48 protein-coding genes and 1 tRNA gene (1 of these 49 running past the window's edge) are annotated in these 57,671 nt (G+C 61.9%); 23 read left to right on the plus strand and 26 right to left on the minus strand.

The window, feature by feature from the left end; translation table 11 throughout:
- Positions 1 to 103: 103 nt before the first annotated feature.
- From KEC16_RS15845 to KEC16_RS15860, 4 genes are all read right to left on the minus strand, one after another.
- Complete coding sequence (locus KEC16_RS15845) at positions 104 to 565, minus strand: gamma-glutamylcyclotransferase family protein (protein ID WP_211550703.1); 462 nt, start codon at positions 563 to 565, stop codon at positions 104 to 106.
- Positions 562 to 1,938 carry a phosphoglucomutase/phosphomannomutase PgmG gene (pgmG, locus tag KEC16_RS15850; RefSeq protein ID WP_211550705.1) on the minus strand — a complete coding sequence of 459 codons (1,377 nt, stop codon included), beginning with the start codon at positions 1,936 to 1,938 and terminating at the stop codon, positions 562 to 564. Before pgmG ends, KEC16_RS15845 begins: the two co-directional genes overlap by 4 nt.
- The gene (locus KEC16_RS15855) at positions 1,938 to 2,309 is read right to left on the minus strand and encodes a hypothetical protein (protein WP_211550707.1); all 372 of its coding nucleotides are present in this window, start codon (positions 2,307 to 2,309) and stop codon (positions 1,938 to 1,940) included. Before KEC16_RS15855 ends, pgmG begins: the two co-directional genes overlap by 1 nt.
- A 213-nt stretch (positions 2,310 to 2,522) precedes the next feature.
- A complete protein-coding gene (locus KEC16_RS15860; protein WP_211550709.1) occupies positions 2,523 to 4,151 on the minus strand; it encodes an alpha-D-glucose phosphate-specific phosphoglucomutase in 1,629 nt (542 codons plus the stop codon).
- Between the two features lie 230 nt (positions 4,152 to 4,381).
- Here KEC16_RS15860 and KEC16_RS15865 point away from each other — a divergent pair, with 230 nt between their 5' ends.
- Positions 4,382 to 6,541 (plus strand): methyl-accepting chemotaxis protein, encoded by a 2,160-nt coding sequence (locus KEC16_RS15865; protein ID WP_211550710.1) that lies wholly within the window; start codon positions 4,382 to 4,384, stop codon positions 6,539 to 6,541.
- 88 nt (positions 6,542 to 6,629) lie between these two features.
- On the opposite strand, the gene KEC16_RS15870 is transcribed toward KEC16_RS15865, so the two are convergent.
- The 7 genes from KEC16_RS15870 to flgF form a co-directional block, all read right to left on the minus strand.
- Positions 6,630 to 7,934 (minus strand): UDP-glucose dehydrogenase family protein, encoded by a 1,305-nt coding sequence (locus KEC16_RS15870; RefSeq protein ID WP_211550712.1) that lies wholly within the window; start codon positions 7,932 to 7,934, stop codon positions 6,630 to 6,632.
- 18 nt (positions 7,935 to 7,952) lie between these two features.
- On the minus strand, positions 7,953 to 8,825 hold the full coding sequence (gene galU / locus KEC16_RS15875; RefSeq protein WP_211550714.1) for a UTP--glucose-1-phosphate uridylyltransferase GalU: 873 nt from the start codon (positions 8,823 to 8,825) through the stop codon (positions 7,953 to 7,955).
- 94 nt (positions 8,826 to 8,919) lie between these two features.
- Positions 8,920 to 9,411, minus strand: coding sequence for a J domain-containing protein (locus KEC16_RS15880; RefSeq protein WP_211550716.1), 492 nt, complete (start codon positions 9,409 to 9,411; stop codon positions 8,920 to 8,922).
- Positions 9,412 to 9,514: 103 nt separating this feature from the next.
- A complete protein-coding gene (gene flgH, locus KEC16_RS15885; protein ID WP_211550718.1) occupies positions 9,515 to 10,270 on the minus strand; it encodes a flagellar basal body L-ring protein FlgH in 756 nt (251 codons plus the stop codon).
- A gap of 20 nt (positions 10,271 to 10,290) precedes the next feature.
- On the minus strand, positions 10,291 to 11,250 hold the full coding sequence (gene flgA, locus KEC16_RS15890; protein ID WP_211550720.1) for a flagellar basal body P-ring formation chaperone FlgA: 960 nt from the start codon (positions 11,248 to 11,250) through the stop codon (positions 10,291 to 10,293).
- Between the two features lie 5 nt (positions 11,251 to 11,255).
- Positions 11,256 to 12,041, minus strand: a complete 786-nt coding sequence (gene flgG, locus KEC16_RS15895) for a flagellar basal-body rod protein FlgG (protein WP_211550722.1) — start codon at positions 12,039 to 12,041, stop codon at positions 11,256 to 11,258.
- 23 nt (positions 12,042 to 12,064) lie between these two features.
- Positions 12,065 to 12,799 (minus strand): flagellar basal-body rod protein FlgF, encoded by a 735-nt coding sequence (flgF, locus tag KEC16_RS15900; protein WP_211550724.1) that lies wholly within the window; start codon positions 12,797 to 12,799, stop codon positions 12,065 to 12,067.
- A 281-nt stretch (positions 12,800 to 13,080) separates the two neighbouring features.
- On the opposite strand from flgF, the gene KEC16_RS15905 reads away from it, so the two are divergent.
- From KEC16_RS15905 to KEC16_RS15935, 7 genes are all read left to right on the plus strand, one after another.
- Entirely contained in the window at positions 13,081 to 13,629 is a 549-nt protein-coding gene (locus tag KEC16_RS15905) for a flagellar basal body-associated FliL family protein (RefSeq protein WP_211550726.1), read from the plus strand.
- Positions 13,630 to 13,638: 9 nt separating this feature from the next.
- The gene (gene fliM, locus KEC16_RS15910) at positions 13,639 to 14,799 is read left to right on the plus strand and encodes a flagellar motor switch protein FliM (protein WP_211550727.1); all 1,161 of its coding nucleotides are present in this window, start codon (positions 13,639 to 13,641) and stop codon (positions 14,797 to 14,799) included.
- A 4-nt stretch (positions 14,800 to 14,803) separates the two neighbouring features.
- Positions 14,804 to 15,352 carry a DUF6468 domain-containing protein gene (locus KEC16_RS15915; protein WP_211550729.1) on the plus strand — a complete coding sequence of 183 codons (549 nt, stop codon included), beginning with the start codon at positions 14,804 to 14,806 and terminating at the stop codon, positions 15,350 to 15,352.
- 6 nt (positions 15,353 to 15,358) lie between these two features.
- Positions 15,359 to 16,075: a MotE family protein gene (locus KEC16_RS15920; RefSeq protein WP_211550731.1), complete on the plus strand. Its 717-nt coding sequence runs from the start codon at positions 15,359 to 15,361 to the stop codon at positions 16,073 to 16,075.
- Between the two features lie 127 nt (positions 16,076 to 16,202).
- Entirely contained in the window at positions 16,203 to 16,592 is a 390-nt protein-coding gene (locus tag KEC16_RS15925; RefSeq protein ID WP_163681385.1) for a response regulator, read from the plus strand.
- 18 nt (positions 16,593 to 16,610) lie between these two features.
- Positions 16,611 to 17,252, plus strand: coding sequence for a protein phosphatase CheZ (locus KEC16_RS15930; RefSeq protein ID WP_211550733.1), 642 nt, complete (start codon positions 16,611 to 16,613; stop codon positions 17,250 to 17,252).
- Between the two features lie 53 nt (positions 17,253 to 17,305).
- Complete coding sequence (locus tag KEC16_RS15935) at positions 17,306 to 20,677, plus strand: tetratricopeptide repeat protein (protein ID WP_211550736.1); 3,372 nt, start codon at positions 17,306 to 17,308, stop codon at positions 20,675 to 20,677.
- Positions 20,678 to 20,739: 62 nt separating this feature from the next.
- On the opposite strand, the gene KEC16_RS15940 is transcribed toward KEC16_RS15935, so the two are convergent.
- Positions 20,740 to 20,940, minus strand: coding sequence for a DUF1127 domain-containing protein (locus KEC16_RS15940; RefSeq protein WP_211550738.1), 201 nt, complete (start codon positions 20,938 to 20,940; stop codon positions 20,740 to 20,742).
- Here KEC16_RS15940 and KEC16_RS15945 point away from each other — a divergent pair.
- The 8 genes from KEC16_RS15945 to KEC16_RS15980 all read left to right on the plus strand — a co-directional run bounded on the left by KEC16_RS15945 (position 20,939) and on the right by KEC16_RS15980 (position 31,808).
- Positions 20,939 to 21,784 carry an ArsR/SmtB family transcription factor gene (locus KEC16_RS15945; RefSeq protein WP_249209248.1) on the plus strand — a complete coding sequence of 282 codons (846 nt, stop codon included), beginning with the start codon at positions 20,939 to 20,941 and terminating at the stop codon, positions 21,782 to 21,784. The two genes, KEC16_RS15940 and KEC16_RS15945, sit on opposite strands and share 2 nt — an antisense overlap.
- Before the next feature lie 162 nt (positions 21,785 to 21,946).
- Positions 21,947 to 22,438 (plus strand): adenosylmethionine decarboxylase, encoded by a 492-nt coding sequence (speD, locus tag KEC16_RS15950; RefSeq protein ID WP_211550740.1) that lies wholly within the window; start codon positions 21,947 to 21,949, stop codon positions 22,436 to 22,438.
- Positions 22,435 to 23,292: a polyamine aminopropyltransferase gene (speE, locus tag KEC16_RS15955; protein ID WP_211550742.1), complete on the plus strand. Its 858-nt coding sequence runs from the start codon at positions 22,435 to 22,437 to the stop codon at positions 23,290 to 23,292. The genes speD and speE overlap by 4 nt, the downstream gene beginning before the upstream one ends.
- 394 nt (positions 23,293 to 23,686) lie before the next feature.
- A complete protein-coding gene (locus KEC16_RS15960) occupies positions 23,687 to 27,493 on the plus strand; it encodes a PAS domain-containing protein (RefSeq protein WP_211550743.1) in 3,807 nt (1,268 codons plus the stop codon).
- 6 nt (positions 27,494 to 27,499) lie between these two features.
- Entirely contained in the window at positions 27,500 to 28,486 is a 987-nt protein-coding gene (locus KEC16_RS15965) for a response regulator (RefSeq protein WP_211550745.1), read from the plus strand.
- A 92-nt stretch (positions 28,487 to 28,578) separates the two neighbouring features.
- Positions 28,579 to 29,838, plus strand: coding sequence for a S41 family peptidase (locus tag KEC16_RS15970; RefSeq protein WP_211550748.1), 1,260 nt, complete (start codon positions 28,579 to 28,581; stop codon positions 29,836 to 29,838).
- A gap of 138 nt (positions 29,839 to 29,976) precedes the next feature.
- The gene (locus tag KEC16_RS15975; RefSeq protein WP_283091933.1) at positions 29,977 to 31,191 is read left to right on the plus strand and encodes an AAA family ATPase; all 1,215 of its coding nucleotides are present in this window, start codon (positions 29,977 to 29,979) and stop codon (positions 31,189 to 31,191) included.
- Positions 31,188 to 31,808 (plus strand): DUF4276 family protein, encoded by a 621-nt coding sequence (locus KEC16_RS15980; RefSeq protein ID WP_211550752.1) that lies wholly within the window; start codon positions 31,188 to 31,190, stop codon positions 31,806 to 31,808. The genes KEC16_RS15975 and KEC16_RS15980 overlap by 4 nt, the downstream gene beginning before the upstream one ends.
- Before the next feature lie 35 nt (positions 31,809 to 31,843).
- Here the strand turns inward: KEC16_RS15980 and alaS are convergent, their stop codons facing one another.
- Positions 31,844 to 34,489, minus strand: a complete 2,646-nt coding sequence (gene alaS / locus KEC16_RS15985) for an alanine--tRNA ligase (RefSeq protein WP_211550754.1) — start codon at positions 34,487 to 34,489, stop codon at positions 31,844 to 31,846.
- An 88-nt stretch (positions 34,490 to 34,577) separates the two neighbouring features.
- Here alaS and KEC16_RS15990 point away from each other — a divergent pair, with 88 nt between their 5' ends.
- A complete protein-coding gene (locus KEC16_RS15990) occupies positions 34,578 to 35,087 on the plus strand; it encodes a nuclease (RefSeq protein WP_211550756.1) in 510 nt (169 codons plus the stop codon).
- On the opposite strand, the gene rlmN is transcribed toward KEC16_RS15990, so the two are convergent.
- Positions 35,088 to 36,236, minus strand: a complete 1,149-nt coding sequence (gene rlmN / locus KEC16_RS15995) for a dual-specificity RNA methyltransferase RlmN (RefSeq protein WP_211550757.1) — start codon at positions 36,234 to 36,236, stop codon at positions 35,088 to 35,090. It lies immediately after the preceding gene.
- A 93-nt stretch (positions 36,237 to 36,329) separates the two neighbouring features.
- Here rlmN and KEC16_RS16000 point away from each other — a divergent pair, with 93 nt between their 5' ends.
- The 3 genes from KEC16_RS16000 to KEC16_RS16010 all read left to right on the plus strand — a co-directional run bounded on the left by KEC16_RS16000 (position 36,330) and on the right by KEC16_RS16010 (position 40,388).
- Positions 36,330 to 38,567: an ATP-dependent helicase gene (locus tag KEC16_RS16000; protein ID WP_211550759.1), complete on the plus strand. Its 2,238-nt coding sequence runs from the start codon at positions 36,330 to 36,332 to the stop codon at positions 38,565 to 38,567.
- Positions 38,568 to 38,596: 29 nt separating this feature from the next.
- The gene (locus tag KEC16_RS16005; RefSeq protein WP_211550761.1) at positions 38,597 to 39,496 is read left to right on the plus strand and encodes a 50S ribosomal protein L11 methyltransferase; all 900 of its coding nucleotides are present in this window, start codon (positions 38,597 to 38,599) and stop codon (positions 39,494 to 39,496) included.
- Between the two features lie 91 nt (positions 39,497 to 39,587).
- Positions 39,588 to 40,388 carry a YajG family lipoprotein gene (locus KEC16_RS16010; protein WP_211550763.1) on the plus strand — a complete coding sequence of 267 codons (801 nt, stop codon included), beginning with the start codon at positions 39,588 to 39,590 and terminating at the stop codon, positions 40,386 to 40,388.
- Between the two features lie 107 nt (positions 40,389 to 40,495).
- Here KEC16_RS16010 and rpsA read toward each other — a convergent pair whose 3' ends face one another.
- From rpsA to aroA, 3 genes are all read right to left on the minus strand, one after another.
- Positions 40,496 to 42,178 (minus strand): 30S ribosomal protein S1, encoded by a 1,683-nt coding sequence (gene rpsA / locus KEC16_RS16015; protein WP_211550765.1) that lies wholly within the window; start codon positions 42,176 to 42,178, stop codon positions 40,496 to 40,498.
- 127 nt (positions 42,179 to 42,305) lie between these two features.
- On the minus strand, positions 42,306 to 42,935 hold the full coding sequence (gene cmk / locus KEC16_RS16020) for a (d)CMP kinase (RefSeq protein ID WP_211550767.1): 630 nt from the start codon (positions 42,933 to 42,935) through the stop codon (positions 42,306 to 42,308).
- Between the two features lie 51 nt (positions 42,936 to 42,986).
- Positions 42,987 to 44,327 (minus strand): 3-phosphoshikimate 1-carboxyvinyltransferase, encoded by a 1,341-nt coding sequence (gene aroA / locus KEC16_RS16025; RefSeq protein WP_211550768.1) that lies wholly within the window; start codon positions 44,325 to 44,327, stop codon positions 42,987 to 42,989.
- A 274-nt stretch (positions 44,328 to 44,601) separates the two neighbouring features.
- On the opposite strand from aroA, the gene KEC16_RS16030 reads away from it, so the two are divergent.
- The 3 genes from KEC16_RS16030 (at position 44,602) to KEC16_RS16040 (ending at position 45,880) form a co-directional block, all read left to right on the plus strand.
- Positions 44,602 to 44,958, plus strand: coding sequence for a TIGR02300 family protein (locus KEC16_RS16030; RefSeq protein ID WP_211550770.1), 357 nt, complete (start codon positions 44,602 to 44,604; stop codon positions 44,956 to 44,958).
- A 115-nt stretch (positions 44,959 to 45,073) separates the two neighbouring features.
- Positions 45,074 to 45,149, plus strand: a tRNA-Ala gene (locus KEC16_RS16035).
- Positions 45,150 to 45,268: 119 nt separating this feature from the next.
- On the plus strand, positions 45,269 to 45,880 hold the full coding sequence (locus KEC16_RS16040; RefSeq protein ID WP_211550772.1) for a hypothetical protein: 612 nt from the start codon (positions 45,269 to 45,271) through the stop codon (positions 45,878 to 45,880).
- A gap of 54 nt (positions 45,881 to 45,934) precedes the next feature.
- Here the strand turns inward: KEC16_RS16040 and KEC16_RS16045 are convergent, their stop codons facing one another.
- The 9 genes from KEC16_RS16045 to KEC16_RS16085 all read right to left on the minus strand — a co-directional run.
- Positions 45,935 to 46,402, minus strand: a complete 468-nt coding sequence (locus KEC16_RS16045; RefSeq protein ID WP_211550774.1) for a molybdenum cofactor biosynthesis protein MoaE — start codon at positions 46,400 to 46,402, stop codon at positions 45,935 to 45,937.
- A 3-nt stretch (positions 46,403 to 46,405) separates the two neighbouring features.
- Positions 46,406 to 46,657, minus strand: coding sequence for a molybdopterin converting factor subunit 1 (moaD, locus tag KEC16_RS16050; RefSeq protein WP_211550776.1), 252 nt, complete (start codon positions 46,655 to 46,657; stop codon positions 46,406 to 46,408).
- Complete coding sequence (gene moeA, locus KEC16_RS16055) at positions 46,654 to 47,883, minus strand: molybdopterin molybdotransferase MoeA (RefSeq protein WP_211550778.1); 1,230 nt, start codon at positions 47,881 to 47,883, stop codon at positions 46,654 to 46,656. The genes moaD and moeA overlap by 4 nt, the downstream gene beginning before the upstream one ends.
- 2 nt (positions 47,884 to 47,885) lie before the next feature.
- Positions 47,886 to 48,380 carry a molybdopterin-guanine dinucleotide biosynthesis protein B gene (mobB, locus tag KEC16_RS16060; RefSeq protein ID WP_211550780.1) on the minus strand — a complete coding sequence of 165 codons (495 nt, stop codon included), beginning with the start codon at positions 48,378 to 48,380 and terminating at the stop codon, positions 47,886 to 47,888.
- Positions 48,377 to 48,940 carry a CDP-diacylglycerol--glycerol-3-phosphate 3-phosphatidyltransferase gene (gene pgsA, locus KEC16_RS16065; protein ID WP_211550782.1) on the minus strand — a complete coding sequence of 188 codons (564 nt, stop codon included), beginning with the start codon at positions 48,938 to 48,940 and terminating at the stop codon, positions 48,377 to 48,379. The genes mobB and pgsA overlap by 4 nt, the downstream gene beginning before the upstream one ends.
- Before the next feature lie 9 nt (positions 48,941 to 48,949).
- Positions 48,950 to 50,824 (minus strand): excinuclease ABC subunit UvrC, encoded by a 1,875-nt coding sequence (uvrC, locus tag KEC16_RS16070; RefSeq protein ID WP_211550784.1) that lies wholly within the window; start codon positions 50,822 to 50,824, stop codon positions 48,950 to 48,952.
- A gap of 398 nt (positions 50,825 to 51,222) precedes the next feature.
- Positions 51,223 to 52,002, minus strand: coding sequence for an SDR family oxidoreductase (locus tag KEC16_RS16075; protein WP_211550786.1), 780 nt, complete (start codon positions 52,000 to 52,002; stop codon positions 51,223 to 51,225).
- Positions 52,003 to 52,301: 299 nt separating this feature from the next.
- The gene (locus tag KEC16_RS16080; RefSeq protein WP_211550788.1) at positions 52,302 to 53,192 is read right to left on the minus strand and encodes a serine/threonine-protein kinase; all 891 of its coding nucleotides are present in this window, start codon (positions 53,190 to 53,192) and stop codon (positions 52,302 to 52,304) included.
- 133 nt (positions 53,193 to 53,325) lie between these two features.
- A protein-coding gene (locus KEC16_RS16085) for a cadherin-like domain-containing protein (protein WP_211550790.1) crosses the window boundary here: on the minus strand, positions 53,326 to 57,671 show its 3' portion. The gene runs 2,647 nt beyond the window's last position; 4,346 of the gene's 6,993 nt are visible here — the last part of the coding sequence; its start codon lies off the right edge, out of view — the gene reads right to left on this strand; its stop codon occupies positions 53,326 to 53,328.

The raw sequence follows: 57,671 nt of genomic DNA on the forward strand, positions 1-57,671 counted from the left end.
CTCGTCGACGCCGCTGAACGCTTCGGACCGACGGGGAAAGGGGGCGCGAACACGCCTTTTTCCGCACCCTGCTAAAGCCTGATGCCTTCGATGCGGGCCGGTCTTAGGCCCCCGGCCACAACCTTTGCCCGGCCGAGCGACTGCGCAGACCATCATCGCTCAGCGCGCGCGTCATCTGCCGGCGCAATTCCGGCAGAAACGCCCGCTTGTGCCGCAATTGCCAGCGCTCCAACCGCCATTCCGGCGCGGCCGAGGTGATGCCGGGCGGGCAGACGAAGATGTGGGCGGCCACGGGACCGGTCGCGGTTTCCAGCCGAAACGGCTGCAATTCGTATTCCCACCCTTCGTAAATTTGCAGGCGCCGTACACTCTCCGCCTCGACATCTTCCGCCACCACCCCGGCAATCCGGCCCCCCGGCTGCTGGACCAACATGGGATAGTGCCGCCCGGCCACATGCGGACGCCGCCAGCCGCGCAGCAATGCCGGCCGCACCAGGACGGCACGGCCGCAGACAATGGCCCGCACCTCTTCGTCCATCAGGGTGCCGAAAAAGAACAGATTCATGCCGGCAACGTTACCCCGCTTGCAGTGAGTTGCGCTTCAAGCACCGCCCGCAGCCGGGTCAGCCCGGCCTCGTCCGCCGCTTCGCAGCGGGCCACCAACACCGCCTGGGTATTGGACGCCCGCAGCAGCCACCAGCCATCGGCGGTATCGACGCGAACGCCGTCAATGGAATTGACGTTGGCGCCTTCGGCCGCCAGCCGGTCGCGCACTTCGGCAACCACCTGGAACTTGCGCTCCTCGGCGCAGTCAAAACGCATTTCCGGGGTATTGACCAAATGGGGCAGCGCATCCTTGCGCGCCGCCAGGGTCATTTCGGGCCAGCGGTCAATGATCCCCAACAGCCGCACGGCGGCATACAACGCATCGTCAAAGCCGTAATAGCGGTCGGCGAAAAAGATATGGCCGCTCATTTCCCCGGCCAAGGGCGCGCCGATCTCGGCCATCTGGGTCTTGATCAATGAATGGCCGGTGCGGCCCATCACCGGATTGCCGCCCAAGCGGGCCACTTCGTCGAAAAACGCTTTCGATGCCTTGACGTCGGCGATGATGGTGGCGCCGGGATGGGTCTTGAGCAGATCCTCGGCCAGGATCACCAGAATCTGGTCGCCCCACAAAATCCGCCCCAGCCCATCAATCACGCCGATGCGGTCGCCATCGCCGTCAAAGGCGATGCCGATATCGGCGCGCCGGGCCGCCACCGCCTGTTGCAGGTCGATCAGATTGTGCGGCTCGGTCGGGTCCGGGTGATGATTGGGAAAACTGCCGTCGATATCGCCGAACAAAATGGTGTGTTCACCCGGCAGCAAACGCACCAACTTGCCCAAGATTTCGCCGGCAGCGCCATTGCCGCAATCCCAAACCACGCGAAGACCGCGCTGACCGTCGAAATCATGCGCCAGCCGAGCCGCGTATTCATCGGCGACATCGTCATCGCGGACCGACCCCGAACCGGCGGCATAAGCCCCACTGGCGGCGATCCGCCCCAAATCCTTGATGTCAGGGCCGAAAAACGGTTTTCCCGCCAACACCATCTTGAAACCGTTATGGTTGGGCGGGTTGTGGCTGCCGGTCACCATGATGCCGCCATCGGCGCCGCGCGCCTTGGCGGCGTAATACAGCATGGGGGTTGGGCCGCGTCCGATTTTGCGCACGGCGCAGCCGCTCTCCATCAACCCGGCAACCACGGCATCGGCCAGTTGCGGCGATGACAGCCGGCCATCCCAGCCGACACACACCAGCGAGCCGCCATTGGCGCGCACGCGGGTGCCAAAAGCGGCGCCGATGGCCTGGGCATCCGCCGCCGACAGGGTTTCCCCGATGATGCCGCGAATGTCGTATTCGCGCAGGATGGTGGGGTGGAAGGTGTGGGTCATCACTGTGACTTTCGTTTATTCAAAAAATTTATGGTAGAGACGAGTTCGTCGAGAAGCTCAGGCTTTCCACTATCTTTCCAATCATCTTGAAGTTTTTTAAGAACTTTGATCGACATCTGTGCATATGAAGGATAGTTACGTAGTTCAAAGATGATCGCCATCTGACTGACCATTTTCCCCTTGCCGTCAAAACCAGTGGCAAGATCGTGGAGGAGCCGATGGTAGTTCTCGAACTCTCGTTGCCGCAAATCTGCATTGCGCACGGCCATGTAGCGTGAAGCCTGAAAGGCGATTCCCGCGACCGAACCAGCCGCGATGACAAACCCCAGGATTGTCGCCCAAGCCGCCGCTTGATCGAGAACCTCGCTCATCTCTCTCCCCGCGCTCTGTCACCCCTGCGCAGGCAGTGGCCCAGGGGGGCACGCTTGCCTCGGGGTGATTCCTGGATGCCCGTCTTTGCGGACATGGCGGGAAAGGTAGACCACAGAGACACAGAGGCACAGAGAGATTTTATCAGACGGCACACGCCGGCCTTCCCACCCGAACAGCCTCTCTGTGCCTCTGTGTCTCTGTGGTTCAAAAAACTAGGTGATCACCGTCGGTTCAGTCCGCCCGGTCCGGGCCTCGATCTCGGCGACATCACGGGCGATCTTGATCAGATCAGCCAAGGCCACCTGCGGATCAAGGTGATGCAGCGCCGGATCGGGCTGGAACTGTTCGATATAGACGCGCAAGGTGGCGCCTTCGGTGCCGGTGCCGGACAGGCGGAAGACGATGCGGGAACCATCGTCAAAGACGATGCGGATGCCCTGCTTGGTGCTGACCGAACCGTCCACCGGATCGGTATAGGCGAAGTCGTCGTTGAAGGCGACGCCATAGCCGCCCAGCTGTTGCCCCTTCAGCTCAAGCCCGCGCAGATGCGCCATCAGGCCATTGGCCGCCGCCGTGTCGATGCCTTCGTAATCGTGGCGGGAATAGACGTTGCGGCCATATTTGGCCCAATGGTCGCGCACGATCTCGGCCACCGGCTGGCGGCGTGCCGCCAGCACGTTCAGCCACATCAGCACCGCCCACAATCCGTCTTTTTCCCGCACGTGATCAGAGCCGGTGCCGAAGCTTTCCTCGCCGCACAAGGTCGCCTTGCCGGCGTCCAACAGCGTGCCGAAGAACTTCCAGCCGGTCGGCGTCTCGTAACAGGGAATGCCCAAGCCGGCGGCGACGCGGTCGGCGGCGGCGCTGGTCGGCATGGAGCGGGCGATGCCGGCCAGACCCTGGGCATAGCCCGGACATAAGGTGGCGTTGGCGGCCAGCACCGCCAAACTATCCGACGGCGTCACGTAAAAATCCCGCCCCAAGATCATGTTGCGGTCGCCGTCGCCATCGCTGGCGGCGCCGAAATCGGGGGCGTCGGCGCCGAACAAGGCTTCGACCAGATCATGGGCGTGGACCAAATTGGGATCGGGATGGCCGTGTCCGAAATCTTCCAACGGCACCCCGTTCATCACCGTGCCGGCCGGCGCCCCCAACGCCGTTTCCAAAATGGCGGTGGCATAGGGGCCGGTCACCGCGTGCATGGCGTCGAACTTCATGCGAAAGCCGCCGGCGAACAAAGCGCGGATGGCGGCGAAATCGAACAGACTGGCCATCAGTTCGGCGTAATCGGCCACCGGGTCGAAGACCTGCACCATCATGCCGGCAAGGTTCTGCTCGCCCAGCTGATCCAGATCGACATCACCGACTTCGGCGATGCGGTATTCGCGGATATCCTGGGTGCGGGCGAAAATCGCCTCGGTCACCGCTTCCGGGGCCGGGCCGCCGGCCGGAATATTGTACTTGATGCCGAAATCTTCGTCCGGTCCGCCGGGATTGTGGCTGGCCGACAAGATGATACCGCCGAAGGTCTGGTATTTGCGGATCACGCAAGACGCCGCCGGAGTCGAAAGAATGCCGCCCCGGCCGACCAGGGCGCGGGCATAGCCGTTGGCGGCGGCCATCTTCAAGATGACTTGAATCGCGGTGCGATTGAAGAAACGACCATCCCCGCCAACGACAATGGTCTTGCCGGTTCCGTCACCGATGGAATCGAAAATCGCCTGAACAAAGTTTTCCAGATAATGCGGCTGCTGGAAGACCCGAACCTTCTTGCGCAATCCCGAAGTCCCCGGTTTTTGCCCTTCGAACGAAGTGGTGGCGACGGTGGTGATGACAGGCATGCGGGGGCTCCCTTGGCGGCTGGTGCGTGAATGGTTGATGGCCGAACCGAACCATTGTGTCAATGAAAGGTGGCACAAATGCAACCATGTCACCAGATTTCACCCCCACATTCATAAGCCGTTCAAAAATCGGCAAAAACGTGCATCCCATATAAATAATAAGGTTGAATTCCCGACTGAATTGGTCAAGCTTATAAAACCAAAGTATGCAACGTCTGTTCGGGGTCGCCATGCGTGTCAATGAACCTGTCACCAATCATGAAATCGTCATCTCCGACGACGCGATGCTGGTCTCGCGGACCGATACCGATGGAAATATTTCCTTCGTCAATCAGGCCTTCATCGACATCAGCGGCTTCACCCGAGACGAACTCATCGGCCAGCCCCACAATATGGTCCGCCACCCACACATGCCCAAAGAAGCCTTCGCCGACCTGTGGGCGACCGTCAAGGCCGGGCGCCCCTGGGAAGGCTTGGTCAAAAACCGGTGTAAGAACGGTGACTTTTATTGGGTCCGCGCCAACGTCACCCCCTTCGTCGAAAATGGCCGGATCACCGGCTATGTTTCGATCCGCACCAAACCGACGCGGGAGCAGGTGGCGGCAACCGACGCCGTTTATGCCCGTTTTCGCAATGGCACGGCGCATGGGCTGGCCATGCGCGACGGTCGAGTGATAGAGACCGGTTTGGCCGCCCGCGGCAAGATCTTTGCCGCCAGCATCCGCGGCCGCATGGCCGGAGTTCTGACCACCATGATCGCCACCGTCGCCGTGGTCGGCGGCCTGGGCCTCGCCGGAATGAACGAGCTGAAGGACAATGTCGAAAGCCTGTACCGGGATAATACCGTGGCCTTGCTTCGGCTTGCCTCTGTCGCCGGACTGATGCAGGACAATTTTGAAAATATCCTGGCGGCCGAAATTCAGCTTTTGACCAACGTCACGTGGCAGTCCATGCCCGACCGCGCCAAGCGCATGGAAGACAATATCAGCCAGATCAATCAGAACTGGGATGCCTATGCATCCGGTGAGCACCCGGCCGACGAACACGCCTTGGCCACCGATTTCAACCAAAAGCGGGCTGATTTCATCGCCAGCGGGTTACGCCCTGCCATGGATCTGGCCCTCAAGGGGGATGCGGAAGCCTTGGGCCACTTTATCGGCGCCACCGCGCGACCGAAATTCAAGGCCGCCTCTGCCGCCCAAGAAAAGCTGATGCGCTATCAGCAGATCGACGCCCAGCACACCCACGAGACCGCCACCACCGAACTGGACCACGCGGCCATGCTGGTGATCGGCGCCCTGATCATCTCCGTCGTCTTGGCCCTTCTGCTGGGGACTTGGCTGCTGCGCTTCGTCCGCCGGCCCATGACCATCATGGAGAAGCATTTCGACGCGATCGCCCGTGGCGACTTGGCCTATGAAATTCCGCCGGCCACGGTGATGGAATTCGACGCCATGAACGCCCTGCTGCGCGCCACCAAGGCCAAGCTGGGATACGGTCGGCTGGAAACCCAGGAAACCGAGATCCAAGCCGAGCGCAAGCGTCACGACGAGATGGAACGTCTCGCCCAATCCTTGGACAACCGTGTCGCCAACATCGTCGAGTTGATCCAGATGTCGGCGGACAACTTGCTCGGCAATTCGCAAACCCTGTCGGGCAATGCCGATCAGACCATGGTGCAGGCCGACAACGTCAGCGCCCTGACCGGCCAAGTCACCGGCAATGTTCAGGCGGTATCGGCGGCGACCCATGAATTGTCGTCGTCGGTGGATGAAATCTCGCGTCAGGTCTCGCACGCCGCCGTGATTTCCCGCGACGCGGTGGAACAGGCCGGCAAGACCGATACCGTGGTGCGCGGCCTGTCGGAAGCCGCCACCCGCATCGGTGAAGTGGTCAAGCTGATCAATGACATTGCCAGCCAAACCAATCTGTTGGCGCTGAACGCGACCATCGAGGCGGCACGAGCCGGTGACGCCGGCAAAGGCTTCGCCGTGGTCGCCAACGAAGTCAAGTCGCTGGCCAATCAGACGGCCAAGGCCACCGATGAAATCGGCAGCCAAATCGCCGGCATCCAATCGGAAACCCGCATCGCGGTGGACGCCATCCGCGCCATCACCGGCACCATCGAGAACATCAACGAATTGTCATCGGCCATCTCGGCGGCGGTGGAAGAACAAGGCGCCGCCACCATGGAAATCGCCCGCAGCGTTTCTCAAGCGGCCGAAGGCACCCACCATGCGGCGGAAAACGTCTCCATCGTTGCCGGCGCGGCGGAAGAAACCAAGCTGATGGCCGATCAGGTCACCGGCGCGGCGCAAACCCTGCAACAGGTATCCCAACAATTGGCCGACGAAGTCCGCGGCTTCCTGGCTGAAATCCGGGCCGCCTAAGCATAGGCGTACTGATTATCGTCTCGGCATGAAAAATGGGGGCGTTCCGATGGAGCGCCCCCTTGATTTTTACCGAACCCCAAGAAGATCAGGGCCGGCCAATGCTGATATACTCGAAACCCGTTTCGCGCATTTCCGCCGGATCGTAAACATTGCGCAGATCGATCACCACCGGGGATTTCAGCGCCGCTTTCACCTTGGACAGGTTAAGGGCACGAAATTCATTCCATTCGGTGACCAGAACCAAACAATCGGCGCCGGCCAAGGTGTCATAGGAATCATCGCAATAGGTGATGTCCGGCAGCAACTTCTTGGCCTCTTCCATCCCTTCGGGATCGAAAGCCTTGACGATGGCGCCGGCCGCCTTGAGCGCCGGAACGATGTCCAGGGACGGGCTATCGCGCATGTCGTCGGTGTTGGGCTTGAAGGTCAGACCCAGCACGGCGATGGTCTTGCCCGACACCGAGCCGCCACAGGCGGCGACGACCTTGTCGGCCATGGCCTTCTTCCGCTTATCGTTGACATCGACCACGGTTTCGATGATGCGCAACGGCGCGCCGAAATCGCGGGCGGTCTTGACCAGGGCCAGGGTGTCCTTGGGGAAGCACGAGCCGCCGTAACCGGGACCGGGATGCAAGAACTTCTTGCCGATGCGGCCGTCCAGGCCGATGCCCTTGGCCACGTCATGGACGTTGGCGCCGACTTTTTCGCACAGATCGGCGATTTCATTGATGAAAGTGATCTTGGTCGCCAGAAAGGTATTGCCGGCATACTTGATCAGTTCCGAGGTCCGGCGCGAGGTGAAGACGATGGGCGTCTCGATCAGGTACAGCACCCGATAAAGCTGCTTCATCACCGCGCGCGCGCGGTCCGCCTCGGTGCCGATGACCACGCGATCGGGCCGCATGAAATCGTTGATGGCCGAGCCTTCCCGCAGGAATTCCGGGTTGGAGACCACGTCGAATTCAGCATCGGGCCGCCGTTTGCGGATAATCGCCTCGACCTCGTCGCCGGTGCCCACCGGCACGGTCGACTTGGTCACCACCACGGTATAGCCGGTCATGGCATCGGCGATTTCCTCGGCCGCGGCATAGACATAGGATAAATCAGCGTGACCATCGCCGCGCCGCGACGGCGTGCCGACGGCGATGAACACCGCGTCGGCATCCTTGACCGCCGCCTTAAGGTCGGTGGTAAAGGACAGCCGCCCGGCTTTCACATTGTCGGCGACCAATTCGTCCAAGCCCGGTTCGTAGATGGGCATGACGTTTTCGTGCAGCAATTCGATCTTGCGGGCGTCCTTGTCGACGCAAACCACGTCAATGCCGAATTCCGAGAAACAGGTTCCCGACACCAGCCCCACATAGCCGGTGCCGATCATGGCGATACGCATGAAGTGCGATCCTTAAGGTTAGAATTTGTACTTAGCCAGGGCTTCGCGCACGGAATCCCCGATATCCTCGCGATCAAGGGCGAAAGCGATATTGGCTTCCAACCAACCAACCTTGTCGCCGCAATCGAAGCGCTGCCCATCGAAACGCAAGCCATGGAACGGAACCATGCCGATGGTCTGGCTGATGGCGTCAGTCAGCTGAATCTCACCGCCCGCGCCTTTTTCTTTTTTGTCGAGCACGTCGAACACCGCCGGATGCAAGATATAGCGGCCAATGATCGACAGGGTCGACGGCGCCACCTCGGGCTCGGGCTTTTCCACCAGACCACGGGCCTTGGCGATGCGGCCGTTATCGTGTTCCACGTCCAAGATGCCGTAGCGCTTGGTGTGCTCACGCGGGACGTCGGTGACGGCGACCACATGGCCGCCCACTTCGGTGTGCACGGCGACCATCTGCTTCAGACAGGCGGTCTTGGCCAAGATCAGATCGTCGGGCAGCAATACGGCGAAGGGTTCATCCTCCACCAGATCGCGGGCGCACCAGACGGCATGGCCCAGGCCCAGCGGCTCGGTCTGGCGGGTATAGCTCATTTGCCCGGATTTCGGCATCCAGCTGGTCACCGCTTCGACCAGATCGAACTTTCCGCGCTCCTTGAGCGTGCGTTCCAGTTCCGGATTGTGATCGAAATGATCTTCCAGCGCGTTCTTGCCGCGCCCGGTGACAAAGATGAAATGCTCGCAACCGGCGGCGGCGGCTTCTTCGACGGCATATTGAATCAGCGGCTTGTCAACCACCGGCAACATTTCCTTGGGCATCGCCTTGGTGGCGGGCAGGAAACGGGTGCCCATGCCGCCAACGGGAAACACAGCCTTGCGAATGCGACGTGCCATGAAGAGCTCCTTGGAGATCGTTAATCCACAGTGAAAATGCGGATGGTCGATGTTTTGCCATGGCCCCGCGCCGGAAGCAACGCCGCTGAATGGTTCACGACAACAAGCGGTCGCGGGCCTGATTAAGGCGCGAGGCAATCCAGTTGGAACCGCCACGGTCGGGATGATTGGCTTCCATCAGCCGGCGATGGGCGGATTTTATGGCGGCGGTGTCGGCATTGGCGTCAACCCCCAGAACCTCGCGCGCTTCTTCCACGCTCATGCCATTGCTTGGCCGCGGCGTCGGTGGCGGCGGCGGCGGCGGCGGTGGCGCATTCTGCCGCTGACCAAGGAAGTCGCGCGCACTTTTCCAAACGGAATGCAGCTTGACCGCCCGCCCCAACCACGGCGCCAACCCGGCGCCGATGGCGGCCAGACCGGCCAGCTTGCCGGTCAGGACCAGCCAAACGCCAGCGACCACCAACGCCGCCAGGCCAAAGGCCGTCATCACCTTGGCGGCATGGCGCGGATGGACGCGTTTCAGCCAGCCGAACAACAGCCAAGCGACGACGACAAGCCCAAGGACAATGAGAAGCGGCATGATCATGTGATGAGCATTATAGGCGCGAAAAGCCGGGATCAAGCATCCCGGCAAAAATTTCCGCCTTTTCCCGGTGGGCGTTTTTTGCCCACCGGGATATCCGCGATCATCAGAACGGCAGGATCACGTCCAGCAATTGCTGGCCATAGCGGGGCTGGGTCAGGTCGGAATTGACGCCGCGGCCCCCGTAATAGATGCGGGCTTCGGCGATCTTGTCGTAGGTCACCGAATTGGACGACGAAATATCCTCGGGCCGGATGATGCCTTGGACGTTCAATTCGCGCATTTCGTAATTGACCCGGATCTCCTGCTTGCCGGAAATCACCAGATTGCCGTTGGGCAGCACCTGGGTGATGACCGCCGCCAGCTTGACGGTCAGGCTTTCGGCGCGGCCGGTGGTGCCGGCATTGGTGTTGGTGCTGGCCCCGGTGGTGCCCACCAGATTGGTCGGATCGACCGCATCGGGCAAAATCTTGTTCAGCGAATTCTCGAAGCCCAACAGACCGGTGATGCCGGCATCCTCGGACGAAGCCCGCGACCGCGTCAGGGTCGAGTTGAAGCTGGCCCCTTCGTTGCTCAGCGCCACCGCCACGGTCAGGATATCGCCGATTTCCTTGGCCCGCTGGTCCTTGAAGAACGCGCGCGAGCCCGGACGCCACAACGAATTCGCGTTTTGCGGCGGCGCCACCGGCTGCGGCATCGGCATGGCCACCGGTTGATAGCCGGCTCTTTGTGTCGGGTCCTCGATCTTGGAAACGGTGGGGCCAGAGCCGACTTCCGACAGCCGCGACAGCGCGTTGCAGGCGGACAGGGATCCCACGGCCAAAGCGATTACGGTGGTGCGGAGAAGGATGCGGGAAATCATGGGACGCTCCTGTCAGCGGATTAGTTGGACAGCAGGCGGGGGCCGCCAGGGGTCACCGAAACCAGGCCGGGGCCCTCGATGACGGCTTCCACCGTGCGCTTGGATTGCAGATTGGTGATACGAATGACGTCACCCTTGCCGCCCGCTTCCTGGGCCTTGCCCTGGGTGGTCAGCGACATGAACGGCGTGCGCAGGGCCACGGTCACCAAGGCGTTGCGATCGACCAGCACCGGACGGCGCAACTCGTTGGTGCGCAAGGGGGTTTCAGCCCGGACCGGATTGCGGGGTTCCTGGCCGATGATCTGGTCGGCATCGACAATGATGTCGCGACGCGCCACGTCGGCGCGGATTTCAATCCACTTGATGTCGCTTTCCGCGATCACGTCGCCCCGATTCATGGCCCGCGACAACACCGGCACCCGGGCGACCTGGAACACTCGGCCGTTGACCCGCTGGCGCACCGCATTGGGCGAATCGGCGGGCACTTCAATGGTGGCGGCGAAACGATTGTTGCGCACATCCAGCACCACATCGCGCACGGCGATCATGTTCGAGCCTTCGGCCGGCACCGTGATATTCAGCGCCGAGCGGTTGGAAACTTCCATGTCGAAGGCGCCGGTCAGCCCTTCCATCGCCAGGGCGTCGCGCAATTCCACCTCGATCAGGCGAACATCAACCATCTGGCCAGCGCGTTCGATGACGATGCGGTCAAAGGCCGAGGCCGGCTGCCAGTCGATGGCGTTAGCCTGGGCAACGGCAGCCAGCCAACGGGCATCGGCGACGATGCGCTTGCCCAATTGCGGCGCTCCGGCCAGGACCACGTCGGCCTTGGCCCCCAGGTTCTCCCACAGATCGCCCAATTTGACCACGTCGCCCTGGACCGAGGCATTGGCCTTGAGGGTGACCGGCAGATCAGCGGCCCAAACCTGGGCGGCCGAAGCGGCGAGGATTAGCACGGTGGCGAAGAAGCGCTTCATCATACGCCTCACTTGAGCTGGTTGATGGTGGACATCATTTCATCCGAGGTCTGAATGACCTTCGAATTCATTTCATAGGCGCGCTGGGCGCTGATCAGGTTGGTGACTTCGGCCACCACGTTGACGTTCGAGGTTTCCAGATACCCCTGCAACAGCGTGCCATAGCCGGGCGAACCGGGATTGCCGGTCAGCACGCCGCCCGAAGCCGGGGTTTCCATGAACAAATTGTCGCCACGGGCTTCCAGACCGGCTTCGTTGGCGAAATTGGCCAATTGCAGCTGGCCGACGATGCTTTGGTCGATGGAGCCGTCGGTCTTGACCATCACCTGACCCGAAGCGTTGATGGACACGCCCACCGCGTTGGACGGCACGGTGATGCCGGGTAGAACGGTATAGCCTTCGTGGGTGACGATCTGGCCTTGGTCGGACAATTGGAACGAACCGTCACGGGTATAGGCGGTCTCGCCCGAGGGCAACTGGATGCGGAAATAGCCCTTGCCCTGGACGGCCACGTCCAAGGTGTTGTCGGTGGATTGCACCGATCCCTGCTCGGTGATGCGATACACCGCCGTGGTCTTCACGCCCAGGCCCAATTGCACGCCGGTCGGCACGATGGTGCCGGCATCGGACGACGCGGCGCCGACGCGGCGCAGGTTCTGGTACAAAAGATCGCTGAATTCCGGCCGCCGCTTGGTATAGGCGGTGGTGTTCATGTTGGCGATGTTGTTCGAAATGACTTCGACGTTGGTCTGTTGGGCCAGCATGCCCGTGGCGGCGATATTGAGCGAACGCATCTCTCTTACTCCTCAAACGGGCATTAATTACGGGAAACGAAGACGTCCATCGCCTTCATCTGCCGTTCGTGTTCTTTTTCCAACATGTTCTGCAACGATTGATACTGGCGCAGAACCTCGGTCATCTTGGTGATTTCAAGCACCGGCTGAACGTTGGACTCCTCCATCATCCCCTGGATGATGCTGGGTCGGGCGACGACTTCCGGGTCTTGGGTGGTCTCGTACAGGCTGTCACCGATCTTGCGCATGTCTTGATCATTGGCGAAGCGCACCACCTTGAGCTTGGCGACGATGCCGTTCTCGGTCGAGACCGAACCGTCGGGGGTAATGGTGATATTGGCCTCGTTCGGGGCCAAAATGATCGGGTTGTCGCCGGAATCCATCACCGCCTGGCCCTGGGAATTGACCAGCATGCCGCCTTCGTCGAGACGGAAATGGCCGTTGCGGGTGTAGCGCATGCCGGCTTCGGTCTCGATCTGGAAGAAACCGTCATTGTGCAAGGACAGGTCCAGCGGATTGTCGGTCTTGGTGAAGGCGCCTTCGCGGGTATCGCGCAGCAAGCCAACGTCTTGGACATAGGACAACTTGGTGCCTTTGGCCCGATCGCTGGAACGGGTGTCCATCAGGTATTCGCGAAACATCATCTGCTCGCTTTTGTACGCCGGCGTATTGGCATTGGCCATGTTGCCGGCGATGACGTCGAGCTGACGCCACAGGGCGTTCTGACGTGATAGCGCGATGTATGATGTGTTTTCCATGATCGAATACCTGTCGAGAAAACGTTCGGCAATCCATCTTGCACAGCCCATGCCAACTGCGGATATCGGCGGATTTCCGCCATTCTTGTTTTTTCTCGCCGGTTCACGGGCAGCCCCTGCCGGGCAGATATTGCCGCTTGGCCCGGCTCTGGCTATGGTCCGGGGTGCGGCTGGGCCTGGGGGCAACGTTCTGTTAACCCCGCAAGGCGTAGTTTAGAGGTCCGGGTGTGCGGCCGACCGCGAACGCATGCGTGGACACATTTACCGTCAGGCGGGGAAAAATGGCCGAAGACCTGGAAGAAGATTTCGACGAAGGCGAAGGTCTAGAGGACCTGCCGCCATCGGGATCGAAAAAGTCTCCCATCAAAAAAATTCTGCTGATCGTGCTGCCCATCTTGCTGCTGCTGGGTGCGGGCGCCGGTCTGTTCTTCTCGGGCGTGCTCGACGGCCTGATGGGCAAGGGCGAACACAAAGAGGAAGCCGCGCACGAAGCGCCAAGGGCCGACGGCCCCAAGACGGTGGGACCGGCGGTGTTCTACAACTTGCCGGAAATGCTGGTGAACCTGCAAAGCAATGGTCGCAAGCAGTCATTTCTGAAGATTTTGGTGGCGCTTGAGCTGGAAAGTCCGCTGGATGAACCCAAGGTGGTGCAGGTTCTGCCGCGCATCGTCGATGCGTTCCAGGTCTACCTGCGCGAATTGCGGGTCGAGGATCTGCAAGGCGCCGCCGGCATGCACCTTCTGCGCGAGGAATTGCTGACCCGGGTACAAGCGGCGGTCAAGCCGGTCAAGGTCAATGATGTGTTGTTCCGCGAGATGCTGGTCCAATAGGCGAACCACATGGCGATGGATGAAGACGGCGGCGAAAACCGCACGACGGACGACGAAGAAGCCCTGATGAAGGAATGGGCTGCCATGGCCGGTGACGACACCGGCGATGGCGGCGGCGAGGGCGGAGGCGAGTCCGATGCCATGGCGGCCGAATGGGAAGCCATGCTGGGCGGCGACGACGACGGCGGCGGCGGCGGCGACGACACCCCCAAGGATTCCACCCGCGTCCTCAATCAGGACGAAATCGATTCGCTGCTGGGCTTCGACGACGACCAGGGGCACGGCGACGACAAGTCGGGTATCCAGGCGATCCTCAATTCCGCCCTGGTGTCCTACGAACGCCTTCCCATGCTGGAGGTGGTGTTCGACCGTCTGGTCCGCATGATGTCGACCTCCATGCGTAACTTCACCTCGGACAACGTGGAAGTTTCGCTCGACAACATCTTGAGCTTGCGCTTCGGCGATTACCTGAACTCGATCCCGCTGCCGGCCATGCTGGCGGTGTTCAAGGCCGAGGAATGGGACAATTACGGCCTGCTGACCGTCGATTCATCCTTGATCTATTCCATCGTCGATGTGTTGCTGGGCGGACGGCGCGGCACCGCGGCCATGCGGATCGAAGGTCGCCCCTATACCACCATCGAACGCAATCTGGTCGAACGCATGGTCCATGTGGTGCTGTCCGATCTTTCGGCCGCCTTTGACCCGCTGTCGCCGGTGACCTTCCGTTTCGACCGCCTGGAAACCAACCCGCGTTTCGCCACCATCTCGCGTCCCAGCAACGCCGCCATCGTCGCCAAGCTGCGCATCGACATGGAAGATCGCGGCGGCCGCCTGGAATTGCTGCTGCCCTACGCCACCTTGGAACCTGTCCGCGAGCTGTTGCTCCAGATGTTCATGGGTGAAAAATTCGGCCGTGACTCGATTTGGGAAACCCACTTGGCGGAAGAATTGTGGCTGACCGAAGTACAAATGGAAGCGGTGCTGGACGAGCAGGTCATGGGACTGCGGGAAGTCCTGGCCTGGAAGGTCGGCTCGAAGATCATGCTCAATGCTCAACCCAATTCGCCCATCGACCTGCGTTGCGGCGACGTTTCCATGTTTCGGGGGCGCATGGGCCGCAAGGGTCAACATATCGCCATCCGCGTCGACGACAAGCTTAAGGGTTAGGGCCATGCTGGATTGGAAGATCATTCTTGATCTGTTGGTCTCGGTCTTGCTGGTGGCCACCATCGGCTATGCGGTCATGCTGAACCAGCGGCTGACCCAGTTGCGCCGCAATCGCGACGACCTGGCCAAGATCATCGTCAGCTTCAACGAAGCCACCGTGCGGGCCGAATCCTCGATCCCGAAACTGCGCAAGGCCGCCGACGATGCCGGCCAGTCGCTGCAAGACCGGGTGGAAAAGGCGCAAAGCCTGCGCGACGACCTCGCCTTCATGATCGAACGCGCCGACACCATGGCCAACCGCCTGGAAAACGCCGTCCGTTCAGCCCGGACCGAAGTCAAGGGCGGTCCGGCCCCGGCGCCGCCGCCGGCCCCGCGCGCTCAGACCGGTGGCGCGGCTTCGGCGACAAGCGGCCCGGCCTCGGGCGGGGGCTTCGGTCATTCCTCGGCCCGTGCGGCCACCATGGCCGCCGCCGCCGCCGCCAGTGAACAAGACGCCGACGAACGCTCGGAAGCCGAGCGCGAATTGTTGCGCGCCCTGCAATCCATGAGGTGATCCATCATGGCCCGCGCAGCCCCACAAAAACCACCCCGCACCCCCTTCATCCGCCTGCTGCCCGTGCTGATCGCGGTGGCGGCGCTGATGCTGTCCGTCCGCGTCATCGACATCCGCAAAGGTTTCCTTGACCTGTCCAGCGTCCGCCTTGCCGGCGAGCTGCAGGCCCAACAGCCGCCGCCGGTGGCCGCCCCCCAGCCGACTGCGCCCAATGCCGCCACGCCCCCCGGCCCGGCTCCGGCCCAATCCCCCCGGCCCGAGCAACAGGCCTCGGTGCCGTCGGATACCGGCGCTTTCAGCCCGACGGAACTGGATGTGTTGCAGAAACTCCAGGAACGCCGGGGCACCTTGGACGCCCGTGAACGCGACATCGAACGGCGCGAATCGCTGCAAAAAGCAGCCGAGAACCAAATCGAACGCAAAATAACCGAAATGAAAACGCTGCAAAGCACCATCGAGGGTTTGCTGCGTCAGTATAATGATCAGGAAGATTCAAAAATGCGTTCCCTGGTCAAGATTTATGAAAACATGAAACCAAAGGATGCCGCGAAAATTTTCGAGCAGTTGGAAATGGCCATCATGCTCGAAGTGGTCGAGCGGATGAAAGAACAGAAAGTTGCGCCAATTCTGGCGGAAATGGATCCCACCAAGGCCAGAAACCTCACATCCGAGCTGGCGCAGCGTCGTCAAATGCCGGCGCCAAAACCGGCAAACGGTGGATAAGTGTTCGTTTATTGGTGAAACGGGTGAAAAATGCCTTGCGTGACCCCGCTTCCCTATCTTAACTAGGCAAACTCGCGCCGGCGGGTCTATTGGATTTGGCGGCTAGTGCTTCGAAGGAGCTTTTTGGATGGCTGTCGACAAGAATATGAATGTGCTCATCGTCGACGATTACAAGACGATGCTGCGAATCATCCGCAACCTATTGAAGCAGCTTGGCTTCAACAATGTGGACGAGGCCACCGATGGCTCCATGGCGCTTCAGATGCTGCGCGTGGGCAATTATGGCCTGATCATTTCTGACTGGAACATGGAACCGATGACCGGTTTGCAGTTGCTGCGTGAAGTGCGCGCCGACGCCAAGCTGAAATCCATCCCCTTCATCATGGTCACGGCCGAATCGAAGTCGGAAAACGTCATCGCCGCCAAGGAAGCCGGCGTTTCCAACTACATCGTCAAGCCGTTCAACGCCGAAACGCTGAAGACCAAGATGTCTTCCGTTCTCGGCGATTTCGCCTAAGCGGCTTAGGGGGGAACCATGGCGGTGAAAGGCGTGGACCGCGACCTGGAATTGCGTCTCGACGCCATTCGCCGCGAACATGGGGATACCGTTGGCGTGGAAAAGATCGCCGAAGTGGTGCGGGCGATGCTCGACACCATGACCGGCGATATTGACGGCGGCGATCTTAAGCTGTTCCGCGAAGTGGAATCGCTGGCCGATTACATCCATGCCGCCAAGGCCGAGATCGCGGCCTTGCGCCCCGGCGAAATCAAGAACGAATTCATCGCCTCGGCCACCGACGAGTTGGACGCCATTGTCGGCGCCACCGAAGCGGCGACCAATGAGATCATGGATTCGGCGGAACATCTTGAATCCCTGGCGCCGATGATGGATGCCGAAGTGGCGGAACGGCTGACCGAGATCACCACCCGGATCTTCGAGGCCTGCACCTTCCAAGACATCACCGGCCAGCGCATCACCAAGGTGGTGCGCATGCTCAAGGAAATCGAGACCCGCGTGGAAAGCTTGGTCAAGGCGTTCGGCGGCGAGATCGAAGCCAGCGCCCCCCGCCAGGAAAAAGCGCCGGTCACCGACGAAGATTTGTTGAACGGCCCGCAGCTTCCATCCGGCGCCGCAGATCAGGCCGAGATCGACAGGCTGCTGGCGAGCTTCGACTGACCTTCATGACGGCTTTCGGCCAAGCTGGAAAATGGGGGCGGGCAACGTTACCCATGGCCGCTTCGGCCGCACGGATCGCCATGCTGTCGTTTTTACGTTCCTTCGCGCTGTTATTGCTGATGACCCTACTGCTGGGCGGCGGGTCCCTGTCCGCCTGGGCGCAGACCAGTCCGCGCGGGGCCGAACACGAAACCTTTGGCCGCATGGTGTTCGATTGGAACGGGCCGGTGCAATGGTCGGCCGACGTCAGCGCCGACAACAAGCTGGCCGTGCGCTTCGACAAGCCGCTGTCTGGCGATCCCAAGACATTGCTGAAAGCGCTGCCCAAATACCTTAAGACCGCCACCTTGGCCGCCGACCGCCGCAGCGTCAGCTTCGATCTCGCTCGACCGGTGCAGCTAAAGACCTTCCAGTTGGGCAACGCGACGGTCATCGACATGACGGACGCCAAGCCGGCAGAGACCAAGGCCGCCGAGACAAAAGCCGCCGAAACAAAAGCCACCGGGGCGGCGAAACCGTCCCTGCCGGTCACCGATTTGATGGTGCGCGGCGGCGAACACACCGGCTTTAACCGTCTGGTCTTCGATTGGCCGAAAACCGTCGGCTATACCGTCGCATCGACCGAAGGCAGCGCCACCATCGCCTTTGACCGTCCGGCCAAGGTCAACACCACGGCTTTGGCCGCGGCGTTGCCTGCCGATGTTCGGGTCTCCGAGATCAAGCCCCAAGACAATGGCACCGCCATCGTCCTGGCCCTGCCGGCCGGCATGCGGCTGCGTCACTTCACCAGTGGCCCCAAGGTCGCCGTCGATCTGGTTCGCGCCGCCGGAACCGAACCGCCCGCCCGCAGCGATGGCGCGCCGCCGCCGCCGCTGGCCCCGGCCATGGGCACATCGGAACCCTTGCCGACGCCCGCCCCCGCCCCTGACTCCCCCTCCGCCCCCATCAAGGCGGAACCCCCGGCGCCAATGCCGTCCTCCCCGGCCGCACCGACACTCTCCCCGCCGCCACTGGTTCGGCCAGAACCCACCGCCGCCGAGCCGCCGCCGCCGCCGCCCAAACCGGTGGCCCTGGTCAGTCTGGGGGTGCCTTTCGATCAGCCGACCGGCGCCGCAATCTTCCGCCGCGCCGGCTGGCTGTGGCTCGTCTTCGACCGCAAAACCGAAGTCGATACCAAATTGCTGCGCCGGACCGGCGGCGACGTGGTCACCCAGGTGGAACAGGTTCCCGGCCTGAAAACCGGCACGGCCCTGCGCTTGCTGACCCGCACCGGCTATAATCCGTCGGTACGCAAGGAAGGCAGCTTGTGGGTGTTCGACATGGCCGAACAGCCGTTGACGCCCAAGGCCACCTTGCCGGTGAACCGGCAATTCGATTTCGAGGATCGCGGCCGCCTGTTGATCCCAGTGGCCGACGCCCCGGCAAAGCCCATCATCTTCCGCGATCCGGAAGTCGGTGATCAAATTCAGGTCATGCCGGTCCCGGCCATCGGCGCCGGCATCCGCGACCATCTGGTGATCCCTGGGGCTGAATTGCTGCCCACCGGTCAAGGCATCGCCTTGCTGCCGCTTGCCGATGGCGTCCGCCTTGACGCCGACCGCAATGGCGTCGAAGTCTCCATGCCCGGCGGTCTCTACCTGTCGCGCGACCTGCCCGCGCCGGGCAGCGCCCCGGGCGCCGGATCCGAGGGCGAGGGCGCCCTGATTTCGCCCGGCGGTCCGGTGGACCTTAGCCGCTGGATGCGCGGCGGCACCGATAAATTCGTGCCGGAACATCAAAAATTGATGAACCGCATGGCCTATATCCGTCCCGAGGAAAAGAACGGCCAGCGTCTGGAAGTGGCGCGGCATTATCTGGCCAACGGCATGGCGGCCGAAGCCTTGGGGGTTTTACGGCTGATCGCCCAGACCGATCCGACCATGGTCGACACCGCCAATTTCGCCGGCGTGCACGGCGTCGCCCAATACATGATGGGCCATTATCCCGAGGCCGAGCGCGACCTCTCCAACCCGGCCCTGGCCAAGGACCCGCAGGCGCAATTATGGCTGGCCGCCGCCCGGTCGAAACAATCGGACCAACCCTCCAAACAGGCTTTGCTGCTGCGTCTGGCGCCCGAGGACATGAAGGGGTTGCACGCCCGCCTGCGCATGGCGCTGGGGACCGAGGCGGTGCGCTCGACCGCGGCGGCCGGCGATTCCAAGGGCGCCAACCGGATCATCGAGGCCATGGCCGGCCCCGGCCTGTCGCCGCGTGACCTCGGCACCATCAGCCACATGCAGGGCATCGCCGCCCAGGCGGGCAAGCAATGGGATCAAGCCATCGCCAAATACCAAGAAGCCGAGGATTCCCAAAGCCGCCCGGATCGGGCCTATGCCGCCCGCGCCCGCATCGAGTTGCAGCTCAAGCGCGGCCTGATTTCCACCGGCGAGGCCATCCATCAGTTGGAAAAATTGCGCTTTGCCTGGCGCGGCGAGGATTTCGAGTACCAATTACTCAAGCGTCTGGGGGAATTGCTGGTCACCGATGGCCGCTATGCCGAGGCGCTGCGGATGATGCGTTCGGTGGTCGGCAACTTCCCCGAACATCCCGATGTCGCCACCGTCCAGCAAGCCATGTCCGACACCTTCGAAAAATTGTTCCTGGGCGGATTGGCCGACACTCTGTCCCCGGTCGCCGCCATCGGCCTGTATGACGAATTTCAGGACCTGACGCCGTCGGGAACCAAGGGCGACGAGATGATCCGCAAGCTGGCCGACCGGTTGGCCGCCGTCGATCTGCTGGACCGTTCGGCCGAATTGCTGCGCCATCAGGTGCGTTTCCGCCTCAGCGGGGTGGAAAAGGCCCGCGTCGGCGCCCGCCTTGCCTTCCTGCAATTGTCCGACCGCAAACCCGGCCCGGCGCTGGAAGCCCTTGACACCAGCGAGGTGCCCGACCAGCCGGCCGAACTTTACGACCAGCGCCGCTATATGCGAGTCCGCGCCCTCGCCGATCTTGGCCGCTCGGCCGAAGCCTTGGCCCTGATCCTCAACGACAATTCCGAACGGGCCAAGGAATTGCGGGCGGAAATCTTCCAGGAACAAAAGCGTTGGCCGGAAGTGGTCACCGCCCTTGAACAAATGGTCGAACCCCCCTTCGGTAATCTGCCGATCGAGCCAAAGATGGCGCGACGGCTGATTGATCTGGCCACCGCCATGATCCTGGCCCGCGACGAACGCGGTCTCGCCCGGCTGCGCCGCACCTTCGGCCCCAAGATGGCCAAGACCGATTTCCGCGAAGCCTTCGCCCTGCTGACCGCCGAACCCGAGCGCGGGATCATCGATCCGGCCTCGGTCGCCGACAAGATCAAGCAGGTGCAAAGCTATCAAAGCTTCATGGCCGATTGGACCAAGCGCATGCAAAGCCAGGGCTTATCGTCGATCAACTAAAGCGTTTTCCGATCCGTTGGGATCAGCTTGGAAAGCACGACGAGCCCCCCCCCTCAAGCATCTCAGCGCCAAAACGGCTTGCGGCTTTCCTGTTCGGCCTGACAGCGGGTCAGACCGATATCATCCAATTGATGCGCCGTCATAGCGCGTAATCGCGTCCGCTGCTGGCAGCGCTGCGGCCAGATCACCAGCACCAGCCATCCCCATCGCCACAGTAAGGCAGGCACCCCTGATCGCGGCGGGAAAGGCGGTATGGCGGCCATGGACATCTCTCTCGGTCCGATATCGACGAGAAGCCTTCTTATCGCACTTCCGCGCCGCGATGTTTCGGCGCCGGCCGAACCATGCCCGGCTGACGCCAGCGACACCGGCTGTTATCTTCTGCGCATGCCCAATATCGCCTCGGCCAACGCTATCGCCGAAATCGCCGCCCTGATCGGCGACGCCGCCCGCACCAATATGCTGTCCGCCTTGATGGGCGGACAGGCCCTGACGGCGGGCGAGTTGGCCGGCCACGCCAGTGTGACGGCGCAGACCGCCAGCGGCCACCTCGCCAAGATGCTGGCGGCCGGACTGCTCGCCCTGGAAAAGCAAGGCCGACACCGTTATTACCGATTGGCTTCCCCCGAAATCGCCCAGGCCCTGCAAGCCCTCATGGTCGTCGCCGCCTCCAGCCCCCGGCGTCACCACCCCATCGGCCCGCGCGATCAGGCATTGCGCCTCGCCCGCACCTGCTACGACCATCTGGCCGGACGGTTGGCGATCGCCATCACCGATTCACTTTACGCCGGCGGGCATGTCGTGCTGAACGACGGCGCCGCCCTGATCACCGCCAGCGGCACACGTTTCTTCGCCGAATTCGGAATCGAGCTCGGAACCGACACGTCGTCCCGCCGCGCCCTGTGCCGAACCTGTCTGGACTGGAGCGAACGCCGGCCGCATCTCGCCGGCCGCCTGGGGGCCGGCCTATTGTTGCGACTGCTGGAACTGGGCTGGATCACCCGGATCGCCGGGACTCGGGCATTGGAAATCAGCCGGGCTGGAACCATCGGCCTAAGCACGGCCTTCCACCTGCCCGATGGATGGCAAATCCCTCCCTCTCCTTAAAACCATATCCCGCTGATCGGGACCGATCAGCGGGATATGATCAACGTCCTTTTCTCGACGCTCCGCCGACCGATAGCGTCATTCTCGGGGTTTTTCCTTGCATCGCACGCCCCTTTGGGGGATAACCCGCCCCTTGTCCATCTACTGGTTTGGAGGGGAGCAATGGCTCAGGCTCTTGCCCGACTGGGGATGAACTCGGCGGTCGATCCGAGGAATACCCAAGACAGCACCGTCGTTGACATCAAGCCCGAGGCCAAGTCATGGCCCGAGGCTGACAACGGCAAGGATTATTACGTGTCGCGCAATGGCGTCAAATTTGCCGGCACGCATCTGTTGATCGACCTGTGGGGCGCCAGCAAGCTTGATGATATCGAGCTGGTGGAACAGGCTTTGCGCCGTTGCGCCATCGAAGGTGGCGCCACTATTTTGCATTGCCATCTGCATCACTTTCAGCCCAACGGCGGCATTTCCGGCGTTCTGGTGCTGGCGGAAAGCCATATTTCCATCCATTCATGGCCGGAACGCGGCTATGCGGCGCTGGATATCTTCATGTGCGGCGAGTGCGACCCTTACAAGGCCGTTCCGATCCTCAAAGAAGCCTTTTCCCCCGATTACGTCACCTTGGCGGAAAACAAGCGGGGCCTGACGCCGTGAATGAGGAATGGTTCCGCGAGGAATTGTATCCCCATTGGCGCCAAAGCTTCCAGATCACCCGGGAGCTTTACCGCGCCAATGACGGCTTGCAGGACATCGTCTTGTTCGAAACCCCCGGCTTCGGCCGGGTGTTGACCCTGGACGGGGTGATCCAAGTCACCACCGGCGATGAATTCGTTTATCACGAGATGTTGGCCCATGTGCCGATCTACGCCCATGGCGCGGTCAAATCCGCCTGTGTCGTCGGTGGCGGCGATGGCGGCATGCTGCGGGAAATCCTTAAGCATGCCAGCGTCGAGCAGGTGGTTCTGGTCGAAATCGACGCCGCCGTGGTCGAATTCTGCCGCCAACACATGCCGACCGTCTCGGCCGGCGCCTTCGATGATCCGCGTACCGAGATCGTGATCGCCGACGGCTTGAAATACATGGCCGAAACCACCCGCAGATTCGATCTGATCGTCATCGATTCCACCGATCCCATCGGCCCCGGCGGCGTCTTGTTCACCGAGCAATTCTATAAGGATTGCGCCCGCTGCCTGACCGCCGAAGGCATCGTCGTCAACCAGAACGGCGTCCCCTTCCTGCAAGGCGAGGAAGTGACCGACACCTATCTGCGACGCCGCCCCCATTACGCCGATGTCGGTTTTTACATGGCCGCTGTACCCACTTATGTCGGTGGCCTGATGGCCTTGGGCTGGGCCTCGGCCAGTTCGCGCCCTCGCGGGGAAACCGTGGAAACTATCGCCGCCCGCTTTCAGGCGGCACCCGTGACGACCCGCTATTACACCCCAGAGATTCACAAAGCCGCCTTTGCTCTGCCCCAATACGTCCAGGCGCTGATCCCGCGGGATTAGCGCGTTCGCCGACCTCGCCGGGCCATTGCTTGCAAGAACACGCGCCGATGGCCCCGCATCGGCTGTGATGCCCGCGCCACGCCGCGGGGAGATCGCTTGCTGGAAAGCTTGCCCAGGATTTCACGCTTCCCCTCTCGCGCAATGTTCCTGTCGCCCTTGACGCCCGCGCGCCCGATCCCCAATTGTCTTTACGATAGAGGTCTATTGATTTAAGAATAAGACTTCGCCACTTTTTCCACCATAAAGTGCCGAACTCATCGGGAGGTCTGATGCTCTCCGCCCCTGGTTCATCGACCGTCTTGGGTCCCCCTCCCTGCGTCCGCCCCCTTGGCAGGCACGGCCGGCTTCGGCCTTAGCGACGCACATGGAGAGACTAACCTCGACGAACGCCGAAATGCATGGCCGAAAAGCGGGGATGGTCGATGGCATGGGGTCGAAGGGACTGCACCCCCTGAAACTTTTCCTGCCTCTGGCGACCTTGATCATCGCGGTGGCTCTTTTCATCAGCTCTGTGCTGATTGGCAGCGATCTGGACCGGATCGCGACCCAACGCGCCAACCTTGTCCGTTCCGGCATGGTCAAGTTGGGCGATACTCTCAGAGTGCCGCTACACCATCTGCTGTCATTGCCGAATGAACGGCAAGTCCGCGCCGCCATCGAGATGCCAACCCCCACGACCTTGGCCGGCATGGCCGAGGGACTTTTGACGTTACTGCAACGCAATCCCCAATACGATCAGGCCCGCTGGCTTGATGAACGCGGGCAGGAACGGGTCAGGATTGAACGTGGAGCATACGGCGGCGCGCCGGTGGTCGTGCCCGCGACCAAGCTACAAAACAAAGCCGACCGGACCTATTTCACCAAAACCGCCGAGCAGGATATCGGCACCGTCTATACGTCCGAATTCGACCTGAATGTCGAGAACGGCAAAATCGAGGTCCCATTTAAACCGGCCCTGCGCATCGCCACCCCGGTTGCCGATCGCACCGGCACCCGGCGCGGCATCATCATCGTCAACATCCTGGGCCAGCCGGCGTTGGATGCGTTCAACCGTGTGGTCAATGCCGACGACAACCATGTCATGCTGCTCAACCAAGGGGGGTACTGGCTCTCCAGCCCGGATGCCGGGGATTCGTGGGGCTTCATGTTCGGGCGAACCGAAACCTTTGCCACACGCTATCCCGAAATCTGGAAGCGCATAACCCAAGCTGAAACCGGGCAAATCCTTGATGCCAGCGGCTTGTGGAATTGGCAGACGGTCACGGCGGAAACCGCCGGAAGAGCGGGGGCGAACCGGCAAGATGAACCCTATTGGCGGGTGGTGTCGCACCTGCCGGCGGATAAAATCACCGCGGTCATTCTCGGGACCGCCGTCGTCGCCGCATCAATCACCCTATCGCTGCTGATCATCGTCGGCATCATGAGCTGGCAATTGGCCGCCCGCTCGAGATTGCGGCTCGAAGCCCTGGAGGCCCGCGCCAAAGCCGAAGCCGAAGCCGAAGAGCGCCAGCGTAAATTGGTCGAACTCGAGCGCGCCCAACGCGTTAGCGCAACACTCAACGCCATCGTGGATTCTTCGGAAGACGCGGTCATCAGCAAAACCCTGGACGGCGTCATTACCAGTTGGAACCCCGGAGCCGAACGATTATTCGGATTTGCCGCCGACGAAGCCATCGGCCGGGCGATGACCATACTGTTTCCACGCGACATGGAGCACGAGGAACGACAGATCCTGGAGCGCCTGGCCAAGGGCGAAGCCGTCAGTCATTTTGAAACCGTTCGCCGCCATAAGGACGGCCATCTCATTCCGGTTTCAGTAACCATTTCACCCATCCGCGACGCCGAAGGCCGCGTCGTCGGCGCGTCAAAAATCGCCCGCGACATCAGCGAAGCCAAGAAAATCCAGGCTGAACTGGAACGACACCGCGCCCACCTCGAATCCCTGGTCGATCAGCGCACCGCGCAATTATCGCAAACCAACGACCTTCTTTGCCTCCGCGACAAGTTCATCACCACCGTCACGGACAATCTTCCCGGCATGGTCGGCTACTGGGATCGGGATTTGCGCTGCCGCTTCGCCAATCGAGCCTATGTCGAGTGGTTCGGCAAACCTTCCCAACAGATCCTCGGCAGGTCAATGCACGAGCTGTTGGGGGAAGCTTTCTGCCAAGAAAGCCAGCCCCTTATTACCGCGGTGCTGGCCGGCGAAACCCAACAATTCGAAAGAAGCGTCACCACCGCCTCCGGTGCGAGCCACTTTGTCCTCGCCTATTACATTCCTGATTTCGACGGCGATTCGGTGATCGGCTTTTTCGTTCTGGTCACCAATGTGACGCCGATCAAGCAGGCCGAGGTCGAACTGCGCACGGCCAACGAAAAACTTAGCGCCGCCTATGCCGAGACCAAGGCGGCCGATCTCGCCAAAAGCCAATTCCTCGCCAATATGAGCCACGAGATCCGCACGCCGATGAACGCCATTCTTGGCTTCGCCGAAGTGTTGCGCCAAGACAGCGAGATTTCGCCCAAAAGCGCCCGTTACGTTCAAACCATTTTGCATTCCGCCCAAGCTTTGCTGGCGATCATCAACGATATTCTTGATGTTTCGAAGCTGGAGAGCGGCAAGTTCGCGCTTGAGGTCGTGAGCTTCCACCTGCCCAACGCCTTGGCCGATGTCTTGAATTTGGTGGAACAGCGGGCGGCGGAAAACAGTTTGCAGATCGTCATGGAATACGATGTCGGCTTGCCTGTCCGGGTCATGGGCGATCCGACCCGACTGCGCCAAGTGATCCTCAATTTAGTCGGCAACGCCATCAAATTTACCCCAAAGGGGGGGGTCCACATCACCATCCAGGCCGCAGAACAGCCGGAAATGATGCATTTCTGCGTCACCGACACCGGCATTGGCATGACCGCCGAACAGCTGAGCAAGGTCTTTCAACCGTTTTCCCAAGCCGATGCCAGCACCACCCGCCGCTTTGGCGGAACCGGCCTGGGCACGACGATCTCCAAGCAGATCGTCGAGATGATGCAAGGACGGATATGGGCCGAGAGCGAATACGGCAAGGGGGCCGCCTTTCATTTCACCGCTCATCTGCCGGCAGCCCCCGAAGGCATGAAATGCTTGTACGAAGACGGCGGCGCCTCGACCGTCGGCTACGTCTCCCCCCGGCTTTTCAAGGTCTTGCTGGCCGAAGATATCGAGGTCAACGCCACCTTGGCCATGCTCCGCCTGCGGGAACAAGGCCACCAGGTCGATTGGGTCAAGACCGGACGAGAAGCTGTCGCCGCCTATGAAGCGGACAGTTACGACCTTGTGCTCATGGATGTGATGATGCCGGACATGGATGGATTAGAGGCAACGCGGCGGATACGGGCGCTGGAAGCGCAAGGGGGGCCCCCCATTTCCATCCTTGCCCTGACCGCCAGCGTCATGCGCGAAGACAACGAAAAGTGCATCGCCGCCGGAATGGACGGCATCGAAGCCAAGCCCATTGATTTCGGCCGCCTGTTCGCGACCATCGAACAGACCGTCCCCAAGGGGGTGGGCCAGCCCTGCACGGTTCTGAGAAGTGAATTCATCGCGCCGACGCAAGCTCTCGATTTCAGCGGGCTCGACGGCGTCGCCGATCTGGAAAAGGCGCTCCTGAACTGGCGCATCCCCGAGGCCTATGCCAAGGCCCTGATATCCTTTGCCGGGGAACACGGCGATAGCGTCGCGGCGATAGAGCGCCTGCTTTTTGACACCCCCGACAGCGCGGAACCGGCCCGCGCCCTGCTTCACGCCTTGAAAGGGGTCGCCGGCAACCTTGCCCTGAACAAAATCGCCGATCTCGCCGCCAGTATCGATTCCGATCTCAAGGCCAAGAACCGCGCCAAGGCCGCAATGACGCTTCCCGCCTTGCAAGCCGCCCTGCGCCAAGCGGTCGATGCCATTGCCAACCTCGCCCGGCAAGACGGCGAAAGCAACCATGCGCCAGACAGCGCAACCGCCGAGGCCGTGCGGCAGCTGTTGTTGGATTTGCTGGTGGCGTTGGAAAGCCTTGACCCCGATCGCATCGAACCGGTTTTCGACACGCTGTCCCAGCACCTGCCCAAAGCCAAGCTCACCGTGATCGGAAAACGAATAGAGGCCTTCGACTTTGACGCGGCGGCGGCCGAAACCCGAAGGCTTGCCGCCGACCTTGGCGCCAGACTGGATTGACGCACCATGACCAAGAAGATCCTCGCCGTCGATGACGTCCCCAACAATCTCCAGATTCTTCGTCAGATTTTGCGCGACCATTACCAACTGATCTTTGCCGCCAATGGCGAAAAGGCCCTGGAGGCGGCGGCCAAGCATCACCCTGACCTCATTCTCCTTGACGTCATGATGCCCAACATGGGCGGCTACGAAGTGTGCCGCAAGCTCAAGGAAAATCCGACGACACGGGATATCCCAGTGATCTTCGTCACCGCCATGAGCGAAATGGAAGACGAAGCGCAAGGCTTTGATGCCGGCGCGGTGGATTACATCCTCAAACCGGTATCCGCCCCGATCTTGCTGCGCAGAATACAGACTCACCTGTCCTTGGTGCGGGCACAGGAACTTGAAGCCAGCCACCGGCAGGCGATTTTCATGCTGGGGAAGGCCGGCCATTACAACGACAACGATACCGGCCTGCATATCTGGCGCATGGCGGCCTATGCCCGCGCCCTGGCGGTGGCGGCGGGGTGGCCCGAACATATGGCCGAGCGGCTGGAACTGGCCGCCCCCATGCACGACACCGGCAAGATCGGCATTCCCGATTCCATTTTAAAGGCGCCCCGCGCATTGACGGCGGAGGAATGGGCGATCATGAAGCGGCACACCGAAATCGGCCACGGCATCATGAGCCAATCCGAGAGTCCGATCTTCGTGATGGCGGCGGAAATCGCTCTTTGTCATCACGAGAAATGGGATGGCAGCGGCTATCCTGCCGGCCGCGTCGGCGCGGCGATCCCCGAATCGGCCCGCATCGTCGCCGTCGCCGACGTCTTTGACGCCTTGACCACCAAACGCCCCTATAAGGAAGCTTGGAGCGTGAAAGACAGCATGGCGGAAATCCGAAAAAACACCGGCAGTCATTTTGAACCGCGACTGAGCGCACTCTTCGACGAGATCTTGCCCGAGATCTTGCTGATCAAGGATGAATGGAACGCCAAGGAAGCCGAATAAGGGGGCTTGCCCCCCTCTCTTCAAAGCCTTGACTCTGTTTTTCCTCCATGCGCCAAATTCGGTCTTTGCGCATGGGCTTTGGGGGCACCGTGGTGAGCGTTTTCAATATCCTGATCAGGTCTTCCCGCAATCGGCCGATGGCCGCGATCTTGGGCCTGGGCCTGGGCCTCGCCCTGTTCTCGTGCCCGGCCTGGGCCGATCGCGCCGACCGTCAGATCTTGCGCCAAGCTTTTGAAAAAGCCGGCAGCCTCGACCCCCAAGCCGAAGCCAGGATCGAATTGCTCGACGAGATCATCGAGGCTTTCGCCAGCCGCCATGTGGATGTCCGCGATCCCCATCTCCTCAGCCAAAAAGCCGCCACCGTCATCGCCGCCAAGCCGATGCCCGCCGATGACGCCTTCAAGGAAGCGCTGACCGAGTTAAGCCACACCCTTGATCCCCACACCGCCTATCTGTCGGTGGCCGAGTGGAACGACATGCAGGTGTCGGTGTCGGGCAAGTTCAGCGGCGTCGGCATGGAATTGGCCATGAAGGACAAAATGGTGGTGGTGGTCGCCCCCATCGACGGCAGTCCCGCCGCTCAGGCCGGAATCCAGCCCGAGGACCGGGTCTTGGCGGTGGATGGCCAAACCATCGAAGGCTTGTCGCTGACCCAGGTGGTCAACCGTATCCGTGGCCCCGTCGGCCGCAAGGTCGCGTTGCGGCTGGCCAATTCCGCCGGCCAGGAACGCGAGGTCACCATCATCCGCGACCTTATCCGCTTGCACCCGGTCAGCGGACGGCTCGAGGGGGATGTCGCCATTATCCGCGTCAGCCAGTTTTCCGGCGGTGTCACCGCCTTGTTGCGCAATCAGGTGATCGACCTGCAAAAGCAAGCGGCTTTCGGCCTCAAGGGCATGGTGCTGGATTTGCGCCGCAACCCTGGCGGCCTGCTGGACGAAGCGGTCAGGATGGCCGATCTGTTCCTTGGCGACGTTCCCATCGTCTCGACCAAGGCCCGCAATCCCGACGATGACGAGCACCGTTCCGGCCATGTCGGGGAAATTCTGCCCGGCGTTCCCATGGTGGTGTTGATCGATGGCGGCAGCGCCTCGGCTTCGGAAATCGTCGCCGGCGCCTTGAAGGATCATCACCGCGCCATCCTGGTCGGGCAAAAAAGCTATGGCAAAGGCAGCGTGCAAGTGCTGGAAAAGCTCTCGGAAGGGGGCGTGCGGGTAACCATCGCCCGCTATTTCCGCCCCAGCGATCAGCCGGTCGACGGCATCGGCATCACCCCGGATCAGGAGGTCGCCCCGGCCGAAGGCAGCGACCCCCAGCTTGAAAAGGCCCTGGAAACGGTGCGGAAACGCTGATTCCCAAGTTCCTGTCATCGACGGCCGGCGAAAGCTACAATTTCACCTCACAGCCCTGAAAATGGCAGCTTTCTTTTGGTTCACCCCCCAAGAGACGCTAAGCTGAATTCGATGATAGCCCTCACCTGAACGGTGCCCATGTCCGCGTCGATAAAAACCCCCCCTCGCATCGAAAAAATAAAAATCAAAAATTTTCGGGTGTTGCGAGATGTAACCTTTGAAGGACTTCTCCCTCTGACCGTTTTGCTGGGCGCTAACGGCAGCGGCAAGTCCACCTTCTTTGACGTCTTCGCGTTTTTATCCGATTGCTTCTCGGAAGGACTGCGCCGGGCGATCGGCAAACGTGGCCACGGGCTAAAAGACTTGCGCAGCCGGGATTCGGCCGGCCCCATCAGCTTCGAAATCGCCTATCGCGAAGGATATTACAAAACCAAGGGCCAGTCTCAACCCCCCTTGATAACCTATTACCTGGAAATCGATGAGGATGGCGGCCGCCCTGTGGTGGCGCGCGAATGGATGCGCTGGCGCCGGAACAAAAAGGTCGGCAATCCCTTCCAATTCCTGACCTATGAACGCGGCCAGGGGTCGGTGGTTACCGGGGAACTGCCAGAGGCCAAGGATCAGCGGGTGGAAAGGGCCTTGGCCGGCCCGGACATTTTAGCGGTCAGTACTTTGGGCAATCTGGCGGAAAACCCACGGGTCAAGGCCTTGCGCGAATTCATTACCGACTGGCACCTGTCGCACCTGTCATCCCAGGATATGCGCGGAATTCCCGAAGGCGGCCCGCAGGAGCGCCTGTCGAAAAGCGGCGACAACCTCGTCAACGTCATCGAATATCTGCACGAACGCCACCCCGACCGACTGGAGGCGATCTTTCAGGCCTTGCGCCGCCGCATCCCGCAAATTGAAAAAGTCATTCCCCAGCCCTTGCCCACCGGGCAATTGCTGCTGATGGTCAAAGACGCCCCCTTTTCGGAAGGGATACAGGCTCGTTACGCGTCAGATGGGACCATGAAATTGCTGGCTTATCTGGTTCAGCTTCACGACCCCAACCCCGCCCCGATGATCGGCATCGAAGAGCCTGAGAATTTTTTGCACCCGAAATTGCTGCGGGAATTGGCCGAAGAGTGCGAGCAGGCGACCGCCCATTCGCAATTGATCGTCACCACCCATTCCCCCTTCTTCATCAACGCCCTTGCGCCACGCCAGGTCTGGGCCATCGCCCGCGACCAATCGGGCTACACGATCAACCGCCAAGTCTCCGCCATGGACGGTGTCCAGGCCATGCTCGACAACGGCGCCGTCCTCGGCGACTTGTGGATGGAAGGTTATTTCGAGATGGGCAATCCATGACCCTTTTCGTCCACGTTGAAGAGGATTCCATGGAAAGCGCCTTGCAAGCGCTGATTCCCCGTCTTCTCAACACCCACGACCACAAAATCATCAACCATGGGTCAAAGGATAAATTATTGAAAACCCTGCCGGCACGCCTGAAGGGCTATGCGGCATGGAATGCGCCAGACCTGCGCATTTTGATCTTGGTGGATCGAGACAACGACGATTGCCGCGTCCTCAAGAAGCAACTGGAAGACATGGCCAGCGCTGTAGGCCTGTCCACCAAGACATCCCCCGCCCAGGACGGAACGTTCAAGGTGGTCAACCGGATCGTGGTCGAGGAATTGGAGGCTTGGTTCTTCGGCGATGTCCCCGCCCTTGCCAGGGTCTATCCAGGCATCCCCCTGTCCTTGGAGAAAAAGGCCGGCTATCGCGATCCCGACGCCATCAAGGGGGGCACCTGGGAAAAACTTTTGAAGGTCCTGCAAGAAGCCGGACATTATGCACCGGCGGAGAGGCTGCCCAAGGGCGAAGTCGCCAGAAAGATGGCTCCGCAGTTGGACTTGGCCGCCAACCGCTCGGCCAGTTTTCAACACTTTCACAGCGGTCTTCTGGCGTTGATCGCAAAACAATAACGCGGCCCCCTTCTGGGGGCCGCCCGCTGCTGTTTTTACCCGGCCAAGGCCGCTTCGATCCTATCGACCGCGTCCTGGGCCTTGTCGGCGTCGGGACCGCCGGCCTGGGCCATGTCGGGACGGCCGCCACCGCCCTTGCCGCCCACCGCTTCCGAGCCGATGCGAACCAGATCGACGGCGGAATACGTGGCGGTCAAATCCTCGGTGACGGCGACCACCACCGAGGCCTTGCCGCCGTCATTGGAAACCAGCACGACCACGCCCGAGCCGATCTGCTTCTTGATCTCGTCGGCCATGCCCTTCAAATCCTTGGCCGGCACCCCGTCCATCACCCGTCCGGCATAGGTCACGCCGTTGACAACCTTGGTCGCCGCCCCCTGGCCACCGCCGGTGGCCAATTGCTTGCGGGTTTCCGACAATTCGCGTTCCAGCTTGCGGCGGTCTTCGACCAATTGGGCGATCCGGGCCGGCAATTCGGCCGGAGCCGCTTTCAACGCGTTGGCGGCACGGGCGACCAGTTCTTCTTGTTCGATGGCCCAGGCCAGGAAGGCCGGGCCGGTCACCGCCTCGACCCGGCGCACGCCGGAAGCCACGGCACTTTCCGACAAGATCTTGAAGCCGCCGATGTCGCCGACCCGGCGCACATGAGTACCGCCGCACAATTCCACCGAGAACGGATTGGGCTTGGCATCGTCGCCGCCCATGGAAACCACACGCACTTCCTCGCCATATTTCTCGCCGAACAGCGCCATCGCCCCGGCGGTAATGGCGTCGTCCGGGGTCATCAGCTTGGTCACCACCTCGCGGTTCTTGCGGATCTGGCGGTTGACCTCGGCCTCGACGGCGCGAATTTCCTCGACACTCATCGCCTTGGGATGAGCGAAGTCGAAGCGCAGACGGTCGGGGCCGACCTGGCTGCCCTTTTGCGTCACATGCTCGCCCAGGGCGTCGCGCAGGGCCTGATGCAACAGGTGGGTGGCCGAGTGGTGGCCACGGGTGGCGTCGCGGCGGCTTTCATCGACGGCGAAATGGGCGTCCTCGCCCAAAGCCACCGGGCCGCCCTCGACGGTGCCGAGGTGGACGATCAGATCGCCCAGCTTCTTTAAGGTGTCCTTGACGACGATGCGGGCCTTGCCGCCGGCGACGGTGATCACGCCGCAATCGCCCATCTGGCCGCCGGATTCGCCATAGAACGGCGTCTGATTGGCGACCACCATGACTTCGGCACCGGGCTGGACGGTTTGCACACTGGCCCCGGCTTCGACCAGAGCGACGATCTGACCTTCGGCGCCGATGGTGTCATAGCCCAGGAATTCCGAGGCACCGACCTTGTCCTTGACCTCGAACCACAAGGTTTCGGTCGCCGCCTCGCCCGAGCCGGACCACGCCTTGCGCGCTTCGGCCCGCTGACGTTCCATGGCGGTGGCGAAGCCGTCGGTATCGACGCCGATGCCCTTGGCCTTCAACGCATCCTCAGTCAGATCCAGCGGGAAGCCATAGGTGTCATAAAGCTTGAACGCCACTTCGCCGGCCAGCTTGGCGCCGGGAACCAGATGGATCAGTTCGTCGTCCAAGAGCTTCAGACCCTTGTCGAGCGTGGTCTTGAAGCGGGTTTCCTCCAGCTTCAAGGTTTCGGTGATCAGGGCGCTGGCCCGGCCCAATTCGGGATAGGCCTCGCCCATCTGCTTGGCCAAAGCCGGGAACAGACGCCACAGCAACGGCTGCTCGCAGCCCATCAGATGGGCGTGGCGCATGGCCCGGCGCATGATCCGGCGCAGGACATAGCCGCGGCCTTCATTGCTGGGCAGCACGCCGTCGGCGATCAGGAAGCACGATGAGCGCAGATGGTCGGCGACGACGCGGTGCGACACCTTGTGCGGGCCGTCGGGATCGGTCCCCGATTCGTGCGCCGACGCCTCGATCAGGGCGCGCAGCAAATCGACGTCGTAATTGTCGTGCTGGCCTTGCAGCACGGCGGCCAGACGTTCCAGCCCCATGCCGGTGTCGATGCTGGGCTTGGGCAGGGCCAAGCGAGTCTGCTTGTCCACCTGCTCGAACTGCATGAACACCAGATTCCAGATTTCGATGAAGCGATCGCCATCCTGGTCGGGACTGCCGGGCGGGCCGCCGGGAATGTGTTCGCCGTGATCGTAAAAAATCTCCGAACACGGACCGCAGGGACCGGTATCGCCCATGGACCAGAAATTATCGCTGGTGGGGATGCGGATGATGCGGTCGTCCGACAAGCCGGCGACCTTTTTCCAAATCTTAAAAGCCTCGTCATCGTCGTGATAGACAGTGACCAGCAGCTTGTCCTTGGCCAGGCCGAATTCCTTGGTGATCAGGTTCCAGGCCAGGGCGATGGCATCGTCCTTGAAATAATCGCCGAAGGAGAAATTGCCGAGCATCTCGAAGAAAGTATGGTGGCGCGCCGTATAGCCGACATTATCCAGATCATTGTGCTTGCCGCCAGCACGCACGCATTTCTGCGAGGTGGTGGCACGGGTGTAATCGCGCTTTTCCACCCCGGTGAACACGTTCTTGAACTGAACCATGCCGGCATTGGTGAACATCAGCGTCGGATCGTTGCGCGGCACCAGCGGACTGGAGGACACCACTTCATGGCCGTTCTTGGCGAAGTAGTCGAGAAAGGCGCGGCGGATGGTGTTGGCAGTCTGCATGGGACCTTCGCTGGGTTCGGCGGGCTAAACGAACAGGCTTTTTACCCTTGATTGGCCTTTGCTGTCCAGTTGGGCTACAGTGCCCTTCATGCGTGCACCCATCTTGACCGTGACCACCTTGCTGCTTTTATCGCTTCCCGCCCTTGCCGCCCCCATCCGTTGCGGCGATGACGGCGATGGCGGCGCCTGTGTCTGGGGCAAGGTCGAGGGCTATGACGCCGCCTCGGTGCAAATTCGCGGGCTGACCCTGCAAATCGCCGGCATCATTGTGCCGCACCGCCGCGATTTGTGTCAGAACAAGACGGCCAAGACCACTTTTGACTGCGCCAAGCCGGCCCGCAAGCGCATGGGCGAATTGCTGACCAAGGGCATCGCCTGCGACATTGTCGATGTGGCCGGCGATAAGCTGATCGCCCGCTGCGCCGTGACCGAGGGGGATCTGGGCCAGGCCCTGGTCGCCTCGGGCGTCGCCCGCGCCGACCGAACCGGCCCCTATGATCCCGATCAGGCGGCGGCCTTGAGCGGGAAAAAAGGATTGTGGGCCGCCGACATGATCATCCCCAAGGATTGGGACGTGATCCGCAAGAAAAGCGAATGATCACGCCACCGCCACCGGGTGATGCACGTCGTCGGTCACGCCGGCGGCGATGCGGTCATAGAGGCGCGAGCATTTCTGCCGCTGGCTTTCCGAACGCAACTGACCGCAGGCGGCCAGGATGTCGGCGCCGCGCGATTTGCGGATCGGGGCCGAATAGCCGTTGTCTTGGATCAGGTCGGAAAAGGCGCGAATGTCCTTCATCGACGAACACTCGAATTCCGAGCCCGGCCATGGATTGAACGGGATCAGGTTGAACTTGGCCGGCAGCCCCTTGACCAGACGCAGCAATTGGCGCGCATCGGCCAGACTGTCGTTGACGCCCTTCAGCATGACATATTCAAAGGTGATGCGGCGGGCGTTGGAAGCGCCGGGGTAATCGCGGCAGGCCTGCATCAGATCCTTCAACGGGTACTTCTTGTTGATCGGCATGATCTGATTGCGTACCTCGTCGGTGACCGCATGCAGGGAAATAGCCAGATTGACGCCCAATTCGGCTCCGGCGCGGCCCATCATCGGCACCACCCCCGACGTCGACAGGGTGATGCGGCGACGCGAGATGCCGATGCCTTCGCCATCCATGATGATTTTCAGCGCGGTGGCGACGTTGTCGAAATTATACAGCGGCTCGCCCATGCCCATCATGACGATGTTGGACAACAGCCGGGTGGTGTCGTCGGGGGTTGGCCACTCGCCATAGGAATCGCGGGCCAGCATGAATTGACCGACGATTTCGGCCGCGGTCAGATTGCGCACCAGAAGCTGGGTGCCGGTATGGCAGAACTTGCAGGTCAGGGTACAGCCGACCTGCGATGAAATGCACACCGCGCCCCGTTGTTCGTCCTCGTCCGGGATATAGACGGTTTCCGCCTCGTTGCCGTCGGCGAATTTCAGCAGCCATTTGCGGGTGGTATCGACACTGGTCAGTTCGCGTTCGACCAGCGGCCGCCGCGCCTCATAGCGTTCGGCCAACCGTTCCTGCATGACCTTGGAAATCGAGGTCATCTTGAGGAAATCGGTTTCGCCGCGATTGTACAGCCAATGCCAAAGCTGTTTGGCGCGAAACGGCTTTTCGCCGATGGACGCCATCTCGGCGGTCAGTTCATCGCGGGAAAGCCCGATCAGGTTGGTTTTTTGGGTGCTGTCGCTCATGGCGCGATACTTAGGGATTTGGCGGTGAAATTGCAATGTTTGCCGCAATTTCACACTGCCATCGGGGAAAGGTTCTCGTTATAGTCCCACCCTATGAGCGATCCCTTCGACCTTGACGACGACATCCCCAATCCGTTCCAGCCGGCGCCCCGCCGGGCCGAGCCGGCGCCGGTCCCCGCCGATGCCGTGTGGCTGGTCGGCCTGAACCCGGAACAGACCGAGGCGGTGACCACCACCGAAGGCCCGGTTCTGGTGCTGTCCGGCGCCGGCACCGGCAAGACCCGGGTGCTGACCAGCCGGCTGGCTCAGATCCTGGCCGGCCGTCGGGCCCAGCCGTGGCAAATCCTGTCGGTGACCTTCACCAACAGGGCGGCGCGCGAGATGAAGGAGCGCGTTGGTCATCTGGTCGGGCCAGCGGCCGAATCGCTGTGGCTGGGCACGTTCCATTCCCTGTGCGTGCGCATCTTGCGCCGCCACGCCGAGGCGGTGGGGCTGAAATCCAATTTCACCATCTTGGATTCCGACGACCAGCTCCGCCTGCTCAAGCAGGTGATGGAAGGCGAACATATCGATACCAAGAAATGGCCGGCGCAGGCGCTGATGGGGGCGATCCAGCGCTGGAAGGACCGTGGCCTGACACCCGACAAGATCGGCCCCGACCTGGCCGGCGATCTGGCCGGCGGCCGGGCGCAGGTGCTCTACCGGCATTATCAGGAACGGCTGCTGACCCTGAACGCCGCCGATTTTGGCGATCTTCTGCTTCATTGCCTGACCTTGTTCCTGTCCCACCCCGACGCCCTGGCCCAGTATCAGGACCAGTTCCGCTATATCCTGGTCGACGAATACCAAGACACCAACGTGGCGCAATATCTGTGGCTGCGCCTGCTGGCGCAAAAGCACAAGAACATCTGCTGCGTCGGTGACGACGACCAAAGCATCTATTCCTGGCGCGGGGCGGAAGTCGGCAACATCTTGAAATTCGAGCGCGATTTCCCCGGCGCCAAGGTGGTGCGGCTGGAAAGCAATTACCGCTCGACCCCGCACATCCTGGCCGCCGCCAGCGGCCTGATCGCCAACAATGCCGATCGCCTGGGCAAGACCCTGCGCCCCGGCATCCGCCATGATCCATCCGAGGTGGAAAAGGTGCGGGTGCGCGGCGTCTGGGACGGCCCGGAAGAAGCCCGCGTCGTCATCGAGGAAATCGAGGCCTTGCAGCGCAAGGGCTGTTCCGCCGCCACCATCGCCATTCTGGTCCGCGCCGGCTTTCAGACCCGCGAATTCGAGGAACGGCTGATCACCACCGGCATCCCCTATCGGGTCATCGGCGGTCCGCGTTTCTATGAACGCCAGGAAATCCGCGACGCCATGGCTTATTTACGGCTGGTCAACTCGCCCGATGACGGCTTGGCCTTCGAACGCATCGTCAACCTGCCCAAGCGCGGCCTGGGCGACGCCGCCCTGCAAGCGGTGCACGCGGTGGCGCGGGCACGGGCTTTTCCCTTGTTCGAAGCCGCCCGCCTGCTGGTGGAAACCGACGAATTGAAGCCCAAGCCCCGTGGCGCCCTGACCAAGTTCTGCGCCGACGTGCTGCGCTGGCGCGGCTTGTTGGACGATCTGCCGCATACCGAGCTGGCCGAGATGATCTTGGACGAATCCGGCTATGTCGAGATGTGGAAGAACGACAAAAGCGCCGAAGCGCCGGGCCGGGTGGAAAACCTGAAGGAACTGGTCCGCGCCCTGGCCGATTACGAGAACCTGCAAAGCTTTCTCGAACACGTCGCCCTGGTGATGGAAAACGACCAAAAGGACGGCGTCGACAAGGTCACCATCATGACCCTGCACGGGGCCAAGGGGCTGGAATTCGACAATGTCTTCCTGCCCGGCTGGGAAGAAGGGGTGTTCCCGCACCAACGCGCCATGGACGAAGGCGGCAATGCCGGCCTGGAAGAAGAACGCCGCCTCGCTTATGTCGGCCTGACCCGCGCCCGCAAACGCGTCCTGGTCACCTTCGCCGCCAACCGCCGCATCTATAACCAGTGGCAAAGCGCGCTGCCGTCGCGTTTTCTCGACGAATTGCCCGCCGCCGATATCGACCGCGACGCCGAACGCGGCCTGATCGGCTCGTGGCAACAATCCTCCCGCCCCAAGCAGCCCGCCGCCTGGGCGGCGCCGCTCCGCGACCAGGCCGGCGATTTCGAAGCCGGCGACCGCGTCTTCCATCAGAAATTCGGCGGCGGCGTCGTGCTGGCCGTCGATGGCGACAAGCTGGAAATCGAATTCGACCAGGCCGGCATCAAGAAGGTGCTGGACAGTTTCGTCGAGCCCGCTTAAGGGGAACCAGCCCAACCGGAGTTGCTGTCATGCCCATCGTCTTCCCCGATATCTGGCACCTGCGTCTGATCGTCGCCCCCGAGGCGGTCGATGCCTTCGAAGAGGTGTTCGACCGTTTCGCCGAATCGGTGACCATGTTCATGGAAGACAAATCGGGCATTTCCGATGGCGATTGCCTGTGGCACCTGGAAGGCTATTCGCGCACGCCGCCTGATCGCGCCCAGATCACCGCCGCCCTGGCCGCGGTCGCCGCCGCCACCGGCCACGATTTGCCGGCATTGGAAGTCGAGCGCCTGCCCAACGTCGATTGGGTGTTGGAAAATCTGCGCGACTTCCCCCCCATCGACGCCGGCCGCTTCTTCGTTCGCGGCTCGCATTGGGACGGCAAGGTGCCGGTGGGCCGCACCGAATTGCTGGTCGACGCCGGCACCGCCTTCGGCTCGGGCGAGCACGCCACCACGCGGGGCTGCCTGACCATGCTCGACATGCTGGCCAAGCGCCGCCGCTTCCTGCATCCGCTCGATCTGGGCTCGGGCTCGGGCATCTTGGGCATCGGCATGGCCAAGATGTGGGCGGTCGATGTGCTGGCCACCGATATCGACCCCTCGGCGGTCAAGGTCTGCGCCAACAACGCCCGCATGAACGGCGTCGGCGCCCGCTTCACCTCCGTCGTCTCTGACGGCTATCGCAATCCGGCGCTGAAAAAGGGCAAACCCTTCGACATCATCGTCGCCAACATCTTGGCCAAGCCGTTGATGCGCATGGCCAAGGATCTGGCCGCCCATCTCGCCCCCGACGGCGTCGCCGTCCTCTCCGGCCTGCTCGACTGGCAAGAACGCATGGTCATGGGCGCGCACGAGCCGCAAGGGCTGCGCCTGCGCCAGCGCTTGGTCATCGACGGCTGGGCCACCTTGCTGATCGGACGCTGATCCCCGCCGGCAACCATTGTTTCACGAGGTTGCCCGCCCCTCCCGAAAGGCTTAAACTGCCGATTCGGGGCTGGGTTACAGGGGTATCCGCATGAATCCTATTGCCGCATTGTGCGCCGCATCGACGGTACTTGCCTTGGCCGCCTGCGCCTCGGAACCGCAACCCATGATGACCGCGCAGGTCAAGCGGGCGGTGACGCCCCCTGGCGGCCAATGGGAAGTGACCGACGCCACGGCCATCGAACCGGCCGGAACCGACACGTCACCCTATCTTGGCCAGAAAATGGCCCTGTACGAGGCCAGTGCCGGCGATCCCGCCGGCCGCAGCTGCGCCAAGCCGGTTTATATGGGCTGGGAAGGCAGCGCCGCCAGCGTGGTCGGAACCGCAGCCCCCGCCGGCGACGCGACCTCTCCGGTCATGGAAGTCACCTGTGACGGCCAGCCTTTCGGCACCTATGTCGGCTTGGCCGATGGCAGCTTGATGACCCGGATCAACACCTGGGCCTTGACCCTTAAGCGGGTCTCGGCCGAGGCCATGGTCAAGACGCCGGAACCGGCCCCCATGCCAATGGCCGAACCGATGAAGAGCGACGGGCCCAAGACCGAAAAGGTCATGCCCGAACCGGCCAAAGCGATGGAGCCCAATAAGGGCAGCATCGTTTATCTGGCGTCGTACAAGACGGAAAAATCGGCGCATTCGGGCTGGAAGGTCCTGGCGAAAAAATCGCCGATCCTGGCCAAGCAGCAACCGGTCATCACCCCGGTCGACCTGGGCAAAAAAGGCAAATGGATCCGCCTGTACGGGCTGGCCGCCGACGAGACCGAACGCGGCGTTATCTGCAAGCAATTGGGCAAGCTGGTGGACGAATGCGGTTCGCGCTTGCGCGAATAGCTTCAGTCCAAGCCCGGCGGCGCCGTCCCGGCGATCACGCCAAAAGAAAAGGCCCGCCCCTGTCGCCAGGGGCGGGCCAATCCTTATGCTCTTAGGCGAAGAGACGATTACTTGTCGTCTTGAGCCTGAGCCCGGCGCATGGCCGCACCCAAGATATCGCCCAGCGAAGCGCCGGAATCGGACGAACCGTACTCGGCCATGGCGGCCTTTTCTTCGTCGAATTCACGCGCCTTGACCGACAGAGTGACCTTGCGGGCGCCCTTTTCGATCATGGTCACCTTGGCGTCCAGCTTTTCGCCGACGGCGAAACGCTCGGGGCGCTGTTCGGAACGCTCACGCGACAGCTCGGACTTGCGGATGAAGCCGGACATGCCGTCCACCTGAACTTCCAGGCCGTTTTCGGTGACCTGGGTGACGGTGCAGGTGACGATGTCGCCCTTCTTCATGGAAGCGACGGCGTCCTGGAACGGATCGGAACCCAGCTGCTTGATGCCGAGGCTGATACGTTCCTTTTCCACGTCCACGTCCAGAACCTTGGCCTGAACCATGTCGCCCTTCTTGTACTCGGCGATGGCGGCGTCGCCCGACTTGTCCCACGACAGGTCCGACATGTGAACCATGCCGTCGATGTCGCCGGACAGACCGATGAACAGACCGAATTCGGTGATGTTCTTGACTTCGCCCTCGACCAGGGTACCGACCGGGAACTTCTCGACGAAGGATTCCCACGGATTGGCCAGGCACTGCTTGAGACCGAGCGAGATGCGACGCTTCTGCGGATCGACGTCCAGCACCATCACTTCGACTTCCTGCGAGGTCGAAACGATCTTGCCGGGGTGGACGTTCTTCTTGGTCCAGCTCATTTCGGAGACGTGGACCAGACCTTCGACACCCGGCTCCAGTTCCACGAACGCGCCGTAATCGGTGATGTTGGTGACACGGCCGACGAACTTGGCCTGCACCGGGTACTTGGCTTCGACACCTTCCCACGGATCGGCGTCCAGCTGCTTGATGCCGAGCGAGATGCGCTGGGTTTCCGGGTTGAAGCGGATGACCTGGACCTTGACGGTCTGGCCGATGTGCAGCGCTTCGGACGGATGGTTGATGCGCTTCCAGGCGATATCGGTGACATGCAGCAAGCCGTCAACGCCACCCAGGTCAACGAACGCGCCGTAATCGGTGATGTTCTTGACGACGCCTTCCAGAATCTGGCCTTCCTTCAGGTTCTCGATCAATTCGGAACGCTGTTCGGCGCGGGTTTCCTCGAGGACGGCGCGACGCGAGACAACGATGTTGCCGCGCGAACGATCCATCTTGAGGATCTGGAACGGCTGGGGCGAACCCAGCAACGGGGTGATGTCGCGGACCGGGCGGATGTCCACCTGGGAACCGGGCAAGAAGGCGACGGCGCCGGACAGGTCGACGGTGAAACCGCCCTTGACGCGGCCGAAGATGACGCCGGTGACGCGCTGGTTGTCCTGGAAGGACTTTTCCAACAAGGTCCAGGCTTCTTCGCGCTTGGCCTTTTCACGCGACAGAACGACTTCACCGTTCTTGTCTTCGTAACGCTCGACGAACACGTCGATAGCGTCGCCGGCCTTGATTTCCGGCGCACGGCCGGCGGTGGCGAATTCCTTGAGCAGCACGCGGCCTTCCGACTTCAAGCCGACGTCGATGACGGCGAAATCGTTTTCAACGCGTACAATGATGCCCTTGATGACCGAACCCTCGAACGGGTTGGAAACGCCCAGGGTCTCATCCAGCAGGGCAGCAAAATCTTCCATAGTCATAATCAATACTTCCTTTCACATCTTCTATTCGGGCCTGCCGGTTGTGTCCGGCGGTCTTGCGCGGATAAAAGCAAACCGCCCCCAAGCCGCGCGGCAAGGGGGAGGAAATGGTCAAATTGTCCCGATGTCAGAACCTGGATTTCACATAGTCCAGCGCCACGGCAAAAGCCTGATCGGCGTCCAGATCCGAGCTATCCAGCACAAAAGCATCGTCGGCGGCTTTCAGCGGCGCGGCAGAGCGGTTTGAATCCCGCTCATCCCGCTCGCGCATATCCGCCAGGACAGCACTCTGTATAGCGTCGAGCCCCCGCGACTGCAACTCTTTCAGCCGTCGCTCAGCCCGCTTTTCCACCGACGCCGTGACAAACAGCTTGGCGGTGGCGTCGGGACAAACCACGGTGCCGATGTCGCGGCCGTCCAGCACCGCGCCCTGCCCGCCGGGCGGCTGGGCGGCGAACTGGCGCTGGAAGTCCAAAAGGGCGGCACGCACGCCAGGCACCACCGCCACTTTCGACGCGGCTTGCGCTGCATCGTCGCTGCGCAGATCGCCGGCGGTCAAATCGGCCGGCGTCAAGGCGCGGGCAAGGGTTTCGGCCTTTTCCCCATCGGCCGGGTCAAGCCCGGCGCGCAGCATGGACATGCCGACGGCGCGATAGATCAAGCCGGTATCCAGATAATCGAAACCCAGCTGCGCGGCCAGTCGCCGCGCCAGAGTGCCCTTGCCGGCGGCCGCCGGCCCATCGATGGCGATGATCATGATGACATATTCCCCAAGCGCCAGGCGCGGCGCGGCCGCCGCCCGTGCTGTTTAGATGATGGCGTCGGTCGCGGAAATCTTCGCCCCCAGGCGATTCATCAACGAGACGAAACCGGGGAACGAGGTATCGATGGCCTCGGCGTCATCGACGGCCACCGCATCGGTCGACGCCATGCCCAGCACCAGGAAGGCCATGGCGATGCGGTGATCCAGATTGACGGCGATGGTGGCGCCGCCCAGCGGCGGCTTGCCGGTGCCGTGAACGATCAGCGTATCGCCCTCTTCCTCGACATCGACGCCGCAGGCGGCCAAGCCGCGCAAAGTGGCGGTGAAGCGATCGCTTTCCTTCACCCGCAATTCCGACAGCCCGGACATCCGGGTGGTGCCGGTGGCAAAGGCGGCGGCCACCGCCAATACCGGGTATTCGTCGATCATCGACGGCGCCCGTTCGGCCGGCACGTCGACGCCCATCAGGGCGGAATGACGCACACGCAGATCGGCCACCGGCTCGCCGCCGTCTTCACGTTGGTTTTCAATGGTGATGTCGGCGCCCATCTCCCGCAGGGTCTGGTACAGGCCGGTGCGCAAGGGATTCATGCCGACGCCGGACAAAACGATGTCCGAGCCCGGAACCACCAGACCGGCGACGGCGGGAAAAGCGGCCGAGCTGGGGTCGGCGGGGACGATGACATGGCGGCCGGTCAGTTCGGGGAAACCGGTGACGGTGATGATGCGTTCGCCGGCGGCCCCATGTTCGACATCGACCTGAGCGCCGAAAGTGCGCAGCATCAGCTCGGTGTGATCGCGGGTCGCCTCGCGCTCGATCACCGTGGTCTGGCCCGGCGTGTTGAGGCCGGCGAGCAAGATGGCCGATTTCACCTGGGCCGAGGCCACCGGCAATTCATAGGTGATCGGCAAGGGGGTGCCGGTGCCGACCACCGCCATGGGCAAACGGCCGCCGTCACGGCCAAAAAAGCGGGCGCCCATCTGCGACAAGGGCGCCGACACCCGCTTCATCGGCCGCGAGCGCAACGAGGCGTCGCCGGTGAAAAGGGTGGTGAAGGGATGGGTGGCGACCAAGCCCATCATCAGCCGGGCGCCAGTCCCGGAATTGCCCAGGTCCAAGACGTCCTCGGGCTCTTTCAACCCACCGACGCCACGTCCGAACAGACGCCAACTGCCATCGTCTTGCCGTTCGACCTCGGCCCCCAAGGCCCGCATGGCGGCGGCGGTGCGCAAAACATCATCGCCTTCCAGCAGCCCCTCGACCCGGCTTTCGCCCACGGCCAGGGCGCCGAACATCAGAGCGCGATGCGACACCGATTTGTCGCCAGGCACCTTGGCCGAACCGGAAAGGGCGGCGGCACGGCGGGAAATCAACGGTTTGGACATGACGGCTCCATAAATCCAGGCAGGTTTGATCTAACACACATGGCCGCATCCCGCCTAGTGCACTGATTCATCCGGACAGTATGGCCTCCAGCCGGCGCATGTGGGCGCAATTCATTGATTCCGTGGACCGATTCACCTGACATAAGATCGATCCCACGCCCCCCGCGTCAGGATCGGAACATCAGAGTCTGGCGGGAATCGCGTTTTCGTTTTGACATGGGGGGGCGAACATGGCAAATGCCGCCTCTAGCTAGTTTCGAAGGAGGATTTCGCCGTGGCCAAGCCGGAATGGGGCCAGAAGCGCACGTGCACCAGTTGTGGGTGCCGCTTCTATGACTTGACCCGCTCTCCCATCACCTGCCCCAAGTGCGGTGCGACGGTGGAACCGGAGATGCCCTTCAAGGTCCGTCGCAGCAGCGTGCCGGCGGAAGCCAAGGCCGCCGCCCGCGCCGCGGCCGAGAAGGTGGTGGTCAAGGACGTCGTTGATGACGAGACGCTTGACGCCGAAGAAGAGACCCCCGAGGAAGACGAAAGCGGCCTGATGGAAGACGCTTCGGACCTGGGTGAGGACGATGACGACATGGCCGAGGTCATGGAACACATGGATGAAGGCCTGGAAGAGGAAATCTGACCCGGCTTGAAAAAAGTTTTCGGAACGGTGTTTTTTTGGGCTTGACCCCCGTCTTCGAAATCCATATGTTCCGCCTCCACCGACGGACGCCCAAGACCGACGGTAACGAGATAAAGGGGCCATAGCTCAGTTGGGAGAGCGCTTGAATGGCATTCAAGAGGTCGGCGGTTCGATTCCGCCTGGCTCCACCAAGATCAGCCCCCAGGTTCGCCTGGGGGTTTTTCTTTTGCCTTTTGTTAACTCCATATCGTCATAATGGTTGTGCCCCGCAGAAGCTGGGGCCCGATTACGGCAGAAGCTGGAGGATCTGATGGCAATGACCATTATGCGCAGTACTGCGCTGGAAATGGCGCTCACGACCTTGCGCACCAGCAAGGAAGGCCTGTCCAAGGAAAAGCTGGAAGAGCTGACCGAGAAGGTCAAAAAAGATCAAGAGGTCCTGGACAAGGTTCAGATGGCCCGCAAACAGGCGCGTAAAGAGCGCAAGAGCAATGCCGGCAAGAAACTCGAAGAGATCAAGAAGCGCATCGAAATGCTCAAGCGCTTCGCCCTGACCTCGGAAGGCGCGGCGCGCGAATTGGCGCGGCTGGCGCGGGAACTCAAGCAGGCCGCCCGCGAATTCCGCCAGAGCGGCGCCGCTTCCGATATCACCACCAGCACGTCGACACCGGAAAGCGTCGCGGCCGAGCGCCAATCCGAGGCCAAGGCCGACAAGGAATTCGCCAACGAAGTCCGCAAGATCGCCCAGATTCTCAAGGCCATGATCCGGCGCAACAAGCCAGACAAGAATTCCGACGAAGAACGCGGCTTGGAACAGGCGCGCAAGGACATCAAATCCGCCACCGACGACGCCGGCGCCATCATCACCGAAGCCGATGGCGGCGGCGGTGGTCTGGGCGATGTCGGCGGATTGCTGGTTTAGGCCCGTCGCGGCGATCACACGATCGGCGGCGGATCGCTCGGCCGACCGAAATTCTTATTTCTTGTTCCAGCGATCGGCGGCGCAATCGTCTTGGTCCTTGGCCGCGACCCATTGATCGCCGCCATCGGTGTGCTCGATCTTCCAAAACGGCGCCTTGGTCTTGAGCCAGTCCATGAGGAAATGGCAGGACTGGAACGCAGCTTCCCGATGGGACGAGGCGGTGGCGACCAAGACGATGCGCGCCCCGGCTTCCAGCCGGCCATAACGGTGAATGATCAGCACCTCATGCAGGGGCCAGCGGTCACGAGCCTCGGCCTCGATGGCCGCCAATTGCCGTTCGGTCATGCCGGGATAATGTTCCAGCGTCATGCCGCGCACGTTCGCGGCCGCGCCCGGTTCGTCGCCCAGATAATCGCGCACCAGCCCCAAGAACATGCAGACGCCGCCAACCTTGCCATTGCCGGCGGAGAAAGCGGCCAGTTCAGCCCCAGGATCGAAATCGTCAGCCTGAACCCGAATCATCGCTCAGCCCCCGGTCACGGGCGGGAAAAAGGCGATTTCATCGCCGGTGGCGATGGGGTGATCCCAGCCGACATAGTCCTGATTGACGGCGACACGAACCACGGTGAGATCGGCGAAAGCCAGAGCATGACCATCCGAGCGCGTCTTGAGCCACGCGACCAAACTCCCCACGGTGGTTATCCCGGCCGGCGGGGTCACCCTTTCTTCGCCCTGCCCCACCGTGCCGCGCAACCAGGCGAAATACAAAATATTCATCGCAGCACCTCGGTGAAGGAAACAAAGTCCAAGCGATCACCGCAGGCGACGTCGGCGCTTTCCTCGGGCACCGCCACCAACCCTTCGGCCCAGACCATGGACGACAACACCCCGGAACTTTCCACCGGGTATTTTTCCGCCCACAGGCCATCGTCGCGGCTGACCAGCCGCGCCCGCAACCATTCCCGCCGCCCCGGCTTGTGCCGGAAACCAAAGGCGGCGCGCACCGGTATGCGGGGCGGCTCAAGCTGAACCGCGCCCATCAGGCGCAACAGCAGCGGCCGCGCCAGCAACATGAAACACACCATCACCGCCACCGGGTTGCCGGGCAAACCGATGAAGGTCTTGCCGGCGACCTCGCCCAGCGCCACCGGTTTTCCCGGCTTGATGGCCAGACGCCAGAAATGCAGGCTGCCCTGGGATTGCACCGCCGCCTTGACGTGATCCTCGTCGCCCACCGACACCCCGCCCGAGGTCAAGATGACGTCATGATCGACGGCGGCGGCGGCCAAAGCGGCGGCGATAACGGCGCGGTCATCGGCAAGAATGCCGAGATCGGTGACCCCCAGCCCCAGCGAGCGCAGCAGGGCCGAGGCGGTGAAGCGGTTGGAATCATAGATGCCGCCGGGCGGCAGCACCGTGCCGGGTTCGTTGATTTCATCCCCGGTGGAAAACACGGCGGCGCGCAAGGGCCGATAGACCCGCAACGCGGTCCGCCCCACCGCCGCGGCCAAGCCCAAATCCTGGGGCCGCAGGCGGATTCCAGCCCCCAGCACAGCGGCGCCGATCCGAACATCCTCGCCCGCCGAACGACAATTGGCCCCGGCCTTAAGCGTCGTCGGCACAATGACGTCCTCGCCCTCCACCGCGCAGTCTTCCTGCATGGCCACCGTATCGACGCTGGCGGGCACCATGGCGCCGGTAAGGATGCGGATGCACTCACCCTCACCGACCACGCCGTCAAAGGGCTGACCGGCGGCGGAACGGCCGATACGGCGCAGTCTGCCGGTCGGCGGCAGGGGAGCGGCGGAAAAGGCGTAGCCATCCATGGCTGAATTATCGTGCGGCGGCACATTGACCGGCGACACCACGTCCTCGGCCAGAATTCGGCCCAAGGCCTGGGCCAGCGTCACCATTTCGGTCTGGTCGGTGGGCCGCGCCCGTTCGGCCAGCAGCGCCAGCGCTTGTTCCACCGACATCATCTTGTCGCCGGCATCAAAGCCCATGTTTATAATCCTGTCTGTTCCAGGACGAAGCGCGCAATGGAATCGGCTTCATCCAGGGCCAACAACGGCACGTTCAGGTTCTCGGGACAATCGGGCGAGGCCACCGCCACCACCACCGGATCGGTGGGAAACAATGGGGGCTTGCCCACGGCGCGCCGCCAGACCTCGATGCGCGGGTGCGGCCAATGGCGAAATCCTTCGACCAGGACCAGATCGACCGGGCTCATGCGGGCCAATAAGTGTTCCATGCTCAATTCCGGCTCGCCCCGGTATTCGTGCATCAAGGCCCAACGCTTGGCCGAGGCGACCAGCACTTCCTTGGCCCCGGCGGCCCGGTGTTCATAGGAATCCTTGCCCGGCTTGTCCGCGTCAAAACCGGCATTGGCCTGCTTGATGGTCGATACCCGCAGGCCACCAGCCACCAGCAGCGGCACCAGCTTGACCATCAACGTGGTCTTGCCGCTGCCGGAATGGCCGCATAACCCGAAAACCTTCATGGAAGCGGCCCGGTCAGATGCTTAAGCCCGGCCCGCAGGTAATCCCAGCCGGTGATCAACGTCAGCACCGCCGCCACCCACAAAAAACCTTCGCCGATTTCCTGCACCGGCAGAATATCGGGGCCGGCCGGCCCGACCAGCAACACCGGCAGCGCCACCATCTGAAAACCGGTCTTCCACTTGGCCAACTTGGTCACCGGCATGCCAACGCGGATTTCGGCGAGAAACTCGCGCAGGCCGGACACCAGGATTTCGCGCAGCAAGATGACCAGGGCCGGCAATTCGCTCCACTGGCTGACCCGATCAAAGGCGACCAGCATGAACAAAACGGCGGCGACCAGCAATTTGTCGGCGATGGGGTCAAGAAAGCGGCCAAAGGCGGAAACCTGATTCCACGAGCGCGCCAGCCAACCATCGAACCAATCGGTGATGGCGGCGGCGGCGAACAGCCCGCAGGCGGCCCAATGGGTCCAGGCGCCTTCGAGATAGAAGGTCAGGATGACCAGGGGGATGACAAAGATCCGCGACAAGGTCAAGAGATTGGGCAGGCTGGTCAGCATGGCGGGATATTAACCGTGCGGATGGAAATGGTCATAGATTTTTTTGGCCATGGCTTTCGAGATTCCGGGCACGGCCTCGACATCACCCAAGGCCGCCGCCGCCACGTCGCGCGCCGAACCGAAATGATGCAGCAGCGCTTTTTTCCGTGCCGCGCCGATGCCATCGATTTCATCCAAGGGCGAGCGGACCATGTCGCCGGCCCGACGGGTGCGATGGGCGCCGATGGCGAAGCGATGGGCCTCGTCACGCAATCGCTGCAAAAAATACAGCACCGGGTCCTTCATCGGCAGCGAGATCGGCTCTTTGCCGGGCAGAAAAAAGCGTTCGCGGCCGGCATTGCGATCCGGCCCCTTGGCAATCGAAACCAGGGCCACGTCGTCGATCCCCAATTCGGTGAAGACGCCCAGCGTCGCGTTCAACTGGCCCAAGCCGCCATCGATCAACACCAGATCGGGCCATTGACCGCGATCACGGTCGGGGTCTTCCTTTTGCGCCCGCTGAAACCGCCGGGTCAGCACTTCGCGCATCATGGCGAAATCATCGCCCGGCGTCAGTTCAGTCGAGCGGATGTTGAATTTGCGATAGGCCGCCTTCATCAAGCCATCGGCACCGGCAACGATCATGCCGCCGACGGCGTTGGTCCCCTGAATATGGCTGTTGTCATAAACCTCGATGCGATTGGGCCGCCCGTCCAGGCCAAACACCTCGGCAACACCGTCCAGCAATTTCCCCTGCGCCGAGGATTCGGCCATGCGCCGCCCCAACGCCTCGCGGGCGTTATCGTGGGCATGCTCGATCAAGCGTTTGCGCTCGCCCCGCTTGGGGATGCTGACCGTGACCTTGCGGCCAGCCTTGGCCGACAAGGCGGCGGCGACGATCTCCATCTCGGCCGCCTCTTGGCTCAGTAGAATTTCCTTGGGCGGCATCTTGTCGGCATAGAACTGACCCAAGAACGCCGCCATCACCTCGGCCGCCTCGGCGTCCTGGGCGTGTTGGGGAAAATACGAGCGATTGCCGTAATTGCAGCCCGAGCGGAAAAAGAACACCTGCACGCAGGTCTGGCCGCCAGCCTGGTACAGGGCGACGACATCGGCCTCGGGCAATTCGGCCGGGTTGATATCCTGATGGGCCTGGATGCGCGACAAAGCCCGCATGCGGTCACGATAGACCGCCGCCTGCTCATATTCCATGGCTTCCGCCGCCGCCTCCATGCGGGCGGCCAAATCCTTCTGCACCGCCTGCGATTGTCCGGACAAAAAGGCCCGCGCCTGGGCCAGCAGATCCATATAGGCGCCATGCTCGATGCGATCGACACACGGGGCGCTGCAACGCTTGATCTGAAACAACAGGCACGGCCGGGTGCGGCTGGAAAACACCGCATCCGTGCACGAGCGCAACAAGAACGCCCGCTGCAATGCCGATAAGGTCTGATTGACCGCCCCGGCCGAGGCGAAGGGACCGAAATATTCCCCCTTGCGCGACCGCGCTCCCCGATGCTTCAGCACCTGCGGCCAGTCATGGTCGCCGGTCAGCAAAATATGGGGAAAGCTTTTGTCGTCTTTCAGCAAGATATTGTAGCGCGGCCCCAACGTCTTGATCAGGGTGCTTTCCAGCAGCAGCGCCTCCACCTCGGTGTGGGTGGTGATCACCTCCATCGACGCGGTTTCGGCGATCATCCGCTGGATACGCAGGGTTTGGCGGTCGGGCTTGGTATAGGCGACCACCCGCTTTTTCAGATTCTTCGCCTTGCCGACATACAGCACATCGCCCTTGAGATTGAGCATGCGATACACCCCCGGCGACGCCGGCAAGGTGGCAAGAACCTGCTCGATCACCGTCACCCCCACGGCCAACGGGCGGTCAACGGCGTCACTTTTATCCATGTGCGTATCGGAGGCGGTCATAATCCCATGATCAGTTTTTTGCGGTGAAGGAAAGAAAGTCAGGGAATCCGGGCCATTAGCGGGATATCCACGCTTTCTGTGGATAAGTCTGTTGGCAAATTGTGGGAGGCATGTTCCACCCCTTGGGACTCCTTGGACTCCTCCGTATTGCCCAAATTCTATGCAGAAATGTGACTTTGTTTGTTTTCAATGGCTTAGCGGCTGTCAAGAGTAAACGGTTTGTAAAAAAATACCTTTTCTCCTGGACTCTGCCGCTGGGATCGGGCAAATACCCCCTCCCCGCCGGGCTGTGTAAAACTTAACGCCCGAAATGGGTTTTCCCTGTCCGGCCAAGCCATTAGCCCCCTATCCTTTAGATTGTAGGTGCGCTGCGTCATTTATTCTTCGGCGACAAGATTGGCGGCAGCCGGCGCCCATTGCAAATGCTGCCCGCCATCCAGTGCAATCATCTGACCGGTAAACGACCGACACCCCAGGGCAAAGCGCAACGCCACCGCCACTTCATCGGGCGAGGTTCCGCGCCCAAGGGGGGTGCTCGCACATTGGGCATCGAATTGGGCTTGGCTTTGGCGGACCGACGGCAATGCCGGACCGGGTCCGATTCCCACCACCCGAATGTGAGGGGCCAAGGCTAACGCCAACGTCTGCGTCAACGTCCACAGACCGGCCTTGGACAGGGTATAGGTGGTGAAATGCGGGGTCAGGTTCCACACCCGCTGATCGATCAGATTGACGATCACCGCCTCGGCCCCGGCAGGCAGACGAGCCGCCAAAGCCTGAGACAGCACGAAGGGGGCGCGCAAATTGACCTCCATATGGAAGTCCCAGCTTTCGCGGCTGGCGGTGTCCACTTCGTCGCGTTCAAAGGTCGAGGCATTGTTAATCAGCACGCCGACCGGCCCCAAGGCGGCCTCGGCCGCCGGCAACAGGGCCTGAACCTCGGCCTCGATCGCCAGATCAGCGGCCACCAGGGCCGCGCGCCCCCCGTGCGCGGTAATCTGGTCGGCCAGGCTTTGCGCCTCGGCCCCTGAGCGGGAATGATGGATGGCCACGGCAAAGCCGGCGCGGGACAATTCCAACGCCATGGCCCGCCCCAGGCGGCGAGCGCCCCCGGTCACCAAGGCGGTGCGGGGGATAGAAGATGCGATCTCGGTCATGGCCGCCAGCATGGCGAAGCCTGACCGGTGGCGCAAATAATATTGCGCCACCTTTCGTCAGGCGTCCGGCTCCGCCGGAACGGCGCAAATATTATTGCGCCACCTTTCGTCAGGCGTCCGGCTCCGCCGGAACGGCGCAAATATTATTGCGCCACCTTTCATCAGCCGTCCGGCTCCGCCGGAAAGGCGCAAATAATATTGCGCCACCTTTTGTCAGACGTCCGGCTCCGCCGGAACGGCGCAAATAATATTGCGCCGCCTTTCGTCAGGCGTCCGGCTCTGCCGGAACGGCGCACATATTATTGCGCCACCGCCTTCTTTGGCACCACCACCATCGGCCGACGGACCGGCACCACTTGCACCTTGGGCTTGGCCAAGGCTTCCGCCGGCACCTGCCCCAAGGCCTGCATGAACGCCCCGGCATGGGCCGGACGCACCGCCGGGTCCGGGTCGGTCGCCTGGGCCACCAAGGCGACCAAGGCCGCCGCATGCTTCGCCGGCAGTTCCACCGCCCCGGCGGCCGGATCGGGCAACGTCCCGGTCAGCAGCCGATAGGTCAGCACCCCCAAGGAATAGACATCGGCGCGGGCATCAACCGCCGTCGCGTTTTCCCGCTGTTCGGGGGCGCAATATTCGGTCCCGCCCAGCCAATGATCGGGCAGGGGCGGATTGCGTTCCGCTAATTTGACCATGCTGAAATCAGCCAACTTGATCTGACCGTTCTCACGCGCGGTCAACAACAGATTGCTGGGCTTGACCGCCCGATGGACCATTCCGCGGCGATGCAGGGCCATCAGCCCCGAGGAAAGCTGCTTCAACAAGCTCAGCGCCCGCGCCAACGGCAGCCGCCGGGCCTTGTCATCGCCTTCGACAATGCCATCCTTGCCGATTTCGAACGGAAGATGCGCCGCCATATAAGGCATGACAAAGAAAGGCCGGCCATCACTGCCGGTTTCCATGGTCTTGACGCCGATCAGGTGTGGATGGTCGAACGCAGCCAATGCCCGCGCCTCGGCCTGAAACCGCGCCAGCCATTGCGGTGCGCTCAACGGATCATCGTCACCGCCCTTGGGCGCGAAAACCTTCAGCGCCACCGGCACCTGCAAATCCGGATCGCGGCAAAATACGATCTTGGCATAGCCGGTCGTCAACGCGCTTTTGTGGACGACATATTTGCCAATGCGTTCCATTTTTCCCCACTTTCTGTCCCGCCAGCCCGATCCAGACTGACCCCTTGCTTTTCCCATGTCCAGTCCGCAAACAAACAAAGGACCTGCCTTGCCGAAGCAAGGCAGGTCCTTTGCCTGAACTAAACGCCCGTAATTACCACTTGATCTGTTCGATGTTGTCGAAATCCACCACCGTCTCGCCATTGGCGGTGTTGAGATGGACTTCGCCATCGACATTGCGGCCGATATCCAACGTGCCGTGATTTTCGCCATCCACCTGAATGGTCCAGCTATCGCCGCCCTCGGTGGTGATGACGAAGGTCTGGCCAACGGCATCCGACAGATCCAAGGTGTCGGTCCAGCTACTACCGGTACCGCCATCAACAGTGTCATGGCCGGAATTGAAGTCGAACAAGAAGGTGTCGGAGCCATCGCCGCCGAACATCTTGTCATCCCCCGCCCCGCCAACCAGGGTGTCGTTGCCCGAACCACCGTACATGGTGTCGTTGCCCGTGCCGCCATCCAGGTAATCGGCGCCGGCGTTGCCGCTCATGTAATCGTTGCCGGAACCACCCATCAGATAATCGTCGCCGTTATTGGCGAACACGGTGTCGTTGCCCGAACCGCCATCCAGAGTGAACGAGTTGTAAGCACCGCCATCGCTGTAATTCATGTCGATGACGTCGTTGCCGGCACCGGCATTGATGCGCTCGACACTGCTGACATTGCTGATATGGATGAAATCGTTGCCATCGGTCATCTGCAAGGTGTCGTTGCCGTCACCGCCGATGAAGGTATCCGAAGTCGAGTTCAACCCTTCGATATTGATGACAGCCCCGGTCCCGCCCGAGCCGTTGGCCCCTCCCTGATCGGCCGCCGTGGTGTAGTGGTCGCCGCCCATATAGAAGCTGGTGCCGTCGGCCGAGAACATGAAGGTGTCGTTGCCGGCCCCACCCGACAAGGTGTCGGTCCCCGCGCCGCCGGACAAGATGTCGTTGCCATCCTCGCCGAACAGCTTGTCGTTGCCCGAACCGCCGAGAATATAGTCGTTGCCGCCGCCGCCATAGACGGTGTCGCTGCCCGAACCGGCATCGATGTAATCGTTGCCGTCGCTGGACAAGGTCGGCACCGCCAAGCTGGCACTGGAGCTGACGCTGGCCGATTGGCTGCCCAGATGGCTGGTGGCGGTCACTTCCAGATCAATGGTGGTGCCCGACAGGCTGCCCGGGATCTTCAGCTGCAAGGTATCCAACTGATCGGTGGTCAGGTTGTAGACCCCATTCACCGCACTGATTTCGACGCCATCGACCAACAAGGTGACGCCCGCCGGCAGATCACTGACCTGGAAGGTCAGGGTCTCGCCCGCCGCCGGAGCGCCGTAATCGATGTCCAGTTCGGCGTAGACATAGGTGTCATGGCCACCCGAAGCGGCGCCGGCAAGGTTGTCGCCATAAATGACGTCATTGCCGCCCAGACCGTACAAGGTGTCGTGCCCGGTGCCACCTTGCAAGGTGTTGCTGTTGTCGGTGCCGGTGACCACGTCGCTTTCGAACGTGCCCGAACCATAGATCCCGGTTTGGACGTTGAAATTGGCGTCGTCGAAATCCTTATCGCCGCCGACGGTGATGTCTTCCCAATTCTGGTTGCCGATCAAATCGGTGTTATCGACGGCCGCCACCGTGTCGCCGGGGTTCAGTTCGGCGTTGTCGAACACCACGTTGGCGCCGCTGGTGCCGACCAGGGCATTGCCCTGAGAATCGATCACCTGCCAATTGCCGTGGCTATCTTGCCGGAAGCTCACCGATTCGCCGTCGGTGATCTTGCCCGAATTCAGGCCGTCACCATCGGGAATAAGGAAGAAACCGACCCGTTCCGGATTGACGCCGTTGACCGTGAAGCTGCTGCCGACGGTGTCCTTGACGTCGCCCCAGATGATCTGGCCGCTGCTGGGATTGCCGTTGTCGTCCAAGATGTAATAGCCGTAGGACGAGTGATACGACGCTTCCTCGTTGCCCATGTTGGTCACGGTCAGCGCATTGCCGGACAATTCGGTGGAAACTTCCATGGTCGGCGCCGTCACTTCGGCATCCGAGGTGACGTCAATGGTCACCGTGGCCACCGACGTTCCGCCCTGACCATCGCTGACGGTGTATTCAAAGGTCGCCTCGCCCTCGAAACCGGCTTCGGGGGTGAAGGTGATGGTGCCATCGGCATTCAGCGTCACCGCCCCATGGGCCGCATTGCCGACACCGACGATGGACAAGGTGCCGCCATCGGGATCGCTGTCATTGGCCAGCAGGTCCGATGCCTTGAGCGTCAAGGCGGCGTCATCGCTGGTGGCGATGGCTTCGTCGTTGACAATGTCCTGACTGACGCTGTTCTCGCCGATCACGGTGGTGACGGTGGTGTCGCCGCCATTGGCCTCGGTGGTGGTGATGCTGGTGCTCACCGCCGACAGATCCGGGGCGCTGCCGGTCGAAGACACCGTCAGGGTGGCGCTGCCCGCGCTGACATCCACCGTATAGGACCCATCGGCATTGGCGGTCAGCACATGACCATCCAAGCTGACGGTGGCGCCGGCGGGAATGCCGGTCACCGTCGCCGCCGACAACGTCTCGCTGCCATCGGTGTCGTTCAAGGCGGCGCTAATCGTAACGGGCGTCGAATAGGTGGTGGTGGTCACCGTCGTCGTCGTCGTGCCGGTATTGAAGTACGAATCGGCCGAACCGTCGGTGATCTTGATGCCGCTGCTGTTGATGATCGTGCCGTCCGAGAACTTGACGTACTCGAAGTTGCTGACATGGTTCTGAATTTGGTTGGTGTTGTTGGCCCACTGATTATAGCTGATGCCCGACAGATACAGAGCGTCGGTGCCGCTGCCGCCATCCAGCGAACCGTCCATGGTCGAGCCCTTGACCTCGACAAAGTCGTTGCCGCTGCCTGCGTCGATCTTGGCGCCGCCATTGAGGCCACCACCCAGGTGGATTTCATCGTTGCCGGAACCGCCGACAATCGACCCCCCCATGTTGCCGGTCCCGGTGACGTCGATATAATCGTTTCCAGCGCCGCCATCCAGGGTGACGCCGCCATTGACGATGCCGGTAACCCGCAATTGATCGTCGCCGCCCACGCTTGAGGTGGATGTCGTATCCAGATAGACGCTGGCATCGGCATTTCCATTCACGTAGACGCTGTCATTGCCGGCCCCGGCAATGACGCTCGCGCCCCCGTTCAGCGTCCCATTGACCCACAATTGATCGTTGCCATCGCCCAGGTCGATCTTGGCGCCGGCCGCACCGCCCACATAGACGCTGTCGTCACCGCTGCCGGCCATGATGCTGGCGCCGCCGTTATTGGCGCCGTTGATATCCAAGACATCGTTGCCGTCGCCCAGATTGATCGCGGCATTGATGGCGGAACCGATCTTGACCGTGTCATCACCGCTGCCGGCATCAATGACCGCCCCGCCATTGTTGGTGCCGCCGATCTGCAACGCGTCATTACCGCTGCCCAGGCTCAGCGAAGCATTGATCGAGCCGCCGATCTTGACGGTGTCATTGCCGTCACCGGCATCAATGGTGTCCCCGCCATTGGTGCTGCCGCCCACCACCAAGGTGTCGTTGCCGCCGTACAGGTTGGTCGATTTGTCGATGTTACCGGTGACCTTGACCGAGTCGGTCGCATAGCTCCCCAGGGATCCCGAGGAATAGTCGCCGTTGATGGTGGTCGTGGTGGTCGGGTTGAGATCAGCCAGCCGGTCGACGCTGAAATCGTGGGTGGTGGTCGTCGTCGTCGATGTCGTCACCGACGTCGACGTGGTCGTTCCGAAATCCACGGCCAGATCAGCGCTTTGCGCCGTCACATCATACCGCGAGTCGTCAACGGCGATCGGCCCCTGATTATCGGACACATCGGCCAGATCCAAGGTGGCGCTGCCGCTGGTGCTGCCGCCCTGACCATCGCTGATGGTGTAGGTGAAGTTCACCTCGCCATAGTAATCGGTGGTCGGGGTAAAGGTGATGGTGCCATCGCCATTATCGACGATGGTGCCGTGATCGGCGCTTATCGAAGCCAGCGACAAGGTATCGCCGTCCACGTCCGACGCATTGGCCAGCAAATCCGCCTTGCTGATGATCACCGACTGATCTTCCAAACCATTGCCCAGATCAATGGCGCCGGAATTGGTCGGGCCGTCGTTGACCGCGGCCAGATTCAGGGTCGCGCTGCCGCTGGCGGTGCCGCCATTGCCATCGCTGACGGTGTAATTCAGGGTCACCGCGCCATTGTAATTGGCCTCGGGGGTGAAGGTGACGGTGCCGTCGCCGTTATCGACGATGGTGCCGTGATCGGCACTGATCGCCGTCGCCGACAAGGTGTCGCCGTCCACGTCCGAGGCATTGGCCAGCAAATCCGCCTTGCTGATGATCACCGCATGATCTTCGGTGCCGGCGGCCAGCGGGGTGGTCATGCTGACCACCGGGGCGTCATTGGTCGGATCGA

The sequence above is a fragment of the Magnetospirillum sulfuroxidans genome, assembly GCF_018224925.1.
GTDB classification, from domain to species: domain Bacteria; phylum Pseudomonadota; class Alphaproteobacteria; order Rhodospirillales; family Magnetospirillaceae; genus Magnetospirillum; species Magnetospirillum sulfuroxidans.

Excerpts from the sequence above, each read along its gene's own strand:
- KEC16_RS15845 (WP_211550703.1), bottom strand. The coding sequence starts at position 565 with ATGAATCTGTTCTTTTTCGGCACCCTGATGGACGAAGAGGTGCGGGCC.
- pgmG (WP_211550705.1), bottom strand. The coding sequence starts at position 1,938 with ATGACCCACACCTTCCACCCCACCATCCTGCGCGAATACGACATTCGC.
- KEC16_RS15855 (WP_211550707.1), bottom strand. The coding sequence starts at position 2,309 with ATGAGCGAGGTTCTCGATCAAGCGGCGGCTTGGGCGACAATCCTGGGG.
- KEC16_RS15860 (WP_211550709.1), bottom strand. The coding sequence starts at position 4,151 with ATGCCTGTCATCACCACCGTCGCCACCACTTCGTTCGAAGGGCAAAAA.
- KEC16_RS15865 (WP_211550710.1), top strand. The coding sequence starts at position 4,382 with ATGCGTGTCAATGAACCTGTCACCAATCATGAAATCGTCATCTCCGAC.
- KEC16_RS15870 (WP_211550712.1), bottom strand. The coding sequence starts at position 7,934 with ATGCGTATCGCCATGATCGGCACCGGCTATGTGGGGCTGGTGTCGGGA.
- galU (WP_211550714.1), bottom strand. The coding sequence starts at position 8,825 with ATGGCACGTCGCATTCGCAAGGCTGTGTTTCCCGTTGGCGGCATGGGC.
- KEC16_RS15880 (WP_211550716.1), bottom strand. The coding sequence starts at position 9,411 with ATGATCATGCCGCTTCTCATTGTCCTTGGGCTTGTCGTCGTCGCTTGG.
- flgH (WP_211550718.1), bottom strand. The coding sequence starts at position 10,270 with ATGATTTCCCGCATCCTTCTCCGCACCACCGTAATCGCTTTGGCCGTG.
- flgA (WP_211550720.1), bottom strand. The coding sequence starts at position 11,250 with ATGATGAAGCGCTTCTTCGCCACCGTGCTAATCCTCGCCGCTTCGGCC.
- flgG (WP_211550722.1), bottom strand. The coding sequence starts at position 12,041 with ATGCGTTCGCTCAATATCGCCGCCACGGGCATGCTGGCCCAACAGACC.
- flgF (WP_211550724.1), bottom strand. The coding sequence starts at position 12,799 with ATGGAAAACACATCATACATCGCGCTATCACGTCAGAACGCCCTGTGG.
- KEC16_RS15905 (WP_211550726.1), top strand. The coding sequence starts at position 13,081 with ATGGCCGAAGACCTGGAAGAAGATTTCGACGAAGGCGAAGGTCTAGAG.
- fliM (WP_211550727.1), top strand. The coding sequence starts at position 13,639 with ATGGCGATGGATGAAGACGGCGGCGAAAACCGCACGACGGACGACGAA.
- KEC16_RS15915 (WP_211550729.1), top strand. The coding sequence starts at position 14,804 with ATGCTGGATTGGAAGATCATTCTTGATCTGTTGGTCTCGGTCTTGCTG.
- KEC16_RS15920 (WP_211550731.1), top strand. The coding sequence starts at position 15,359 with ATGGCCCGCGCAGCCCCACAAAAACCACCCCGCACCCCCTTCATCCGC.
- KEC16_RS15925 (WP_163681385.1), top strand. The coding sequence starts at position 16,203 with ATGGCTGTCGACAAGAATATGAATGTGCTCATCGTCGACGATTACAAG.
- KEC16_RS15930 (WP_211550733.1), top strand. The coding sequence starts at position 16,611 with ATGGCGGTGAAAGGCGTGGACCGCGACCTGGAATTGCGTCTCGACGCC.
- KEC16_RS15935 (WP_211550736.1), top strand. The coding sequence starts at position 17,306 with ATGGCCGCTTCGGCCGCACGGATCGCCATGCTGTCGTTTTTACGTTCC.
- KEC16_RS15945 (WP_249209248.1), top strand. The coding sequence starts at position 20,939 with ATGGACATCTCTCTCGGTCCGATATCGACGAGAAGCCTTCTTATCGCA.
- KEC16_RS15940 (WP_211550738.1), bottom strand. The coding sequence starts at position 20,940 with ATGGCCGCCATACCGCCTTTCCCGCCGCGATCAGGGGTGCCTGCCTTA.
- speD (WP_211550740.1), top strand. The coding sequence starts at position 21,947 with ATGGCTCAGGCTCTTGCCCGACTGGGGATGAACTCGGCGGTCGATCCG.
- KEC16_RS15960 (WP_211550743.1), top strand. The coding sequence starts at position 23,687 with ATGCATGGCCGAAAAGCGGGGATGGTCGATGGCATGGGGTCGAAGGGA.
- KEC16_RS15965 (WP_211550745.1), top strand. The coding sequence starts at position 27,500 with ATGACCAAGAAGATCCTCGCCGTCGATGACGTCCCCAACAATCTCCAG.
- KEC16_RS15975 (WP_283091933.1), top strand. The coding sequence starts at position 29,977 with ATGTCCGCGTCGATAAAAACCCCCCCTCGCATCGAAAAAATAAAAATC.
- KEC16_RS15980 (WP_211550752.1), top strand. The coding sequence starts at position 31,188 with ATGACCCTTTTCGTCCACGTTGAAGAGGATTCCATGGAAAGCGCCTTG.
- alaS (WP_211550754.1), bottom strand. The coding sequence starts at position 34,489 with ATGCAGACTGCCAACACCATCCGCCGCGCCTTTCTCGACTACTTCGCC.
- KEC16_RS15990 (WP_211550756.1), top strand. The coding sequence starts at position 34,578 with ATGCGTGCACCCATCTTGACCGTGACCACCTTGCTGCTTTTATCGCTT.
- rlmN (WP_211550757.1), bottom strand. The coding sequence starts at position 36,236 with ATGAGCGACAGCACCCAAAAAACCAACCTGATCGGGCTTTCCCGCGAT.
- KEC16_RS16000 (WP_211550759.1), top strand. The coding sequence starts at position 36,330 with ATGAGCGATCCCTTCGACCTTGACGACGACATCCCCAATCCGTTCCAG.
- KEC16_RS16005 (WP_211550761.1), top strand. The coding sequence starts at position 38,597 with ATGCCCATCGTCTTCCCCGATATCTGGCACCTGCGTCTGATCGTCGCC.
- KEC16_RS16010 (WP_211550763.1), top strand. The coding sequence starts at position 39,588 with ATGAATCCTATTGCCGCATTGTGCGCCGCATCGACGGTACTTGCCTTG.
- rpsA (WP_211550765.1), bottom strand. The coding sequence starts at position 42,178 with ATGACTATGGAAGATTTTGCTGCCCTGCTGGATGAGACCCTGGGCGTT.
- cmk (WP_211550767.1), bottom strand. The coding sequence starts at position 42,935 with ATGATCATCGCCATCGATGGGCCGGCGGCCGCCGGCAAGGGCACTCTG.
- aroA (WP_211550768.1), bottom strand. The coding sequence starts at position 44,327 with ATGTCCAAACCGTTGATTTCCCGCCGTGCCGCCGCCCTTTCCGGTTCG.
- KEC16_RS16040 (WP_211550772.1), top strand. The coding sequence starts at position 45,269 with ATGGCAATGACCATTATGCGCAGTACTGCGCTGGAAATGGCGCTCACG.
- KEC16_RS16045 (WP_211550774.1), bottom strand. The coding sequence starts at position 46,402 with ATGATTCGGGTTCAGGCTGACGATTTCGATCCTGGGGCTGAACTGGCC.
- moaD (WP_211550776.1), bottom strand. The coding sequence starts at position 46,657 with ATGAATATTTTGTATTTCGCCTGGTTGCGCGGCACGGTGGGGCAGGGC.
- moeA (WP_211550778.1), bottom strand. The coding sequence starts at position 47,883 with ATGGGCTTTGATGCCGGCGACAAGATGATGTCGGTGGAACAAGCGCTG.
- mobB (WP_211550780.1), bottom strand. The coding sequence starts at position 48,380 with ATGAAGGTTTTCGGGTTATGCGGCCATTCCGGCAGCGGCAAGACCACG.
- pgsA (WP_211550782.1), bottom strand. The coding sequence starts at position 48,940 with ATGCTGACCAGCCTGCCCAATCTCTTGACCTTGTCGCGGATCTTTGTC.
- uvrC (WP_211550784.1), bottom strand. The coding sequence starts at position 50,824 with ATGGATAAAAGTGACGCCGTTGACCGCCCGTTGGCCGTGGGGGTGACG.
- KEC16_RS16075 (WP_211550786.1), bottom strand. The coding sequence starts at position 52,002 with ATGACCGAGATCGCATCTTCTATCCCCCGCACCGCCTTGGTGACCGGG.
- KEC16_RS16080 (WP_211550788.1), bottom strand. The coding sequence starts at position 53,192 with ATGGAACGCATTGGCAAATATGTCGTCCACAAAAGCGCGTTGACGACC.